The organism is Rhodovulum sp. 12E13, from assembly GCF_003340565.1.
Classification (GTDB): domain Bacteria; phylum Pseudomonadota; class Alphaproteobacteria; order Rhodobacterales; family Rhodobacteraceae; genus HLUCCA09.
The window spans coordinates 1-55,817 of record NZ_QPLK01000009.1 but is presented as its reverse complement, the minus strand read 5'-3'; the positions used below and the strand labels follow the sequence as shown (position 1 = coordinate 55,817).

Genomic DNA, 55,817 nt, shown 5'->3' with positions numbered 1-55,817 from the left:
TCAAGGTGCACGAGGGCGGCAGCTACGTCACCGTCGGGGGCATCCGCTCGACGGGTCTGAGCGCCGCGCTCGGCATCGCCGCGCACGTGCTGCGGCTGGCCGAAGAGGCGGGGCATGGCTGGCAGGCGCCGAACGAGGTGGCCTGGCCACGGATGCGCAACATCTCCGTCGCCGCCCCGCGCGACCACGAGAGCGCCGGCAACGGCGGGATCGTCTGCCATTGCGAGCAGGTGACGCGGCGCGAGATCGAGGCGGCGCTGTCGGGCCCCCTGCCCGCCCGCAGCCTCGCCGGGCTGAAGCGGCGCACGCGGGTGACGATGGGGCGTTGCCAGGGCTTCCACTGCTCGGGGCCGCTGGCGCGCATGACGGCGGGGGCCTTCGACACGCCGATGGCCGGCAATGGCTGACCTGCCGTCGAAGGTCGACGTGGCCATCGTCGGCGGCGGCCCGGCGGGGCTGGCCGCCGCGACCGAACTTCGCCGCCTGCGCGCGGGCCGGGTGCTGGTGATCGAGCGCGAGGCCGAGGCGGGAGGCGTGCCGCGCCACTGCGGCCACTCGCCCTACGGCCTGCGCGAGTTCGGCCGGCCGATGCTCGGCCCCGGCTATGCACGGGCGCTGGTGGCACGGGCGGAGGCGGCGGGCGCGCAGCTGGCCACCGGCGTCAGCGTCACCGCCCTGAGCGACGGGCCGCGCCTGACGGTCACGTCCGAGGCCGGCACGGGGGAGATCGCCGCGCGGCTCGTCCTGCTGACGACCGGCATCCGCGAGACGACGCGGGCGGGCCGGATGATCGGCGGCACCAAGCCGGGCGGCGTGCTCACCACCGGCGGCCTGCAGGGCCTCGTCTATGGCGCGGGGCTGCGCCCCTTCCGGCGCCCCGTGATCCTCGGCACCGAGCTCGTCGCCTTCTCCGCGATCCTTACCTGTCGCCACGCCGGCATCCGCCCCGTGGCGATGGTCGAGCCGGGGGCGCGCATCACCGCCCGGCACCCGGCGGGCCTGCTGCCGCGCCTTCTCGGCATCCCCCTGCATCTCGGCACCGAGCTTGCCGCGATCGAGGGCCGAGAGCGGGTCGAGGCGGTGGTGCTGCGCTCGGGCGGCGCCGAGCGGCGGCTCGCGGCGGACGGCGTGATCGTGACCGGCCGCTTCCGGCCCGAGGCCACGCTGTCGCGCGAGGGCGGGCTGACCTACGACCCGGCGACGGGGGGGCCGGAGGTCGACGAGTTCGGCCGCACCTCCGATCCGGCGATCTTCGCCGCCGGCAACCTGCTGCGCCCTGTCGAGACGGCGGGCTGGTGCTGGGCCGAGGGCCGCGCCGTGGCCCGCGCCATGGCCCGCGCGCTTGCGGGCGAGTTGCCGCCGCCCGCCGCCCGGCGCGTCGCCCGCGCGGGCGCGCTCGCCTGGGTCGTGCCGCAGCGCATCGCCGGGGGCGGCTCGCCCGCGCTCGGCACGCTGCAAGTGCGCGCGGCCCGGGCCGCCTCTGGGCGGCTGTCGCTGTCGGTCGACGGGCACGAGACCGCCGCCCGCGCCCTGCGCGCCCTGCCGGAGCGGCGGATGCTCCTGCCCCTGCCCGCCGGCACGGGATTGCCGGAAGTCAGGCTGGTGGCCGCGCCATGACCGCACCCGCGCGCCGTCTCGCCAGGGCGGGCCAGCGGCCGGGGCCTGGTCGGCGCGCGTCGGCGCTGTCGGGCCGGCATCGGCCCGCGCCCCCTGGGGCACGGCCGGGCCTGCCCGCGGAGGCCCGGCGATGACCATTCTGGCGCTCGACCAGGGCACGACCAGCACTCGCGCCGTGATCGTGGGCGAGGACGGCACGGTGCGCATCGCCCATGCCGCCGCGCACCGCCAATCCTATCCCGGCCCCGGCCGGGTCGAGCACGACCCCGAGGAACTGATCGCCAACCTCGCGGCCTGCCTCGACGCCGCGCCCGGCGCCAGCGCCGTCGGCCTCGCCAACCAGGGCGAGAGTTGCCTCGGCTGGGACGCCGAGACCGGACGCGCGATCACCCCCGTCATCGTCTGGCAGGACGAGCGGACGACCCCCGAGACCGAGCGGCTGCGCGCCGAGGGGGCCGAGGCGGTGACGCTCGCCCGCGCGGGCCTGCCGCTCGACCCGTACTTCTCGGCCTCGAAGCTGGGCTGGATCCTGTGCGAAGTGCCCGAGGCGCGGGCGCTGGCACGATCGGGCCGCCTGCGCCTGGGCACGACCGACGCCTTCTTCCGCCACCGCCTGACCGGGCGCTGCGAGACCGACCCGACGACCGCCTCGCGCACCTCGCTGATGAACCTCGCCACCTGCGCATGGGACGACGAGCTCTGCGCCCTGTTCGGCGTGCCGGTCGAGGCGCTGCCCGCCATCGTGCCGACCACGGGCGACCTCGGCCAGACAGGCGGGCTGCCGCTGACCGCCTCGGTCGTCGATCAGCAGGCGGCTCTGCGCGGGCATGGCTGCACGGCCCCCGGCGCGGCCAAGATCACCTTCGGCACCGGCGCCTTCGTGCTGGCCACGGGCGGCGCCACGCCCCCCGAGGCCGGGCATGGCCCGCTGCCGACCGTGGCCTGGGCGGAGCGCGGCGCCCCGCCCGCCTACGCGCTCGAAGGCGGGGTCTATGCCGCCGCCGCCGCGGTGAACTGGGCGCGGGGGCTCGGCCTCTTCTCCGACTTCGCCGAGATTTCCACCTTCGAGGCGCCGCCCGCCATCTCGCGCGGGCTGTCCTTCGTGCCCGCGCTCGCGGGTCTCGGCTGTCCGCACTGGGACAGGGCGGCCAAGGGCGCGTGGCTGGGCATGACCCTCGACACCGGGCCGCGCGACCTGGCGCAGGCCGTGCTCGAGGGCGTCGCCTTCCGCGCGGCCGAGGTTCTGGGCGCCATCGAACAGGTGCAGCCGCTCGCCGGCCCCGTCTCGGTCGACGGGGGCATGACGCGCAATCCGTGGTTCTGCACTTTCCTTGCCGACACGCTGGGCATGCCGGTGACCGTGTCTGACGAGCCCGAACTGACCGCCCTCGGCGCGGCCGATCTCGCGGCGGCGGGCGCGGGCCTGGCGCTGTCGCCTCGCCGCGCGGGCCGGACGGTCGCGCCACGACGGCAACCGCCCGACTGGTCCGACCGCTTCGCCGAGGCCCGCCGCCTCGCGCAGGAATACGGCGGGGCGGGCCGGCGCTGAGATGCGGGTCTCGGAGGCGCCCGCATGGCGAATCGGGGCCTCGGCGCGCGGGTTCGTTTCATTGACGATGCCGTGACGGCGGCGTGACCGTTTCCGCTTCCGCGCCGGAGGACGGCCGGAACGCGCCGCACCACACCGGACGCTAGGGCAGCGGGGCACGGTGCGCTAATCGCAGGGTCCGCCTGGCGCGAGGGACGCATGACCGAAACACTCGACTATGCCGATTACGTGGCGCGGCCCGTCACCGACGGTGATCGGGCGCCGGCCGCCGGCCTTGGCGAGCGCGCCCTGCGCACGCTCTACGACGGGCCGCTCCTGCCCTACGCGCTCCTGCGCCACCGGCTGCTGCTGCGGCGCTGCCGGCACACCGACCGGCACACCTACACCGCCTTCCTGCGCTCGCCCGCGCAGCTGCGCCTGCTCGCCGGCCCGGTGATCGACTTCCTGCGCCCCGGCGGGGCGGGCGACGACCGGCTGGACATCGTGCTTGTCGCCTGCTCCAACGGCGCAGAGGCCTACACGATCGCGTCATGGCTCCACCGGCACCGGCCGGAGCTCGACTTTCGCATCCGCGCCTCCGACCTGCACCCCGAGATGGTGGCCCGCGCGCGCGCCGCGCGCTACAGCGCCGCCGAGGTCCTGCACGGGCCGTTCATGACCCGCGCCTTCCTGAGCGACACGTTCATCGAGCAGGGGGCGGAGTTCGTCGTCCGGCCCGAGATCCGCGCCCGTGTCGAGGTCGAGCAGGCCGACCTGCTCGACGCGGAACGCCTGCGCGCCCGCTTCGGGCCGGCCCCGCTGGTCGTGGCGCAGAACGTGCTGTTCCACCTGCCCGAGCCGGCCGCCGAGCGCGCCTTCGCCGCGCTCACCGTACTGCTGGCGCCCCGTGCCGCGCTGATGGTGGCGGGGATGAACCTCGATCTGCGGGCGCGGCTGACGGCAGAGGCCGGCCTTGCGCCCTTCGCGCAGGACGTGCGCCGCATCCATCAAGAGGGCCGGGCTCACACGCCGCCGCACTGGTGGCGGGTGCCGTGGGGGGCCGAGCCCTACCTGCCCCTCCGGCGCGACCCGGTGCGCCGCTACGCGACCGTGTATCGTGCCCCCCTGCATGATGCAGAAACGCCGACACGCGGAGACGCCGGAATTTGACCGGGATGCCGCGCCGGACAGCCTGACAGCGGGCCGGATCCCATGGTGCCAAGGGGGGATTGCGGCGGCATGACCGGGCAGGCACGCCGGGGTCGAGCGTCCCCGGCGAGGCGCTGCAGAGCCCGGAGGGGCGCGCGGGAACGTTCGGCACGCTCTCGGGCTGTCCGAAATCCTCCGTCAGTCGGCCGACCGGACAGCCTCGAAGCCCGAGACCACGTCCAGCAATTCCCGCGTGATCGTCTCCTGTCGGCGCTGGCGGTAGAGCTGCTGCAGGTCGTCGCGCCGTTCCTCGATGTTGCGCTCCGCCGCCTGCATCGCCGCGAGCCGCGAGGCGTGCTCGCTGGCCATCGCCTCGGCGAGGGCGCGGTAGATCACGACGAACAGCCGTTGCTGCACCAGCCACGACATCATCTGCCGGCGCTCAGTGCGGATCAGCGGCAGCGAGCGCCCCGGCCAGTCGGCCTGCGCCAGCTTGCGAAGGTAGCTGCCCGGAAGCGGCAGAAGCCGGTGCGCCTGCGGCTTGGCCGCGACCCTCCCCTCGCGGCGGTTGTGCACCAGCCAGACCTCGCCGACGCCCTCGACCCGTGTCCAGCGGTCGACCTCGACGATCAGGGATTGCACGAGACGGGACAGCCCCTCGACAGAGCCCGGAAGCGTGCGCAGCACGTCCGCCGGCCGGCCCGCCGCCTCGAGCCGGGCTGCCGCGCGCATCCCGGCCACGCCGAGCAGCATCGGCCCGTCACTCATCCGGGAGAGGGCGAACCGGGTGATCCTGTCGTTGTAACCGCCGCACAGGCCGCGATCCGAGCCGATCACGATCAGCGCCGCGCGCCCGGAGCCGCCGCCCGCCCCGGGCAGGATCAGGCCCGCAGCGCCATGGCTGCGCAACCCGGCCATCAGGCCCAGCTCGACGGTGCGGGCATAGGAGGCCATCGCCTCCTCGGCCCGTTCGTATTGCCGGATGCTGACGGACGAGAGCGCCTTCATCGTGCGCACGATCGACTGGATGTCGCCGGTCGTCTCAAGCGCGTCCGACAGGCTTTCAAGCGTCTCCATCGCCGGCCTCCGCCTTCGGGTCGGACAAGGCGGCACGCATCACGCGAAGCAGCGCCTCCCGGTCGGCCTCCTCCAGCCTGTCTCCGCCCGCGATGCCGGCGCAGATCTCGGGGGCCTCTTCCCGGACGACCCGGCGGACGGTCGCCTCGGCCTCGGCCACGTCGTCGGGGGCGAGATCGTCGAACAGGCCCTCGGTCGCCGCAAGCAACGCCGCGATCTGTTCGGGCACCGGGATGTGATCGTGCTCGCGCTGCTTCAGCACCTCCCGCACGCGCAGGCCGCGCGTCAGCTTGCGGCGCGTCTCGGCATCGAGCTGGGTGCCGAAGCGGGCGAAGGTCTCCAGCTCCTCGAACTGCGCATACATCAGCCGCAGGCTGCCGGCCACCGCGCGGAAGGCGGGCAGCTGCACCTTGCCGCCCACGCGGCTGACCGAGGTGCCGATGTCGATGGCGGGCAGATGGCCCTTCTCGAACAGCCGCGGCGAGAGGTAGATCTGCCCGTCGGTGATCGAGATGAGGTTGGTCGGGATATAGGCCGCGATGTTCTGGGCCTGCGTCTCGACCACCGGCAGCGCGGTGAGCGAGCCGCCGCCGTGGTCCTCGCGCAGTTGCGTCGCGCGCTCCAGAAGGCGCGAGTGGATGTAGAAGATGTCGCCGGGATAGGCCTCGCGCCCCGGCGGACGGCGCAGCAGCAGCGACAGCTCGCGATAGGCGCGGGCGTGGCGCGTCAGGTCGTCGTAGACGATCAGCACGTCGCGCCCCTGCGCCATCAGGTGCTCGGCCATCGAGGTGGCCGCGTAGGGGGCGACGAATTGCAGGCCGGGCGCATCCTCGCCGCTGGCCACGACGACGATCGTGCGCTCCATCGCGCCGCCCTCGCGCAGGCTGCGGATGACGCGCGCCACCGCCGAGGCGCGCTGGCCGACGGCACAGTAGATCGACACGACGCCCGTATCGCGCTGGTTGAGAATCGCATCGACGGCGATCGCGGTCTTGCCGGTCTGACGGTCGCCGAGGATCAGTTCGCGCTGGCCGCGGCCGACCGGGATGGCGGCATCGACCGCCTTGATGCCCGTCTGCAGCGGCACCTGCACGGGCGCGCGGTGCATGATGGGGGGAGCGGGGCGCTCGATGGGCAGGCGGTGTGCGTCCTCGATGGCGGCCGGGCCATCGAGCGGGCGGCCCAGCGCGTCGACGACACGCCCGACAAGACCCGCGCCGACCGGCACGTCGGCGACACGCCCCGTCCGGCGGACCGGGTCGCCAGGGCGCAGACCCTCGCTCGCCCCCAGCACGATGACCCCGGCGCGATCGGTGCCGATGCTCGAGGCGATCCCCATGACGCCGCCCGTGAAGATCAGCAACTCGTCGGCGTGCAGGTCGGTGAAGCCCGCCACGTCGGCCACGCCGTTGCCGACCGAAACGATGCGCGCGATCTCGGCCATCTCGAGCGCCGGCTCCACCTGCGTCAGCGCCTCCTCGAGCGGGGCGAAGATGCCTTCGTGTAGATCGCCGAGGGTCATGAGATGCCTCTTACCCGGTGACAGGGGCGCGGCGCGATCGGGGCCCGCCGCCGCTCTCGATCACCTCGTCGAGCGTCGTTTCCAGACGGTCGAGAAACCGGGTGGCCGACCACTCCACCGTCTGCTCGCCGATGGTCAGCCGCACGCCGATCAGCAAGGTGTCGTCTTCGCCGTAGGTCACCTCGATGTCGGGGGCGATCCGGTCGTGGATCGCGCGCGTGATCCGGCTGCGCGCCGACGGCTCGAGCGGCACGCCGCTCTCCACCCGTGCGCGACCGCCCGCGCGCCGTGCCGCGTCCGACAGTCTTTCGCGCGCCTCCGCGTCGAGATCGGCAAGGCGCTCGGCGAAGGTGCCCGCCACCTGCCCCGCGATGTCGGTTCCCGCGTAGTCCCGCAGCACGCGGCCGACGATGTCGATCACCTGGTGACCGGCGCGCTGGCGCAGGCGGGCCGCGACGGCATCCCGCTCCTCCTCCAGGTGATGCTCCCACGTCTTGCGCCGGTCCTCCATCTCCTTGCGGAGATCGTTCTCGAGCGCGGCTCGCAGGTCGTCGGCCTCCAGCCTTGCCTCGCGCAGCATCTCGTCCCGGCTGGCTTCCAGCTCGTCCTGCTTCTCGCGCAGGCGCCGCGCCTCGGTCTCCACCTCGGAGCGCGCCTCCCTCGCCTCGGACAGACGGGTCTCGATCCGCGCTTCGCGCCGCGCCATCGCCTCGGTGATCGGACGGTAGAGGAACCGCTGCAGCAGCCAGACAAGGACGAGGAAATTGACGATCTGCGCCGCGACGGTCAGCCAGTCGATCTGCATGGCGTCAGCCCCCGCCCGCCCGGCCGGCGGCCTCCATCGCGAGATTGGCGAAGGGATTGGCGAAGATCAGGATCATCGCCACGACGAAGCAGTAGATCGCCGTCGACTCGATCATCGCAAGGCTGACGAACAGCGTGCGGGTGATCGTGTTGGCGGCGTCGGGCTGCTGCGCGATGGCCTGCAGCGCCTGGCTGGCGGCCCGCCCCTCGGCCAGCGCCGGGCCGATCGAGCCTATGGCGATGGTCAGCCCGGCGGTGAAGATCGAGATCACGGCGATCCATGTCGCGGCATCCATTCTCACTCTCCTGTATCTGTAGGGGGCGGCGCGTCGGCGCGGTGGCGGGTGCGGCTGGCCGAGCCGATGTAGACCATCGCGAGGATGGCGAAGATGTAGGCCTGGATCAGGCCGGTCAGCAGGCCGAGCACCTGCATGACGACCGGAAAGAAGAAGGGCGCAACGCTGATCAGGATGCCCACGATCACCGTGCCGCTCATCACGTTGCCGTAGAGCCGCACCGCCAGCGCGATGGTGCGCGACACCTCCGCCACGAGGTTGAAGGGCAGCATCAGCGGCGTCGGCTGGACATAGGTGCGCAAGTAGGCCACGAGGCCCCGGTCGCCGATGGAAAACAGCGGCACCGCGATCAGCACGCAGAGCGCCAGAGCGACGGTCGTCGAGAGCGAGCCGGTGGGCGGCTGGTAGCCCGGCACCACCGACAGCAGGTTCGCCGTGGCGATGAACAGAAACAGCGTGCCGATGAAAGGCAGGTAGCGGCCGGGCGTGTCGGCGCCGACCTCGGCGATCTGGTCGCGGATCGTCGACACGATCACCTCGAGCGCGACCTGCCAGCGCGAGACGGTTTCGCCCTCGCTCAGCCGTGCCGTGACGGCCCGGGATCCGATGACCAGCAAGGCCATCACGGCCCAGGTGAAGACGATCGTGGCGTTGAGCTGCAGGCCGCGCCACTCGTAGAGGACCCAGGCGTCGGGGCTTATCTCCATGCCGAGCCCTCCGGCGTCCGGCCTTCGAGCCGGCGCGTCGCGGCGAGGCGCACGGCGGCGAAGCCCGCGAGCCCCGCGAGCAGCCCCTCCGCCGGTGCCCCGAGCGCGGCAGCCGCCGCCAAGGTGCCGATCAGGAGGGCCGCCCGGGCCAGCGCGAGCCCGACGAAAACCCGCGCGCCGCCTCGTCCCTGCGGCAGTCGCCGGACGGCCCGCCAGAGCAGGCCGAGATAGACCGCGCCCAGGGCCGCGCCGGCGACCAGGCCGAGGGGCAGTGCGATCAAGGAGATGGTCATCTCGGGTCTCCCTTTCGTGACCGGCGCGCGTCAGTCATCCCGTCCCTCGCGCTGGACCCAGTACCAGGCGTTCAGGGCGCCGAGGATCGCGCCGCCCACCAGCAGCGTCAGCGTCCACGACACCTCGCCCGGCCACCGGCCGTCGATCCAGATGCCGAGCGCCGTGCCGGCGACGGTGGGCACGGCCACCGACCAGCCGACCAGCCCGAACATGCCCAGACCGTACCAGGGGCTGTCGCTGCGTCGCTTGCGGGCCTCCTCCATCCGCTGCGCCTTGCGCGCGATGGTGCCGGTCTCGTCGTCGCGGCCCGCGGTCATGATCCCGTCATCCCGAGCTCCCGGAACCGGCGGATCATGCTCGCCTCGAGGCGGGCCAGTGCGGCGCGGCTCTGGCGCTCCTCCTCGTCCTGCTGGCGGAAGTCGGATTCGACCCGGGCGCGCAACGTGCCCAGGTCGTCGCCGTCGACCGCGCCGCGCACGGCAACGCGCACCTCCGGGCCGCACTTGACCAGCGTGCCCGAATTGACCGCGACGAAGCGTTCCGCGCCGTTCTCCGTCTCGTAGAGCAGGATGCCGGGGACCAGTTCGCTGACGAAATCCACGTGGCCGGGCCACATCCCGAAATGCCCGTCCGGCGCTTCGGCCACGATCCGCCGCACGGGCCGATCCACGCAGATCGCCAACGGCGTGATCACCTCAAGCCGCATCGGGCGCCTCCTCTGCCAGTTCGTCGATGGAGCCGATCATGTAGAACGCGCCCTCGTCGCGGCCGGCGAAGTCGCCCGACAGGATGCACTCGCAGCTGTCCAGCGTCGCGTCGAGCGGCACGAAACGACCCGCCGAGCCGGTCATCGCCTCGGTGGAAAAGAAGGGCTGGGTCAGGAAGCGTTCCAGCTGGCGGGCCTGCCGCACCGTGGCGCGGTCCTGCTCCGACAGCTCCTCGAGGCCCAGCATGGCGATGATGTCCTTGAGATCCTCGTATTCCGCCAGCGTGTTGCGCACGTCTCTGGCGATGCGGTAATGGCGCGCGCTGACCGTGCCTGGCGTCAGCATCCGCGAATACGACTTCAGCGGGTCGATCGCCGGGTAAAGCCCCTCGGACGCCTTCTTGCGCGACAGCACGATCGAGGCCGACAGATGGGCGAAGGTATGGGTGGCGGCCGGATCGGTGAAATCGTCGGCCGGCACGTAGACCGCCTGGATCGACGTCATCGTGCCGCGCTCGGTCGAGCAGATCCTTTCCTCCAGATCTGCCAGTTCGGTGCCCAGCGTCGGCTGGTAGCCCACCCGGCTCGGGATGCGCCCCAGCAGGCCCGACACCTCCGAGCCCGCCTGGACGAAGCGGAAAATGTTGTCGATCAGTACCAGCACGTTGCTGCGCAGGTCGTCACGGAAATACTCGGCCATGGTCAGCGCGGCGTGGCCCACGCGGAACCGCACGCCGGGGCTTTCGTTCATCTGGCCGAACATCATGACGGTTCTCTCCAGAACGCCCGCTTCGCCCATCTCGCGGTAGAGTTCCTCGGCCTCGCGCGAGCGTTCGCCGATCCCGCAGAACAGGCTGACCCCGTCGTATTCGGCCACCATGTTGTGGATCATCTCGGTGATCAGCACCGTCTTGCCGACGCCCGCCCCACCGAACAGCCCGGCCTTGCCGCCGCGCTCCAGCGGGCTGAGCAGGTCGATCGCCTTGATCCCGGTCTCGAAGATCGTGCCCTCGACGCGCCGCTCCGACAGCGGCAGGGCCCGGCGCAGGATCGGGCGGCGGGGCAGGTCGGGCAAGGTCGGCCCGTCGTCGATGGTCCGGCCGAACAGGTCGAACATCCGGCCCAGCACGGCCTCGCCAACCGGCACGTCGATGGGGCCGCCGGTGTCGCGCACGGCCAGACCGATGCGCAGCTCGGCTGACGGGTTCATAACCAGCCCGCGCGCCAGGCCCTCACCCGGCAGGCCGGAGACCTCGATCACGATCTCGGGGTCGGTCAGGGTGACGAGGCGGTTCGTGATCGCCGGCACGGCGCCCTCGAAGCGGATATCGGCGACACCGCCCCCCAGCCGCACGATATGCCCGATGCGGGTGTCGCGATCGCTCATGGAAATCGGTCCTTGCGAGTCATGCCGCCAGTCTGGCGAATCTCTCGGGCGCGCACGTTGATCCAGCGCAGTCCGCCCCGACCGGGCGACCGGGCGACCGGTCGGAGGGTGGAGCGGCCGCTTTTCCGTGCCGCGCGGTAAATCGGGTTGATCTTCCGGCTGGCGATGCGGGCCGGCGGCCGTCGGTGCGCAGGTGCCGACCGACATGCCGGCACCCCAGGTGCGGGCGCAGGCACGCTGCATCCCGGACCCGGCCGCGTGCTTGATCGGACGCGCCGTTTCCGTCACACCATCCGATATGCAGTCAGGACCACAACGCCCCTCCGAGCCGCGTGTGCGCATCCGGATCGTCTTCGGACAAGACGAGATGATCGGTCCGGGCAAGGCCGATCTTCTCGAAGGGATCGACCGGTGCGGATCGATCGCCGCGGCCGGGCGGGAGATGGGCATGAGCTACAAGCGCGCATGGGAATTGATCGGAACGCTGAACGGGATGTTCCGCGCGCCGCTGGTCGAGAGCACCCGTGGCGGACCCGGCGGCGGCGGGGCGGTGCTGACGGATCTGGGGCGCGAGGTTCTGGCACAGTATCGCGCCTTCGAGGCAGAGGCCGCGGCAAGCGGCGCAGCGCGTCTTGAGGCCCTGCGCGCGGTGCTGAGGGATATTCCCGACGAAAAATAACGCTTGACCGCTGGTTTGGCCCGCTGCGATATGTCCTGCCAAACATATCAGCACCCGGGAGTGCCATCCATGCTCACGCCAGCCGTCGCCCGTGCAGGCACTCTCGCCCTTGCCGTCGCCCACCCTGTCATGGCCGGGGCCGACGGGATCACGGTCTTCGCCGCCGCCAGCGTGACCACCGCCATGGCCGAGGTGGAGGAGCGGTTCGAGGCCGCCACGGGGCACGACGTGATCATCTCGCTCGCCGGATCCTCCGCGCTCGCGCGGCAGATCCAGCAGGGCGCGCCGGCGGATATCTTCATCTCGGCAAACCCGGGCTGGATGGACACGCTGGAAGGGGATGGGTTGGTCGAGGAGGGCACGCGCTTCGACCTTCTGAACAATGCCATCGTGCTGATCTCCTCCGACTCGGGCGCCGCGCCCGTCGAGATCGGGCCGGAGACGGACCTCGCGGGCCTCCTGGGCGACGGACGGCTCGCCATGGCGCGGGTCGATGCCGTCCCGGCAGGGATCTACGGCAGGGCCGCTCTGGAAAGCCTCGGGCTGTGGGACGGCGTCGCGGCGCAGGTCGCGCAGGCCCGCAACGTGCGCGCCGCACTGGCCTTCGTCGCCACGGGCGAGGCGCCTTTCGGGATCGTCTATGCCACGGATGCCGCCGCGGAGGACCGCGTTACCGTCGTCGGGACCTTTCCGCCCGACACCCATCCACCGATCGTCTATCCTGCCGCCGCCTTGGCCCGAAGCGACAACCCGCTGACCCCGGTCTTTCTCGAGTTCCTTCGCGGACCGCAGGCGCGTGCCGTGTTCCAGGACGAGGGTTTCGGGCTGGCGGACGGGTAGAGGCAGGATGGTGGACTGGCTTTCGCCGGCGGAATGGGAAGCGGTGAGGCTGTCGCTGCGCGTGGCGCTGTGGGCCACCCTCTTCAGTCTGCCCCTCGGCGTTCTGGTGGCCTATGCGCTGGCTCGCTGGCGGTTTCCGGGGCGCGAGGTGCTCAATGTGCTCGTGCACCTGCCCCTCATAATGCCGCCGGTGGTGACGGGGTATCTGCTGCTCCTGACCTTCGGAACGCGCGGACCGATCGGCGGCTTGCTGGCCGATTGGGGGATCGTCTTCGCCTTTCGCTGGAGCGGCGCCGCGCTGGCCGCCGGGGTTATGGCGTTTCCGTTCATGGTGCGGGCCGTGCGCTTGTCGATCGAGGCGGTTGACCCGAAGCTAGAGCAGGCCGCCGCCACGCTGGGGGCGTCGCGGCCGTGGATCTTCCTGACGGTCACGCTGCCGATGATCGTGCCGGGCATCATTGCCGGAACCGTGCTGACATTCGCCAAGGGCATGGGCGAGTTCGGCGCCACGATCACCTTCGTCTCGAACATTCCCGGGCAGACGCAGACGATCCCGCTTGCCATCGACCTGTTGCTGGAAACACCGGGCGGAGAGGCGCAGGCCGCCCGGCTTGCGGGCCTCTCGATACTTCTGGCGGCGCTGGCGCTGGCTCTGTCGGAATGGATTTCCCGCCGCGTGGCCGCGCGGGTGGGGGCGCGTGATGCTTGAGGTCTCGGTGCGCCATGCCTTCTCGGGCTTCACGCTCGACGCCGCGTTCCGCGCGCCCCCGGGGGTAACGGTGCTGTTCGGCCGCTCGGGGTCGGGCAAGACGACGATCGTCAACGCCGTCGCAGGGCTGCTCATGCCCGACGCGGGGCGCATCGCCTCGGGCGACTGGACCCTGCTCGACACCGAAGCGGGCATCCGCCTCGGGCCGCACCGCCGCAGGCTCGGCTACATCTTCCAGGAGGGGCGGCTCTTTCCGCACCTGACCGTCCGGCAGAATCTGGCCTACGGCGCGTGGTTCGCGCCGAAGGACGCCCCGCGCGAGGACATGGGCCGCGTCGTCGACCTGCTCGGCATCGGCCATCTGCTCGACCGCCGCCCCGGCGCGCTGTCGGGCGGCGAGAAGCAACGGGTGGCCATCGGACGCGCGCTGCTGTCCGCGCCGCGCCTGATCCTCGCCGACGAGCCGCTCGCCGCGCTCGACGAGGCGCGCAAGGCCGAGATCCTGCCCTATTTCGAGCGGCTGCGCGACGAGGTGGCGGTGCCGATCCTCTATGTCAGCCATTCGGCGTCGGAGGTCGCGCGGCTCGCGACCACGGTCGTGGCGATGGACGCAGGCCGAGTCGTTGCGCAAGGCCCGGCCGCAGAGGTGCTGGGCGACCCGTCTGTCCTGCCGGCCGGAGCGCGCGAGGCCGGCGCCGTGCTGACGGCGCGCGTCGCGCGGCACCACGACGATGGGCTGACAGAACTCGACGCCATGGGCGTGCCCCTGTTCCTGCCCCGGGTCGCGCAGGCCCCTGGCGCCGCGCTTCGCGTGCGGATCGCCGCCCATGACGTGATCCTGTCGCGCTCGCGGCCCGAGGGCCTCTCGGCGCTCAACATCCTGCCGGGCGTCGTGCACGACGTGCGCCCCGGCGCGGGGCCGGGCGCGATCGTCGCGCTCGACACGAAAGCGGGGCGCGTTCTGGCGCGCATCACGCGGCGCTCCGCCACGGCCATGGGCCTCGCGCCCGGCCAGACCTGTCATGCCATCGTCAAGTCCGTGTCCGTCGCGCCCCAGGACGTGGGCGGCGCACGCCGCGATCTCGCCGAGTGACGACGCATAAGCCACCGAGCGCGCTGTCGGCGATGACATGAAGGTTGCCCGCGCTCATCCACCGCCAGCTTCCTGCGGATATGGCGCATCGCTCCCTCTCGCCGCAGCCGGTCGGCCCGCCCCGCGGGTCCGACATCCGTTCGGCCGAGCGCCGTGGCTCGAAGCGCAGGCGCGTCCCTCTCGACGCTGGCTTTCTTCGCCCAAGGGCGATTGCCGGTGCGCACACGCCATCCGGCGGCGATCCGTCCGCGTCGTGCCGGCCATCTGGAGCGTCGCGTGGGATGCCTGCGTTCAGACCGCTGGCGGAACGCCGCTTCGAGATCGTGCGGCACCTTCGGCCAGGTGCCGGGGCGTCTCGGCGGCAGATCGAACTCGGGCCGCGAGGGTCTATCGTCTTCCATGTCCACGGTGCGGCGCCTCGGGCCTCTGCGCCGGCCGGATCGGGCGGCGCACGGCTTGGCCCCCCCTGCCGCGGGGTGGATGGCAGCCCCCTGCGGCCCTGACAACGGTCGCCCGCTCGCGCCGAACGCGCCGGCCCCACGGCCAGACCTGCGCCCCCGACCGCGGGAGCACGCCGGCGAGACAAGGCGGCCACATGCGTTCGGTCGATCCGCCGGCGTGCGACGCTCCATCTGGAGGATGCGCTCGAGGCAGGCCAAGAAGGCCCCATGACAGAGCCCGCGCCGTTCAACATTCTCGCGATCGCCCAGGCCGGGCGGCTGCAATACGAGGCGCTGCTGCTGGCGGCCTCGCTCCGCGCGCAGGATCCCGCCTTTCCCGGCCGGTTGATCCTGGCCGAGCCGCAGCCGGCCGGCGCCTGGGCAGGCCACGCCACGCGCATCGACGACCCCGAGCTGCACGCGGCCCTCGACCGGCTGCACGTCGAGGTGGTGCCCTTCGAGGCGCGCCATTTCGGCGCCGCTTATCCCAACGGCAACAAGATCGAGGCGCTGGCGCTGCTGCCGCCGGGCGCGCCGTTCCTCTTTCTCGACAGCGACACGCTGGTCACGGGGCCGCTGAGCGAGGTGCCGGTGGCCACGGCCCGCCCCGCAGCCTCGATGCGGCGCGAGGGCACATGGCCGCAGCCCAACCTCTACGGCCCGTCGCGGGCCGAGATCTGGCGGAGCCTCTACGACCGCTTCGGCCTGGATTTCGAGAGCTCGCTCGACAGAAGCTGGCCGGAGGACCGGTGGCAGCGCTACCTCTATTTCAACGCGGGGTGGTTCTGCGGGCCGGACCCGGCCGCGTTTCACCGTCGCTATCTCGACATCGCGCTGGCCATCCGCGACGACCCGCCGCCGCAGGTCGCGGCCCAGCCGCTCGACCCCTGGCTCGATCAGGCGGCGTTGCCGCTGGCGATCCATGCGCTCGGGGGCGGGCGGCCGGGAGAGGCCCTCGACGGGCTCGACGGCTGGGCAACCTGCCACTGGCGGGTGATGGCGCTGCTTTTCGCCCGCGAGAGCGACCGCGTGGTTGAGGTGCTGCGCGAGACGGCGGCCACGCCGTGGATCAAGAAGGCGCTGCGCAACCACGCCCCCTTCCGCAAGTTCATCTACCAGAAGAAAGGCGAGCGGGCGCGGGCCATGTTCGACCGAGCCGCGCTGCCCCCGTCCGAGGCGGCGATCCGCCGCCGGCTGAAGAAGGCCGGCCACTGGATGCGCTGACGCGGGCGCGCTCAGCCCTCGGCGCCGGCCTTCCATTCGGGGAAGAGGGCGCCGATGGGGGCGAGCACCCGGTCGACCAGCGGGATCAGCGCGAGCCCGAGGGCAAGGCCGATCAGCCCGTCGAGCAGCGCCGTGACGAGCCACGCGACCGCGCCCTGCGCGGCCTCGACCGTATGAGCCACCGCCTCGGCGATGCCGTGGATGACATGCGCGGGCGCGGCGAGGCCCATCTGCTCGGCGCCGTGCACGATGATCGAGCCGCCGACCCAGAGCATCGCCAGCGTGCCCACCGCGGTCAGCCCCTTCAGAAAGCCTGGCATCCCCTTGACGATCGCGCGCCCCGTGGCCCGCGTGAGGCCGAGACGGCCGCGCGTCGCCAGCGCCAGCCCCACATCGTCGGCCTTCACGATCAGCGCGACCGCTCCGTAGACGAGCGCGGTGATGCCGACGGCCACCAGCACGAGCGTGGCTGCCTGCGCCAGGAACCCGCCCGCGGGAATGGCCGCGAGCGCGATGGTCATGATTTCGGCCGACAGGATGAAATCGGTCTTGATCGCGCCGCGCACCCGTTTCTCCTCCAGATGCGCGGCGTCGAGCGTCTCGGGCACCTCGGCCCTCGTCTGCTGGTGGGCATGGAAGAGGTGGGCGACCTTCTCGGCCCCCTCGAAGCACAGATACGCCCCCCCGAGCATCAGCAGCGGCGCGATCGCCCACGGCGCGAAGGCCGAGAGAGCAAGGCCGGCGGGCAGCAGGATCAGCAGCTTGTTGCGCAGCGAGCCGGTGGCGATGCGGCGCACGATCGGCAACTCGCGCGCGGCGGGAAAGCCCTGCATGTATTTCGGCGTCACGGCCGCGTCGTCGATCACCGCTCCGGCGGCCTTCGATCCGGCCTTGACCGCCTGGGCCGTCACGTCGTCGATCGAGGCTGCCGCGACCTTGGCGATGGCCGCCACGTCGTCGAGCAGGGCAAGCAGGCCGCTCATCGATTGCATCTCCCGTTCATCCGCGCCGGGCGGAGCCTAGCCCGGCCCCGCCCCCGCCGAAACCGCGAATGCGGGCTTGGTGCGGCGCCGAGTCGTGATAGGGGCGCAGCATGGACGATGCCTCCGCCCCCCGATCGGCGCTGCCCGCGGTCTCGATGCCCCTTGCGACGGCGCTGGTCGTGCTGGCCTCGGTCGGCTTCGGCTCGGTGCCCTTCTTCGCGCGGGGTCTGACCGAGGCGGGCATGGCCCCCCACGCCGTGGCGCTCTGGCGCTACGCGCTGGCCGCCCTGATTTTCCTGCCGGTGGTGGTCGGGGCGCGGGCGCAGTGGCGGCTGCTGCTGGCCGGGGCGGCGGTGGGCCTCGGCATCGGGCTCGGATGGGTGGCCTATGTGCGCGCGCTCACGGCCCTGCCGGTGGCGACGGTGGGCGTGGTCTACATGACGTTCCCGGTCTTCGCGCTGCTCGCCTCGCGCCTGCTGTTCGGCGAGCGGCCGAGCGCGCGCGGACTCGCCGCGGCAGGCGTCGTCACGGCGGCGGCGGCCCTGGCGGCGGGGCCTGCAGCGCTTCACCCTGCCTCGGCGGGAATGATCGCGCTGGCCTTCCTCTCGCCGGCGACCTTCGGCGCGGCCATCGCCTGCCTCGTCCACCTGCTGCCGCCCCTGCCGGTGCTGGCGCGGATGGGCGCGATCTCGCTGGGGTCGGTCGCGGGCCTGCTTCCGCTGGTCGCAGCGACCCCGGTCGAGCGGATCGTGCCGGCCGACGGGCACGCGCTGGCCCTCGTCGTCGGCATCTCGCTCGGCACGGCGCTTCTGCCGCAACTGCTCTACACCTTCTTCGCACCCGTGGTCGGGGCGGCGCGCGCGGCGACCGCGGGCGCGGCAGAGCTGCCCACGATGCTGGCGATCGGCTGGCTGGCGATGGGCGAGGCGATCACCCTTCCCCAGGCCGTGGCTGCCGGGCTGATCGTGGGCGCCATCGCCCTGTCGCCCAGCCGCAGGCTGCGCGGCCCGGTTGTCACGGCCGCGACCACGCCGCGCCGCCGGGCGCGCCCCTGAGGCAGCTCACTCACCCTGCAGCAGAACGGCCGAGACGGGGGCGGGCGCCGCGCGGGCCTGCCCGGCCTCGGCGGCGAAGGTCGCGAGCGCCTCGAGCGTCTCGGAGCGCCCGTCGGCCACGACGACGACCGCGCCTGTCCGCGCCGCCTCGAAGACCGCCCGGTCGATCCGGCGCCCGATGGCGGGGGCCGACATGCCGTCGCGGTCGATGCCGCGCCAGACGAGACCCGCAATCGCGCCCGCCTCGCGCGCCGCGCCAAGGCCGGAGTTCAGACCCTCGTCCCACAGAAGCAGGCCGTGCCCGCTCTCGGCGAGGATGCCGCCTACCTGCGCGGCCTGCGCGGTATCGCCGGCGAATCCGCCCTCGGCCGCGTCCATCACCCCGATCACGCCGGGGAAGGCCGAGAGCCGGGCGGCGACGGTCACCTCGACATCCTGCGGCGTGGCGCCCGCGGGCAGGCCGAGCCCGGCGAGAATCACCTCGAGGCCCGCCGCGCGATACGCCTCGGCGATCTCGGCGGCGTTCGTGGCGTCGGGGTCGAGCGCGACGGTCAGCGGCAGGCCGAGCGCAGCGACGGTCGAGGGCGAGAGCCCCTCGACATGACGCAGGACAATCCCGAGAAGTGGCCGGCCCTCTGCCGCGTCGAACGGCATGGCATTGCGGGCAAGCCCACCGCCCGCGCCCGGCTCGACGGCCGCACTGGTGCCTTGGCCCTCGACGGCGTCCGCCGGCGCGGCTTCCCCTGACCCGATGATGGGCGCGATCGAGCCGCTGCCGGGCAGCCGGGGGGCGGCGCTCTCCCCGTCCGGTGGCGGGGCGGGGCGCAGGATGCGCACGCTCGGCCGCGCGGCGCGGTCCTCCGCCTCGGCCTCGGCGGTCGGCATGGCGTCGTCGCCGCCTCGGTCCGCGCCGGCGGCTTGGCCTGCGCCGGCGCCCTCGCCGCGCCCCGCATCAGGGGCGGGGGCGGCGTCGCTGCCCGCGCCGGGCTCCGGCATATCGGGGCCGGCCTCGCCCTCCTGCCGCGCGCCGGACGCGCCGCCGTCGCCCGGAGGTGCGCGGCGGCCGTCCGGCACGGGCGCCTGCGCGAGGCGCGTGTCGGGCGCATCGGGGGTCGGGCGCATCGCCTCGTAGCCATCGGGCAGTGGCAGTTCCTCGCCCGCCGGCCGGGCGACCGGCACGTCGGCCGGGCCGGGGACAACGGCCGGTGCCTCTCCCGCGCGGCGCATCTCGGGTGCCGGCGCCCCGAGGTCAGCCGTGGCGGGGGCGCGCGGCAGTCCGCCGGCAGACGCGACGGCCTCGGCGCGGATCCGGGCCACCGCGAGCCGGCGCGACGGACCGGTGGACGGCACGTAGGCGGCGCGCACCAGGCCGATGCCGCGCTCGCCCCCGGCCCCCGCGCCGGCGCCCGGGCCCGCGGCGAGACGGCGCGCGATGGAGCCCCCGGGCGACGCGGAAGCGACCGTCGCGGCGACGCCGGGCGCACGGCCCGGCGGCACACCCGGCGCGCGCGGCTGGCGCGGCATCGGCCGGACGGCTGCGGTCGGGTCGGGCCCACTCAGGAGCCGGCGCGCAACCTCTGCACCCGAAACGACATCGCTCGCGAGGCCCCGATCGCTCGCGTGGCCCCGCGGCCGCCCCGGCTCGCCAGGTGCGACCCGCTCGGCCATTTGGGCCGGGGCGGGCGCGGCGCGCTGTGGCCCGGCGGCCTGCCGCGTCGGCGGTGCGAGCCTGCGTGCCCCCCCGTCCTCGGGCGGCGCCGCGAGCAGCGACGAGTTCTCTGCCGCGTCATCGCCCGGACGGCGCACCACAGGCAGGGCGGAGGGCCGATCCTTCGCCGGTGGCACAGCGCCGGCCTCCGGGGCGAGCGCCGCGATCCTCTCCCCGCGCGCCGGCTGCGCGCTGGCGGGCCGGGCGGTGGCCCGGCCGGCCTGCACGATCCCGTCGGCCCTGGCGGCCCGCTCCTGCGCCAGCCCGGACAGGGTGTAGGCGGGCGGGCCTGCGGCCGCGGTGCGGCGCTGCAGATCCGAGGCGCCCGCCTCCTCGCCCGCCGTCGGGCGCGATGCGGGGCCCGGTGCGGGGCCAGGTGCGGAGACAGGTGCGGGGCCACTCGCCGATACAGTCGCGGGGCGCGCGTCGTCGGGCGCGGCCCGGTTCGCTGCCACCGTCGCATCGTCCGTTCCGGTGGAACCCGGCGAGGTTTCGGCGGGCTGGCCCTCGGGCCGAGGTGCGGATGCCACGTCGCCGGGGGCCGTACGGCCCTCCATCGCGGCGCCGGAACCGGTGGTGTCACCGGGGCGCGCGGCTCTCTCGGCCTCGGGCGCGTCGGCCGCAGTGATGCGCCCCCTCGGCACGGCGGGCACGACCGGCGCCGGCGGGGCACCCTCGGCCGATGTCGCCGTCTGTCTGCCGGCCTCGCGGCTCGCGGCCCCGCCCGCCCGTTCCTCGACGGCTGCCGAAGGCAGGCGGGCCTCCGCGTCGCCAGGCTCGACCGCGGCGACGCGACCGGCGGAGGACGCTGCGGGCGCGCCCGTTGTCGCCGCCGCGGGGGGCGGCGCGGCGGAAAGACCATCGTCAGACGACGGTGCCGCCGGCGAAGGCAGAGCGGCAGAGGCGACCTCGGGGGCGGCATCGGCCGCTTGCGCATCGACGGCCACGCTCTCGCCGGGTGCCGCTTGGGTGACGCCGGGCGTGGTGGCCGACCGGCCGGGCACCGGCCCGGGCGCCGGCGCAGCCACGTCAGGCCCGCCATCGGCGTCGGCCTGCCGTTGCGGCGCCGGATCGGGCGTGCGGCCTTGCGAGGGGCCGGGTGTGGCCTCTGCCGCGGGCTCGACGGCCGCAGGCTCGGCCGGCGGCGCCGCGGCAACGATGCGCGGCGTCGGCCCCCGCTCGGGCGGAGGCGGCAGCGCCAGCGACACGGCGACGAGCACGGCGGCGGCGAAGGCTGTGCCCGCTCCGAAGCCTGCGAGGATCGACCTGCCCATGCGCCCCTGCCCTTCGCTCGCCCGCCGGTGTCGCGGCCCGGCGCCGTCCTCCCCGGCCCGGGCCCTGCCGCCCGGGACACCCGGCCAGATCCGATCCGGCCCGATCCGGCCCGATCCGGCCTCGCGCCGCTCAACCGGCGATCCGCTTGACCGCGCCCTGCGCCTCTGTCCATCTATAGCCGCTGGCGCAGGGCGGTTCACCCCCTTTCCCGCGCTGCGGCGGCCCGGAGGGCGGCCTTTCGCCGGCGCCCGCCGCGTCCCATCCGGGGGCGCTTCGCCAGAACAGCCCGCGCGCCTCGCCACGGCCCGCCAGACCTCGCTCGAGACCTTGCCCCGCCCGCCCCCGCCAGAGAGCCAGAGCCGCCAGCCCCATGCTCCTCCTGATCGATAACTACGACAGTTTCACCTACAATCTCGTTCACTACCTCGGTGAACTGGGCGCGCCCGTCGACGTCCGCCGGAACGACGCGCTCGACGTGCAGCAGGCGATGGCGCTAGCGCCGCAGGCGATCGTGCTCTCGCCCGGCCCCTGCGACCCCGCGCAGGCGGGCATCTGCCTCGCCCTCACCCGCGCCGCCGCCGAGGCGCGCGTGCCGCTTCTGGGCGTTTGCCTCGGCCACCAGACGATCGGCGAGGCGTTCGGCGGCCGCGTGATCCGCGCGCACGAGATCGTCCACGGCAAGCCGGGCATCATCCACCACGACGGCCGCGGGGTGTTTGCCGGCTTGCCCGCGCCGCTCTCGGCCACGCGCTATCACTCGCTGATCGTCGAGCGCGAGAGCCTGCCGGACGCGCTCGAGGTGTCGGCATGGCTCGAGGACGGCACGATCATGGGCCTGCGCCACCGCGAGCTGCCGATCGAGGGCGTGCAGTTCCACCCCGAGTCGATCCGCTCGGAGCACGGCCATGCGCTGCTGCGGAACTTCCTCGCCCGCCTGCCCGCACCGGAGGCCGCATGAGCGACGACCTCAAGCCGCTGATCGCCGCCGCCTGCACCCGGGCGCTCACGACCGACGAGGCGGAGGCGGCGTTCGACCTGCTGTTCGCGGGCGAGGCGACGCCGGCGCAGACGGGCGGTCTGCTGATGGCGCTGCGCACCCGCGGCGAGACGGTCGAAGAGATCGCCGCCGCCGCCCGCGTGATGCGGCGCAACTGCGCGGCGGTGCGCGCGCCCGAGGGGGCGATGGACATCGTCGGCACCGGGGGCGACGGCAAGGGCACGCTCAACATCTCGACCGCCGCCGCCTTCGTCGTGGCGGGCGCCGGCGTGCCGGTGGCCAAGCACGGCAATCGCAACCTGTCGTCGAAATCGGGCGCGGCCGACGCGCTGGGCCAGCTCGGCGTGCAGGTGATGGTCGGGCCGGAGGTGGTCGAGCGGGCGCTCGCCGAGGTGGGTATCGGCTTCATGATGGCGCCCATGCACCACCCGGCGATGCGCCACGTCATGCCGGCGCGCACCGAGCTCGGCACGCGCACGATCTTCAACGTCCTGGGGCCGCTGACCAACCCGGCGGGCGTCCGGCTCCAGTTGACCGGCGCCTACGACCGCGCGCTGATCGTGCCCATGGCCGAGACGCTGCTGGCGCTCGGGTCGGAGGCGGCGTGGCTGGTACACGGCGCCGACGGGACAGACGAGATATCGATCTCCGGGCCGACCTGGGTCGCCGCCCTGCAGGGGGGGCGGGTCGAGGAGCGCGAGCTATCCCCGGAGGATGCGGGCCTGCCGGTGCATTCCTTCGACGCGATCCTCGGCGGCACGCCGCAGGAGAACGCCGCGGCCTTCCGCGCGCTGCTCGAGGGGCAGGCCGGCGCCTACCGCGACGCGGTGCTGCTCAACGCCGCCGCCGCGCTGGTCGTGGCGGGCCGGGCCGCCGCGCTGCCCGAGGGCGTCGAGATCGCGCAGGAGAGCCTCGACAGCGGCGCCGCGAAGCGCAAGGTGGAGGGGCTTGCCCGATTGACGACGGGGGCCACCGCATGACGACCGTGCTCGACCGGATCAAGGCCTACAAGCTCGACGAGATCGCCGCCGGCAAGGCCGCCCGGCCCCTCCCGAGGGTCGAGGACGAGGCGCGCGCCGCGCCACCGGTCCGCCCCTTCGGCGCGGCGCTGGGCCGGGCGTCGGCCGACGGTTACGCATTGATCGCCGAGGTCAAGAAGGCGAGCCCCTCAAAGGGGCTGATCCGCGCCGATTTCGACCCGCCCGCCATCGCCCGCGCCTATGCCGCCGGCGGCGCGGCGTGCCTGTCGGTGCTGACCGACGGCCCCTCCTTCCAGGGCGCGCCCGACTTCCTCGAAGCGGCCCGCGCCGCCTGCGGCCTGCCGGTGCTGCGCAAGGATTTCCTCTACGATCCGTGGCAGGTGGCCGACGCGCGGGCGATGGGCGCCGACTGTATCCTGATCATCATGGCCTCGGTTTCCGACGCACAGGCCGCCGAGCTGGAGGCGGCCGCCCGCGACTGGGGCATGGATGCGCTGATCGAGGTGCACGATGCGGAGGAGCTCGACCGGGCGCTCCGACTTTCCTCGCCGCTGATCGGCATCAATAACCGCAATCTGAAGACGTTCGAAGTCTCTCTCGATGTGACGCGCGACCTTGCCCCGCGCGTCGGCCCCGGGCGCACCGTGATCTCCGAGTCGGGCCTCTTCACGCCCGCCGACCTCGCCGGCATGGCCGCGCACGGGGTCCGCTCCTTTCTCGTCGGCGAGAGCCTGATGCGCCAGCCCGACGTCGAGGCGGCCACCCGCGCCCTTCTCGCCCCCGCCGAGGCGCCATGCTGACCCATTTCGACGAGCAGGGCCGCGCCCACATGGTCGACGTCTCCGGCAAGGCGCCGACCGCGCGCATCGCCGAGGCCGAGGGTCACGTCAGGATGCGGGCCGAAACCCTGGCCATCGTGGAGGACGGCAGCGCGAAGAAGGGCGACGTGATCGGCACCGCCCGCCTCGCCGGCATCATGGGCGCCAAGCGCACGGCCGACCTGATCCCGCTCTGTCATCCCTTGCCGGTGACGAAGGTCGCGGTGGATCTCGTGCCGGATCGTGACCTGCCCGGCCTGCGCATCACCGCGACCGTCAAGACCACCGGCCAGACCGGCGTCGAGATGGAGGCGCTGACCGCCGTCTCGACCGCCGCGCTGACCGTCTACGACATGCTCAAGGCGGTCGACCGGGGGATGGAGCTCGGCGGCATCCGGGTGACGCTCAAGGAGGGCGGCAAGTCGGGCCGCTTCGAGGCCGGGCCGCGCGGGGACGCCTCGTGATCTCCACCGCCGAGGCGCTCGAGCGCCTGTTCGTCCTCGCGCGGTCGCTCGGCACCGAGGAGGTGCCGCTGGCCGAGGCGGCAGGCCGGGTGCTGGCGGACGACGTGGTGGCGCGACGCGCCCAGCCCCCCTTCGCCGCCTCGGCGATGGACGGCTACGCGGTGCGGGCCGCCGACATCGCCGAGGGCGCGGCCTTCCGCGTGATCGGCGAGGCGCCGGCGGGCCGGGCCTATCCCGGCGCCGTCGGCCCCGGCGAGGCAGTGCGCATCTTCACCGGCGCACCGGTGCCGAAAGGCGCCGATTTCGTCGTGATCCAGGAGGATACGGAGACGACCCCCACCGGCATGCGGCTGGCCACGCTGCCGAGCAGCAACGCCAACATCCGCCCCGCCGGCGGTGATTTCGCCCCCGGCGACCGCATCGCGGCGCCGCGCCTCCTGCGGTCGGCCGACATCGCGCTTGCCGCCGCGATGAACGCGCCGACGGTCACCGTCCGCCGCCGGCCGGAGGTAGCCGTGATCGCCACAGGCGACGAACTGGTGCAGCCGGGGGAGGCGCCGGGCCCCGATCAGATCGTCGCCTCCAACGCGCTCGGCCTGAAGGCGCTGTTCGACGCGGCCGGGGCGACGGCCCGCCTCCTGCCCATCGCGCGCGATACCGAGGCGAGCCTCGAGGCCGCGTTCCGCCTCGCCCGCGGCGCCGACCTGATCGTGACCATCGGCGGTGCCTCGGTGGGCGATCACGACCTCGTGGCGCCCGTGGCCGAGCGGCTGGGGATGGAGCGGGCCTTCTACAAGGTCGCCATGCGGCCCGGAAAGCCGCTGATGGCCGGTCGGCTGGGCGAGGCTGCGGTTGTCGGCCTGCCGGGCAATCCCGTCTCGGCCATGGTGTGCGGCCACATTTTCGTCCTGCCGCTGCTGCGGGCAATGCTCGGCTTTCCGCCCGCGCCCGCGCCGCGCCTGACCGCACGGCTGGCCCGCGCCATCGACGCCAACGGCCCCCGCGAGCACTACATGCGCGCCCGCCGCGAGGGCACGGGCGTCGCCCCGTTCGACCGGCAGGATTCGAGCCTGCTGTCGATCCTCTCCGGCGCCGACGCCCTGCTCGTGCGCCCGCCGCACGACCCGCCGCGCGAGGCAGGCGCCGAGGTGGAGATCGTGCCGCTCACGCAGGCGTGACGCGGCAAGTTGACACAAAACGGGAACGCCTGTAGAACATTCCCAGAGTGGTCTTATCGGGGCATGGGCGAGGGGCGTGCAATGCTGACCCGCAAGCAACTGGATCTGCTGGACTTCATCAACCGGCGCGTGCAGCGCGACGGGGTGCCGCCCTCGTTCGACGAGATGCGCGACGCGCTCGACCTGCGGTCGAAATCCGGCATCCACCGGCTGATCACGGCGCTGGAGGAACGCGGCTTCATCCGCCGCCTCGCGCACCGCGCGCGCGCCATCGAGATCGTTCGCCTGCCGGATTCGCTCGGCGGCGAGGCGGCGCTGGGGCGCGCGTCGGGGTTCACGCCGCAGGTGATCGAGGGCGACGGACCGGCGGCCGCCCCTGCGCCGGCCTCGCGCCCCGCGGCAGCGATGGAGGTGACGGCCGAGGCGGTCGAACTGCCCGTCATGGGCCGGATCGCGGCGGGCGTGCCGATCGAGGCGATCAGCGAGCGCAGCCATGGCGTGGCCGTGCCCGGCGCGATGGTGGGCCGTGGCAGCCACTACGCGCTCGAGGTGAAGGGCGACTCGATGATCGAGGCGGGCATCAACGACGGCGACATCGTGGTCATCCGCGAGCAGGACACCGCCGACAACGGCGATATCGTCGTCGCCCTTGTCGAGGGTCAGGAAGCCACGCTCAAGCGCTTCCGCCGGCGCGGCGCGGCCATCGCGCTCGAGGCGGCGAACCCGGCCTACGAGACCCGCGTCTTCCGCTCCGACCAGGTGCAGGTGCAGGGCCGCCTCGTCGGGCTGATCCGCACCTACGGCTGAGGCCTCCGGCGCCGCACCCGGGGCGCCCCCCGTCGGGTCCGCGCCGTCAGCGCGGCGCCCAGAGGCGGGCTCCTGCCCGCTCCGCGGCAGTCACCAGCCGTGCCCCGCGAGCATCGTCGTGAATGGCCACCGCTCCCGTCTCCCGCAAGGCGGCGGCGTCGAGCAGGAGGCAGCCGCCCTCTTGAGGGGCTTCCAGCGCGGTGTTGACGATCAGCAGGTCGGCCCAGGCACAGGCGGCCCCGGCCCGCGCCGCGCGGTCGCGCCCGGTCACATGAGCGACGCGCAGGCCCGCCACGTCGAGGCGCCGCTCCTGCACCGTGCCCGGCAGGCCGGGGCGGTCCGCGGCCTCGTCCTGCGAGGCCATGTCGCCGTCGTTCTCGAGCCAGACCTCGGCGGAGAAGCCGTCGCCCCGCGACTTCGACAGAACGCGCCCCTCCGGGCCCATCAGCCCGATCAGCCCGCCCGACGGCGCGATCAGCAAGGCCGGGCGCTCCGTTCCGGCCCAGAGCGCCAGCGCCAGCGCCAGCGGCACGAGGCCCGCCCACCGGCCATGGCCCCGCCACAGAACCACCACCAGCGCACCGAGCGACAGAAGCGGCAGCACCCCCGGCCCGGGAGCCACCACGGGCGTGATCGCGCCCTCGAGCGAGGTGATCCAGTCGGCCACCCCGAGCACCCAGGCAAGGCCCCATCCCATGACCGCCAGGCCCAGGTGGCCGAGGCCGAAGGGCGCGAGCACAGCGGCCGCAACTGCCGCCGGCATGATGACGGCGCCCATGAGTGGCACCGACAGGAGGTTGGCCACCAGACCGTAATCGGTGAAGCGGTTGAAATGCGCCGCCGCGAAGGGCGCCGTCGCCGCCCCGGCCACGGCCGAGGACAGCACGACCGTTCCCACCGGCAGGGCCCAGGCCGGCACGCCGGCCCGCCAGTCGCGCACCGCGCCGAAGGCAGCGACGAGCGCCGTCGTCGCGGCAAAGGACATCTGGAAGCCGGGGCCGGAGAGCGCCTCGGGAGTCATCAGCAGGACAAGCGTCGCCGCGATGGCGACAGAGCGCAGCGAGATCGCCCGCCGGTCGAGCAGCACCGCCACCAGCACGACCGACACCATGACGTAGGCGCGCACGGTCGCGACGTTGCCCCCCGACAGCGCCAGGTAGACGGCGCCGGCGGCGAGCGCGGCGAGCGCGGCGATCTTCTTTCCCGGCAACCGGAGCGCGGCCCAGGGCACGAGCGCTATTCCGCCCCGGATCACGCCGAAGACGACGCCCGTGAGCAGCCCCATGTGCAGCCCCGAGATGGCGAGCAGGTGGGCAAGGTTCGCCCCCCTCAGATCCTCCAGCGCATCTTCGGGGATGCCGGAGCGGTCGCCCGTCAGGATCGCCGTGGCGAAGGCGCCGCGCGGCCCCGGAAGGGCCTCCTGGATGGCGGTCGAGAGCGCCATCCGGATGCGGAAGACGGCGAGCGCCGCGCCCTCCTCGGCCGGGGCCGCCATCAGCACGGGCGCGCGGGTGTAGCCCACGGCACCAAGCCGGTCGAACCACGCCATGCGCGCGAAATCGAAGCCGCCGGGCTCCACGGGGCCGCCGGGGGGCGAGAGATGCGCGGTGGCCATGACCGTGAGGCCCGGCACAGGCTCTGCCCACCCCTGCGCGCCGTGGAGCGACAGGCGCACCCGCTCGGGCGTGCGGCGTGGCGCAACCCGGTCGAGGCGCACCCGGTCGAGCGTCAGGCGCAGCGCGCCCGAGGCCGACCGGTCGATGCCGACGATCCGCCCCTCGACGGGGCCGTAATAGCGGAACTCGAGCACCGGCGCGGCGACGAGATGCGCGCGAGCGCCCGCGGCCAGCCCCCCCGCGCAGACCAGCGCCAGGCCGACCAGAAACGGCGCCGCAAGCTCGCCTGCCCAACGCGCAGCCAGCACGAGGAGCACGGTGACGAGCGCGAGCGCCGCGTAATGCGCCACGCCCGGCTCCCACTTGAGCGAGAACCACCCCCCGATGCCCGCGGCGAGGCAGACCGGCACCCAGTGGACGAGGTGGCCCCGCTGCGCCCGGACCGCCCCCGCCGCGCCCTCGGCGATCCGCGCCGCGAGAGACGGCCGGGCGGGCGGCCCCGCCGCCCTTGTCTCGTCGAGAGGGTCCGCATACACGACGCCCGCGCTAGAGAAGCATGGTTTACGAAAGGTTAACGCCGATGCCCGAGAGCCCCGCCGACGGCCAGATCGTCACCCGCTTCGCGCCCTCGCCCACAGGCTTCCTGCATATCGGCGGCGCGCGCACGGCGCTCTTCAACTGGCTCTACGCCCGCGGGCGGGGCGGCACCTTCCTCTTGCGGATCGAGGACACCGACCGGGCGCGCTCCACCCCCGAGGCGACCGAGGCGATCCTGAAGGGGCTGACCTGGCTCGGCCTCGACTGGGACGGCGAGCCGATCAGTCAGGCGGCGCGCGCGGAGCGCCATGCCGAGGTCGCGCGAGACCTGCTCGCCAAGGGCGCGGCCTACAAGTGCTTCTCGACGCAGGAGGAGATCGAGGCGTTTCGAGAGCAGGCCCGCGCCGAGGGCCGCTCGACCCTCTTCCGGTCGCCCTGGCGCGACGTGCCCGAGACCGAACACCCGGACGCGCCGCACGTCGTGCGGATCAAGGCGCCCCGAGAGGGCGAAACGGTGATCGAAGACGTCGTGCAGGGCGACGTGACATGGCGCAACGATCAGCTCGACGACATGATCCTGCTGCGGTCGGACGGCTCGCCGACCTACATGCACGCCGTGGTCGTCGACGACCACGACATGGGCGTGACCCACGTCATCCGCGGCGACGACCACCTCGCCAACGCCGCGCGCCAGATGCTCGTCTATCGCGCGATGGGCTGGCCTGTGCCGGTCTGGGCGCATGTGCCGCTGATCCTCGGCCCCGACGGCAAGAAGATGTCGAAGCGCCACGGCGCGACGGGCGTTCACGACTACGAGGCGCTGGGATACCCGGCGCCGGCCATGCGCAACTACCTCGCGCGGCTGGGGTGGAGCCACGGGGATCAGGAGGTCTTCACCGACGCCGAACTGAAACGACATTTCGACATCACCGGGATCAACAAGGCGCCGGCCCGCTTCGACTTCAAGAAGCTGGAGAGCCTCTCGGGGCTCCACATCGCGCGGATGGACGACGACGCACTCATGGCGGCCATCGACGGCTACCTCGCCGCCCGCGACGACGCGCCGCTCTCTGCAGCGCAGCGCGAGGGGCTGCGCGCCGCGATGCCGCACCTCAAGGACCGGGCGAAGACATTGGGAGACCTGCTGGACAAGGCGCATTTCGTGCTGGGGGCGCGCCCGTTCGAGCCCGACGAGAAGGCCGCGAAGGCGCTCGATCCGGTATCCCGCGGTATACTGAGCGAATTGACGCCGCACCTGCAAACGGCTAACTGGACGCGAGACGCGCTCGAAGAGACCGTCGCCTCCTTCGCGGAGGCCCGGGAGATGAAGCTAGGCAAGATCGCCCAGCCGCTCCGGGCCGCGCTGTCAGGACGCGCCGCCAGCCCGAGCGTGTTTGATATGATGACCGTGATCGGCCGGGAGGAGACGATCGGCCGGATCGAAGACGCCGCAGGCATGGGGGGCGCCTGACGACCACCCCCTGCCCGTCACGCCCGCCCCGGCCACGCGCCGCAGCGGACCAAGAAAGGGGATGCCCGATGCCTGACACCTCGCACACGACCCGCGTCGCCACGCTCAAGGTCGGCGACCACGAGCTGGAGTTGCCGATCCTGTCGCCCACTGCCGGACCGGATTGCGTCGATATCCGCAATCTCTACGGCAAGACGGGGGTGTTCACCTACGACCCGTCCTACACCTCGACCGCCTCGTGCGAATCGACCATCACCTTCATCGACGGCGACAAGGGCGAGCTGCTCCACCGCGGCTACCCGATCGACCAGCTGGCCGAGAAGAGCCACTTCCTCGAGGTGTGCTACCTTCTGCTCTACGGCGACCTGCCCTCGGCCGAGCAGCTCGAGGATTTCGAGAATCGTGTGACCATGCACACGATGCTGCACGAGCAGATGCAGAACTTCTTCCGCGGGTTCCGGCGCGACGCGCACCCGATGGCGATCATGGTGGGTGTCGTGGGCGCGATGAGCGCGTTCTATCACGACTCGACCGACATCTCCGACCCGTGGCAGCGCGAGGTCGCCTCGATCCGGCTGATCGCGAAGATGCCGACCATCGCCGCGTGGGCGTTCAAGTATTCCATCGGCCAGCCCTTCGTCTATCCGCGCAACGATCTCGACTATGCGTCGAGCTTCCTGCGCATGTGCTTCGCGGTGCCGGCCGAGGATTACGTGGTCGACCCGATCCTCGCCCGCGCGATGGACCGGATCTTCACGCTGCACGCCGACCACGAGCAGAATGCCTCGACCTCCACGGTACGGCTCGCCTCGTCGTCTGGCGCCAACCCCTTCGCCTGCATCGCCGCCGGCATCGCCTGCCTCTGGGGGCCAGCCCATGGCGGCGCCAACCAGGCCTGCTTGGAGATGCTCAAGGAGATCGGCACGCCCGACCGCATCCCCGAATACATCGCCCGCGCCAAAGACAAGGACGACCCCTTCCGCCTGATGGGGTTCGGTCACCGCGTCTACAAGAACTTCGACCCGCGCGCGAAGGTGATGAAGCAGTCGGCCGACGAGGTGCTCGAGTTGATGGGGGTCGAGAACAACCCCACCCTCCAGGTCGCCAAGGAGCTGGAAGCGGCGGCGCTGGCCGACCCCTACTTCACCGAGAAAAAGCTCTTCCCCAACGTCGATTTCTACTCGGGCATCATCCTCGAGGCGATGGGCTTCCCCACCTCGATGTTCACCCCGATCTTCGCGGTCTCGCGCACGGTGGGCTGGATCAGCCAGTGGAAAGAGCAACTGTCCGACCCGACCATGCGCATCGGCCGGCCCCGGCAGCTTTATACCGGGGCGCCGAAGCGCGACTACGTCGACGTCGAGAACCGCTGAGGGTTTGCCGCAGCGGCCCGATGCCCCCGTCGCGCCCGGCCACATTTTGGCCGAGCGCGGCGGGCATCGGCAAGGCTCGGCCGATCGAGTGACACGGCGCCTCTTTCACTTTCATCCTGCGGTTGTGCCCCCTAGACTGCTTCGCGCGGGCGAGGCGCCCGGGCCGAGTGCAGGAGGCAGGCGTGGCCGTGGGATATCTTCTGTTCGGGCTGCTTGCGGGGTTGGCGGTCGCGCTCCTCACGGCGGAGGCGCTGTCGCTCGGCCCTGCCGGGATCGCGGCCATGGTCGTGCTGACCGGCAATGCCGCACTGCTCGTCGCCGCCCTGCTCCGGCTGGTTTGCCGGCGCGACCGCCTGACAGACCAGGGCAGCGGCGGCACCGGGCCCTCCGACTTTCGGCGTCCTGACCGATCGACCTAGCCAGATCTCGCGAGCATCGCCCGCGTTCACGCAGTGGTAAGACCTTTCGTGGTGGGGTGCATCCGTCATCGAAACGGAGTCGCGCCATGATCGTCGGATATCTCCTGCTGGGCTGGATCGGTGGGGCGACCGCCGCAGGGTTTCACCTCGCTGCCGGCGGGTCGATGCTGGGCGCCGCCGGCATCTTCGTGGGGGTCGGCAACATTGCGGTCATCGCCCTCGCGGCGCTGGCCGCTCTGCGCGCCATGCAGTCGGAGGCGCGCGCCACGGAGGCGGCGTTCACCGCGCCGCTGCCGGCCTTTCCCCGTCAGGGAGGCCAGGAACATCTCCGCCGGGCAGGCTGACACGGCCGCGCCCCCGCGGCGATAACGCCTCGGTCGCCTGCCGATCGCCAGGGGTTCCGGCCACGCCGCCCGAGCGTGCCTCGTCGGCTCAGCGCCCCTCGAAGCGGGCCTGCCGCTTCTCGAGAAACGCCAGGACGCCTTCGCGGAAGTCGCGCGTCTCGCCCAGTTCGCCCTGCAACTCGGCCTCGAGCAGAAGCTGCGCCTCGAAGTCGTTCGCCAGCCCCTGACGCAACGCGCGCTTGATGTTGCGGTAGGTCTGCGTCGGCCCGGTGGCAAGGTGCCGCGCCCGCGTCCACCACGCGTCGGCAAACGACGCCTCCGGCACAGCCTCCCAGATCATGCCCCATTCGGCCGCCTGTTTCGCCGTCACGGGCTCGGCGAAGAGCGCCGCGCCCATCGCCCGTGCGAAGCCCACCTGCCGGGGCAGCCAGTAGGTGCCGCCCGCATCCGGGATCAGACCGATCCGCGCGAAGGCCTGCAGGAAGACCGCCTCTTCGGAGGCCACCACCACATCGGCCGCGAGCGCAAGATTGGCGCCGGCGCCCGCCGCCGCCCCGTTGACGGCGGCGATCGTCGGGATGTCGCACTCTGCCACCGCCTTGACCATCGGCACGTATTCGTCGCGCAGCGTGCGCTCGAGGTCGGTCGCCGCGATCGACTTGCTGTCGCCGAGGTCTTGCCCCGAGCAGAAAGCACGGCCCCTGCCGGTAAGAACCAGCACCCGTGCTTCGCCCGGGGCCCGCCTGGCCGCGTCGGTGATCTCGGCGCGCATCTGGGTCGAGAGCGCATTCATGACGTCCGGCCGGTCGAGCGTGAGGATCGCCACGTCCTCGCGCACGGCGTAGCGGATGGTCTCGTAGATCATTCGGGCCTCGTCGGCTGGCTGGGGGCGTATCGCGCCATTCCCCTACCCGGCCCCCGTCCGCGGGCCAAGAACCTTCCGGCCGGTCGTTGCACGCATACCCTTCGGGACCGTCGTGCCCCGCTCACTCCTTCAGGAGGGCGTCGAGGCGGGCCTGCTCCTCGGCCGACAGGCCCTCTTCGGTGCGCGCGGGCGCCCGCCGGCGCGACCACACATATCCGCCGCCGATGCCGAGCGCCACGATGAGCATGGCAGGCCCCGCGACCCAGAGGATGATATTCGCACCTTCGGTCGTGGGCCGCAGCAGCGCGTATTCGCCGTAGCGCTCCACCACGAAGTCGATCACCTCGGCATCGCTGTCTCCCGCCACGAGGCGGTCGCGCACCATCAGGCGCATGTCGCGGGCGAGATCGGCGTTCGACTCGTCGATCGATTCGTTGCGGCACACCATGCAGCGGAGCTGCGACGAGAGCTCTCGCGCCCGCTCCTCGAGCGCGGGGTCGTCGAGCAATTCGTCCGGCGAGAGAGCACCGGCCGGGCTCGCCACACCTACCGCCAGGGCGAGCGCGAAGCAGACCCCACGCATCATTCGGCCGGCACTCCACCAGGTGCGGGGGCCGCCTTGCGCGCACCGGCCGCGACCCGGTAGCGCCGGTCGGACAGCGAGACCATCCCGCCGATCGCCATCACGATACAGCCCGCCCAGATCCAGTTCGCCAGCGGCTTGATGTAGGTGCGCACCGCCCAGCCCCCGTTCGCCTGAGGGTCTCCGATCACGATGTAGACGTCGCGCAGGATGCCGTTGTCGATCGCCGCCTCGGTGGTGGGCATGCCGGCCACCGGGTAGACACGCTTCTCCGGCTCGAGACGGGCGATCTGGCGGTCGCCGCGAAAGACATCGATGCTCGCCATCGTCGAGACGTAGTTCGGCCCCTCGACCTCGTTCACGGCGTTGAGGCGCACGTCGTATTCCCACGGACCGAAAGCCTCGACCGTGTAGCGCTCGCCCGGTTGCGCAACGCGGATGTCCTCGACCTGCCACTGCGTCAGCCCGGCGACGCCGAGCGCGGTGATCCCCAGGCCGGCATGGGCGATGGCCTTGCCCCAGTCGCCGCCCGGCAGCGCGCGCAGCCGTCGCAGCCGCTCGTCCGGCGTGCCCTTGCCGGCCCGGCTCCAGAGATCGACCACGGCCCCGCCGATCACCCAGAGCGCGAGGGTCATGCCGAGGGGGGCGAGCAGAGATTGCCCGGTCTGAATGGCCCATGTGAGCCCCCCGGCCGCCAGCGCCAGCGCCAGAACGCCCCAAAGCGGCTGCATGGCGCGGCCCAGTCGGGCGCGCTTCCACGGCATCATGGCGCCTACCGGCAACAGGATCATCAGCGCCACCATGAAGGGCGTGAACGCGGCGTCGAAGAACGGAGGGCCGACCGACAGCTTGCGGTCGAAGGCGAGCTCGGCCACCAGCGGCCAGATCGTGCCCACGAACACCACGAAGCACGAGACCGCCAGGAGGATATTGTTGGCCACCAGCGCACTCTCGCGGCTGAGCACGCCGAACACGCCCTTGGCCTCCATCGCGCTCGCCCGCGCGGCGTAGAGCGTCAGCGCGCCGCCCACGAACAGACCCGTGATGGCGAGGATGTAGACGCCCCGCTCGGGATCGTTGGCGAAGGCATGCACGGAGGTCAGCACGCCCGAGCGCACGATGAACGTGCCGATCAGCGAAAAGCCGAAGGCGAGGATGGCGAGCAGGATCGTCCAGTTCTTCAGCGCCTCGCGCTTCTCGACCACGATGGCGCAATGCAGCAGCGCGGCGGCGAGCAGCCAGGGCATGAACGAGGCGTTCTCGACAGGATCCCAGAACCAGAAGCCGCCCCAGCCGAGCTCGTAATAGGCCCACCACGAGCCGAGCGCGATCCCGATGGTCAGGAACAGCCACGCCGCCAGAGTCCACGGCCGCACCCAGCGGCCCCAGGCGGCGTCGACGCGACCCTCGATCAGCGCCGCCACGGCGAAGGAGAAGGCCATCGAGAGGCCGACATAGCCGAGGTAAAGGAACGGCGGGTGAAACGCGAGGCCCGGGTCCTGCAAGAGCGGGTTGAGATCCTGCCCGTCGAGGGGGGGCGATTCCAGCCGCAGGAACGGGTTCGAGGTGAACAGGATGAACGCGTAGAACGCCACGCCCACGCTCGCCTGCACCGCCAGCACGCGCGCGCGCAGCGTCGGCTTGAGGTTGCCGCCGAACCACGCGGCCGACGCGCCGAAGAGCGCGAGGATCAGCACCCAGAGGAGGAGCGAGCCCTCGTGGTTCCCCCACACGCCGGTGATCTTGTAGAGCATTGGCTTGGCCGAATGCGAGTTCAGCGTCACGAGCCTCAGCGAGAAGTCGGAGGTGACGAATGCCCATGTCAGCGCCGCGAAGGACACCGCGACAAGGATGAACTGCGCGGTCGCCGCCGGCTCGGCCACGGCCATCCACCCGGCCCACCGTCTCTGGGCGCCGATCAACGGCACGATCATCTGAACGAGCGCCACGCAGGCGGCGAGGATCAGGGCGAAATGTCCGAGTTCTGCGATCATGGACGGCAAGCTAGACCAGCCGCACCGCCCCGCCAATGGTCCGTGTGCCCGCCAAACGGTCGCAGCCGCCCGCTTTCCCGACAGGCGAGCCCCCCGTTGACGCGCTTGTGATCGCGGCCGCCCCACGCAGCCGTGCCGCGCCCCCGCTCCGTCGCAGCGGGGGCCAGCCCCCGCACCCCCGGGATATTGAGAGCAAGAAGAAGGCGCAGGCCCCTGGCAGGAGAAGCAGCCTCGCGTTGGAATCCCGCCCCGTCTTCTTCTTGCTCCAAGTATCCCGGGGGGAGTCGGCCGCATGGCCGACGGGGGGCTGGCCCCCCTCCGACGCCGGCGCCGCCCGCGTGCCGGCTCAGGCCGTGGGCGTTCCCTCTTCGCCTGCGCGGTGGCAGGCGACGCGGGCACCGCCGAGGGGGCGCAGCGCGGGGCGCTCCTGCCGACAGCGATCGACGGCGATGGGGCAGCGGGGGTGAAAGGCGCAGCCCGGCGGCGGCGAGATCGGGTCTGGAATCTCGCCCTTGGGCGGATCGATCTCGCGGCCGAAGGCGTCGAGCCGGGGGGCCGCCTCGAGCAGCATGCGGGTATAGGGGTGGCGCGGTATCTCGTTCAACTCGTCCGGTGCGGCCTCTTCCACCAGCCGGCCGAGATACAGCACGCCGACTCGATCGGCCATGTGACGCACGACAGTCAGGTCGTGGCTGATGAAGAGATAGGTCAGCCCGAACTCCTCCTTGAGGTCGGACATCAGGTTGAGCACCTGCGCCTGAACGCTCACGTCCAGCGCCGAGGTCGGCTCGTCGCAGACGATGAACCGCGGCTCGGACGCCAGCGCGCGGGCGATGCAGATGCGCTGACGCTGCCCGCCCGAGAACTCGTGCGGATACTTGTCGGCATCCTCGGCCGCGAGGCCCACCTGCTCGAGCAGCCGCTCGGCGAGCCCGGACGTGTCGCCGCCGCGTGCCGCGACCGGCTCGACGATGATCGCGCGGACCGTCCAGCGGGGATTGAGGCTGGCATAGGGGTCCTGGAAGATCATCTGGATGTCGGATCGCACGCGGCCGATCTTCGCTGCATCCGTCTCGCGCGCGAGGTCGATCCCGTTGATCTCGACAGACCCTTCGGAGGGTGAGAGCAGCCCGACCAGGATCTTGCCGATGGTCGACTTGCCCGAGCCAGACTCGCCCACCAGGGCGTAGGTCGTGCGCGCCGGGATGTCGAAGGAGACGTCGGACACCGCGGTCAGGTAGCGCAGGGGCAACCGCTCGATCACGCGGTTCAGCCAGGGGCGCGAGACATCGAACACCCGGCTGAGGTTGCGCACCGAGACGAGCGGCGCGGCCCCGGCCGGGGTCTCGCTGGTGGAACGGGGGGCGTCGTCGCGCATCAGGCTTCCCTCGCCCTTGGCAGATCGTGCTCGACCGGGAACCAGCAGGCCGCGCGTCCGCGGTCGGCGGCGAGCGTGGGGGGTGGATCCTGCCGGCAGGCATCCTGCGCGTTCGGGCAGCGCGGGTGGAAGGCGCAGCCCGTCGGCAGCGCGGTCAGCCGCGGCGTCGCGCCGGGGATCTGTCGCAGCCGCCGCTGGCCGCCGCCGGCGAGCGGCGTGGCGCCCATCAGCCCGTCGGTATAGGGGTGGCGGGGGCGGGTGACGACCTCGCGCACCGGGCCGAGCTCGGCCATGCGGCCGGCATACATCACCGCCACCCGGTCAGCGGCCTCGGCGATCACGCCCATGTCGTGCGTCACCAGCATCACCGCCGTTCCGCGGTCGCGGCAGAGCCGCTTGAGCAGCGCGATGATCTGCGCCTGCACGCTGACGTCGAGCGCCGTGGTCGGCTCGTCGGCCACCACCAGGTCGGGCTCGGCACACAGGGCGAGCGCGATCACCACGCGCTGCCGCATGCCGCCCGAGAACTCGTGCGGATAGCTGCCCGCGCGCTCGCGCGCAGCCGGGATGCCCACCTCCTCCAGCGCCGCAACGGCGCGGTTCCACGCCTCGGTGCTGGAGACGTCCATATGGGTGCGCACCGTCTCGGCGATCTGCTCGCCGATGGGCAGGAGCGGGTTGAGCGAGGTCAGCGGATCCTGGAAGATCATGCCGATCCGCCGACCCCGCACCCGGCGGAGTTTCTCGTAGGGCAGATTGTCGATCCGCTCGCTGCGCAGGCGCACCTCTCCGCCCGAGATGCGCGCGGGGCGGTCGAGCAGGCCGATCACGGCGTTGCCGGTCATCGACTTGCCGGCGCCGGATTCGCCGACGACACCGAGGATCTCGCCCTCGCCAATGTCGAAGCTGACACTGTCGACCGGCTTCAGCACGCCCCGTCGCGTCGGGATCTCCACGGTCAGGTCGCGCACCGACAGCACGGCCGGCCGGTTCGGGCGATCGCTCATGCTTGCCTCCTCAGCAGGTGCACGCCCCAGAGCACGACGAGCGCGAGCGTCAGCACGGGAATGGCGAAGATCACCCAGATGGGGGCGAGGTTCGAGCCGGCGAGGCCGCCCGCGACGGCGAAGACCACCACCGCGCCCATGACCCCGGCACATATCCGGGCGCCCGTCCGCAGCGGCTCGCGGCGGGCGAAAAGGCCGCCGACCTGCAACGCGAGGTAGACGAACGGCAGGGCCGTGAGCAAGGGGGAGATCGTATCACCCTCCATCGTCACGCTGCCAGGGCTGTCGCTGCCCGCCGGGCCCTACAGGCGATCACGCGACGTCGAGTCGCGGCGCGCACCGTCGCGCCCCGGGTCGTGCGGGGTGCACGGTCGGCTAGGGTTTCGGCAGCCCGCGAAGGGGGATGATCGCAGGCACCCTGGCCCGACCGAGGAGACCGCCCCATGTGCCTTTCCGCCGAAGCGCTCGCCCTCTTTCTCAACCTGCTCGCCCCCGAGACGGTGACCCGTGCGCCGGGCCTCATCACCGTCCATGCCGAAGCGGGCGACGTCGAATGGGTGGCCGACGGTGCGCGCTGGTGCACCGACGACAGGTAGCGCGCGACCGCCGGCGTCATTTGAGCCTCGGGTTCAGTGCGTCGCGCAGCCAGTCGCCGAGCAGGTTGACCGACAGCGCGAGGGCGAGCAGCGTCAGCGCGGGGAAGAACAGGATCCACCACTCGCCCGAAAACAGGAAGCCCTGCCCGATCCGGATCAGCGTGCCGAGCGAGGGCTGGGTCGGCGGCGCGCCCACCCCCAGAAACGACAGCGTCGCCTCGGCGATGATCGCGAGTGCCAGGCTGATCGTGGCGATCACCAGCACCGGCGAAAGCACGTTGGGCAGGATGTGGCGCACCATGATCGCGGGACCCGACCGGCCGATGAGGCGGGCGGCGGCCACGTATTCCTTGTTTTTTTCCACCAGCGTCGCGCCCCGCACCACGCGGGCGAACTGCACCCAGTCGCTCAGCCCGATGGCGAAGATCAGCACCCAGATCGCCATCTGGTCGCGGTATTCGATGGGGGTGATGCCCTTGGCGATGCCGAAGATCAGCATGGCCACGAGGATCGCCGGGAAGGTGAGCTGCACGTCGGCCACGCGCATGATCATCGTCTCGGTCCAGCCGCCGAACCAGCCCGCGAGCAGGCCCAGCGTGACGCCCAGCACCATGGCGAAGCAGACCGCCGCGAAGCCGACGAAAAGCGAGATTCGCAGGCCGAACAGGATGGTCGAGAAGACGTCGCGCCCCTGGTCGTCGGTGCCCAGCAGGAAGGTCTCGCCGGTAAAGGCGTTGGGCTCCATCGGGGGGGTGAAGCCGTTCATCAGGTTGAGCGTGCCGGGGTCGAACGGGTCGTGCGGGGCTATCCACGGTGCGAGGACGGCGCCGAGGACCAGCGTCATCATCACCACGAACGAGACGAGCGCCACCGGCGAGCGGCGAAACTTCCAGGCGAAGTCGGATTCCCAGGCGAGCTTGAGCCGGGTCGGGCGGCGCGGCGCGGCGCCGCGCCCCTCTGCGGGCAGGTCGGCCATGTCAGTGCGCCTTTCCGGTGTCGATCCGCAGCCGCGGGTCGATGGCGAAGTAGAGCAGGTCGACGATCAGGTTGATGCCGACGAACATCACCGAGATCAGCATCAGGTAGGCGGCCATCACGGGGATGTCGACGAACTGGATCGCGTTGATGAACAGCAGGCCCACGCCCGGCCACTGGAACACCGTCTCGGTGATGATGGCGAAGGCGATGATCGAGCCGAGTTGCAGGCCCGTCACCGTGATCACCGGCACCAGCGTGTTCTTCAAGGCGTGGCGGAAGTTGACCGCACGCTCGCGCAGGCCGCGGGCGCGCGCGAAACGGATGTAGTCCTGCCGCAGAACCTCCAGCATCTCGGACCGGACGAGCCGCATGATCAGGGTCATCTGGTAGAGGCCCAGCGTGATCGCGGGCAGGATCAGCGCCTTCAACCCGCTCTCGGTCAGCAGCCCCGTCGTCCACCAGCCGAGATCGACGACGTCGCCGCGGCCGAACGAGGGCAGCATGTCGAGTTCGACCGAGAACAGGTAGATCAGCAGGATGCCGATGAGAAACGTCGGCAGCGACACTCCGATCAGCGAGACGGTCATGATCGCGTTCGACAGCCAGCCGTCCCGCCGGATCGCCGTGAGCACGCCGAGGCCCACGCCCAGCGTGATCGCGAACAGGGCCGAGACGGCGGCGAGTTCCAGAGTCGCCGGCAGCCGCTCCGAGATGATCTCGGCCACCGGGCGGCCCTGGCGGTAGGAAATGCCGAAATCGCCCTGCACCGCGTTCTGCAGGAACTTCCAGTATTGCACCGGGAACGGCTGGTCGAGGCCGAGCTGGGTGCGCAGCCGCTCTATGTCGGCCTGCGTGCGCTCCTGCCCCAGCATGTTGTCGACCGGGTCGCCCACGAAGGTGAACATCGAGAAGGCCACGAGCCCCACGACGAGGAGCACGAGAACCGACTGGCCGACGCGGCGGATGATATAGGCAAGCATCTGGAGCATCCTGACGGGTGCGGACGGGTGGGTAAAGACGCGATGACCGCCACATACGCAAGGGCGACGCGCCCGTTCCGTCACGAAATCGTCACGTCGCCTGCCCGGTGGGCGCCACGGCCGGGCGCCGGCGAAACCTGACGCACCGGGCAGACATCATCGTGACGCGCCGCAAGACGGTGCCGTTTCGCGGCCCGGCCGTGAAGGTCGAGACCCCGCGCGCCGTGACCGCGCGGACGGCGCGCGCGGCCGATGCGGTGACGGCAGGGCGGCCCGGCTCGGTGGCCTGCGGCAAACCGGCGGGGCGGTCATGTGGATGACGAGACCGCCCCCCATGACGCCACGCGCCGGGCGCTCCGGCAGCGCCCGACCGACGCGCAAATTCCTTGAAGAAGGAATTTGCAAAAGCCTTGGCAAGGCTTTTGCGCGCCGAGCTGAAATCGTCAGTTCACCGTCACCCATCGCAGGATGAAGAAGTTGTCGGGCCGCTGCGTGAGCTCTACCGACTCCGCCGCTCCCCAGAGCAGCGGCTGGACATAGAGCGGCACATAGACATTGTCCTCGGCGATGATCCCGGCGACCTCGTCGATCATCGCCTGCCGCTCGGCATCGTCGATCTCGGACTGGATGCGCGGCAGCAGCGCGTCGATGCGCGCGTTGGAGTAGCCGCCGAAGTTCCACGTGCCCAGCCGGTCGGTCGGGGTGTGCACCAGGAAGCGGAGCGGATGCTCGTGGTCGAAGGTGCCGGGCGACCAGCCGAGCAGATACATGTCGAAATCGTCCTCGCGCAGGCGCGGCCAGTAGGTGCGCACCGGCATCGTCTCGAGCTCGGCTTCGAGGCCGACCTGCGCGAGCATCGACACGATCGCCTGGCACACCGCCTCGTCTTTGAGGTAACGGTCGTTGGGGCACTTGAAACCGAAGGCGAACCCGTCCGGGTATCCCGCCTCGGCCAGCAACGCGCGGGCCCGCTCGGGCGCATACTCGGGGCGCTCAACACCGGCCGAATAGCCGCGCATCGCCTCCGAGACGAGTTGCGACGCCGGCTCGGCGTTGCCGCGCATCGTCGTCTGCAGGATGGCGGGGACGTTGACGGCATGGGCCACCGCCTGCCGCACGCGGGGGTCGGCGAAGGGGTTGTCCATGCCCTCGTCGCCGTATGTCAGCGTGTCGGCGTCATGGGCGAAGCCCAGCATGATCACCCGCGCCTCGATCCCGCGGATCACCTTCACGCCCTCCTGCGCATCCAGCCGCTCGGCGTCCTGGATGGGCACGGGATTGATCATGTCCACGTCGCCCGACAGCAGCGCGGCGACCGCCGTGGCGGGGTTCTGGATCGGGGTGAAGACGCCGCGGGTGACGTTGTGCCCGGGCTCGCCCCACCAGCCTGCGAAGGGCTCCAGCACCGTCTCGAGGCCCGGCTCGCGGGAGACGAGGCGGAAGGCGCCGGTGCCGTTGGCCTGCAACGTCGCGGCGTTCTCCTCGTCCTTCGCGGGCCGCTCCGCGCCGACGTCGGCCGCCCAGCCCGCATCCATGATCATCCAGTTGGCGATGGAATCGGGGAAGATCGGGTTGGGCTCGGGCGTCAGCACGTCGACGGTGTATTGATCCACCTTCACCACGTCGGAGACGGGGGCGAACCACGAGGCGACGTCCGATTCCTCCGACGCGGCCCGCTCGTAGGAGAACACGACGTCGTCGGCGTCGAAGCTCTGCCCGCCGTGGAACGTCACCCCCTCGCGCAGGAAGAAGCGCCAGCCCTCGCCGTCGCCGATCGGCTCCCAGGAGGTGGCGAGCGCCGGCTCGACGGCCATGTCCCTGCCGCGGCGGACGAGCCCCTCGTAGACGTTGTTGAGAAAGCCGAGAACGGGCGTTGAGGACACCGCGTGCGGGTCCATCGTCTGCGGGTCGGTCTGGCCGGCCCAGCGGAATTCCTCGGCGGCGGCGGCGGCGGGCAGCGCGGCGAGGGCCGCGGCGGCGAGCACATGGCGTGTCATGCAGATCTCCCTTGTGATGACGGACACCGTCGCAGGACGCCGCCTTCCCTGCAATCGCGCACACACTTATGTGATTTTGCGATCAAGTCTCTGCGTGCGCACAAAAATCGGGATTTTCATTTGCAACGGCCGCGGCTCCCGCGGCCGCTGTCACGACAGGGCGCCGCCCGGGATGACAGGCGTTCCCCGCAGGCCCGGCCAACACGGACACTCGGTTTCCGACCTTGCCCGGCCTGACGGACCCGCCGTGAAACACGAAACGGGGCGCCGCCAGATGGCGACGCCCCGTCGATCCGTCCTTCGGGCCGCTTACGAGCGGGTGAAGGAGAAGTACTTGAACTTCGGCGAATCCTCGGGGTCGACGATCGTGTCGACATCGGCCCGGACGCCCCAGTTCAGCACCTGGTGGTGAATCGGAAGATACAGCCGGTCCTCCTGCACCTGCGCCCAGATCTCGGCGATCATCTCGTTGCGCGCGTCGAGATCGGTCTCGGAGGCCAGCGCCACGATCTTCTCGTCGAGCTCGGGTTTGGAGTAGCCGGTGTTGTTCCACGAGCCGCGCTCGTCGGTGCGGGTATGGACGAGGAAGTTGAAGATGTACTCGGAGTCGTAGGTCGGCACGCCCCAGCCCAGCATGTAGAAGTTCGTCTCGCCGTTCGAGATCAGCGGGAAGAACTGCGCCTTGGGCATCGCGTTGAGGTTCACGTCGACGCCGATCTGGGCGAACATGCCGACGGCCGCCTGGCAGATCGCCTCGTCGTTGACGTAGCGGTCGTTCGGGCAGTCGAGCTGGATCGAGAACCCGTCGCCGTAGCCGGCCTCTTCGAGCAGCGCCTTGGCCTGCTCGATGTCCGCCTCGGGATACTGGTCGAGCTCTTCCGTCCAGCCGTTGACGAACGGCGGCATGATCACCCCCGTGGGCTGCGACTGGTCGCGCATGACCACCTGCTGGATGGCGGGGCGGTTGAGCGCCATGTTGAGCGCCCGGCGCACATTGACGTCGGCCAGCGGGTTGGCCCCGTCGACGCTGTCGGTCTCGAGGTCGTCGGCGCCCTGGTTCATCCCGAAGAAGATCGTGCGGTTCTGCGGCGTGGTGCGCACGTCGAGGCCCTCGGACTCGCCCACCCGGCCGAGATCCTGCACCGGCACGTCCTGAATGAAGTCGACCTCGCCCGACAGCAGCGCCGCCACCCGCGTCGCGGCGTTCTGGATCGGCGTGTACTCGACGCGGGTCACCTCCATCGGGAACTCGCCGGCGCCCCAGTAGCTCTCGTTCATCTCGAGCACGGTGCGCACGTCGGGCTCGCGGCTGACGAGGCGGTAGGGGCCGGTGCCGTTGGCGTTGCGCGCGGCGAAGGTATCCTCGCCGCCCTCGTAGTCCTGCACCTCGACGGCGTTGTTCGCCTCGGCCCAGCCCCTGTCCATGATGAACAGGTTGGTGAAGTTGTTGGGCAGGATCGGGTTCCGCCCCTTGGTCTCGAACTCGACGGTGTAGTCGTCCACCGCGCGCACCTCGGCGATCGAGGACAGCAGCTCCTTCATGTCGCTGTCGGGCGTCATCGCGCGATTGAACGAGAACACCACGTCCTCGGCGGTGAAGTCGGCCCCGTCATGGAAGGTGACGCCCTCTCGGAGCTGGAACACCCACACGTTGGGATCGTCCTCGCTGGGGCCCCATTCGGTGGCCAGCGCGGGCACCATCGCGCCCGTCATGTCGCGCATCACCAGCGGCTCCATGATCTGGTGGGCGAGCGCGTGGGTCGGCCCCTCGTTCTGGGCGTGCGGGTCGAGCGTGAGCGAGTCGCCCGCCCGCGCCCAGCGCAGGGTCTCGGCAGAGGCGGCGCCTGCGACCAGCGCGAGCGCTGTGGCGCAGAGCAGGCTGTTGCGGAGGGTCATCGTGGTCTCCCTGTCTGATTATCGCCACAGCTAGCCACAATCCGCCCCTGCCGCTCAAGCCTTGCCGACGCGGAAGACGCGCGGAATACCGCCGCAGGGGGGGATGGTGCCGGCTTTCGCGGCACCGTGGTCAGGGTGAAAGCTGCGAGAGCCAGCCGCGCACGCGGGCTTCGTTCACGCCCATGTCGTCCTGCCCGAAGCGCAGCCGGGCGAAGATCACAAGGCGCGAGCCGCCCTCGGCGGGCACGGCTTCGACCGTGGTGAAATCGGGAAAGCCCCAAAGCGCGGAACGCGTGAGGTAGGTGATCCGCCCCTCCTCGACCGAGCCGGCGATGGCGCGCGTGCGGGGCGTGTCGCGGGCGATGGCGTCGAGCGCGGCGAGCGCCTCTCTCGGCGGCATCGCCAGCAGCGGGCCGTCGGCGTCGCCGCCCTCGGGATTCACCACGAAGCGGCCCGGCCCGGGTTCGGCCGAGGCCGGGTCGACATGCCACGCCGCCGGGTCGGTGGGCGCGAGCCGCACCCAGGCGGCGAAGCCCAATACGACCACGACGATGACGACGACGATCCAGACCAGCACGCGCATCCGCTCCCTCCCGGTTCCCGCAGCACCCTAGCCGGCGGGCGGCCGGGGGCAAGACGTGCCGCGCCCCTCAGCGCACCTGCCGGCGCGTCCAGCCCCAGAGGCAGATCAGCTCTGTCGCCACGTGGGCGCCTGCCACAGCGGTCGCGCCGGTCGTGTCATAGGGCGGCGCCACCTCCACCACGTCGCCGCCGGCCAGCGTGATCCCCGCGAGGTCGCGCAGGATCGCGGCCGCCTGCCACGAGGCCAGCCCCCCCCAGACCGGCGTGCCCGTGCCGGGGGCGAAGGCGGGGTCGAGCGCGTCGATGTCGAACGACAGATAGACGGGCGCGTCGCCCACCCGCTCCTTCACCTTCTTCGCCACGGCGGCGGGGCCGGATTCGTGCACCTGCCGCGCGTCGATCTGGGCGATGCCGAGGGTCGCGTCGTTGCTCGTGCGGATGCCCACCTGGATCGACCGCGCCGGGTCGATCAGCCCCTCGGCCACCGCCTTGCCGAACATCGTGCCATGGTCGATGCGGCCCGGGTCGTCGTCGGGCCAGGTGTCGGAATGGGCGTCGAACTGGACCAGCGCCAGCGGGCCGACCTTCGCCGCGTGGGCCCGCAGCGCAGGGTGCGCCACCGAATGGTCGCCGCCGAGCACGATGCAGCCCGCCCCCGCCGCAAGGATCGAGGCGACATGCGCCTCGGCCGCGGCCGGGAAGTCGGCGGGGCGCGCATAGTCGAACGCCATGTCGCCCGCGTCGACGATGGCGAACTCGGTCAGCGGGTCGTAGCCCCAGCCGTAGGGCGGGTCGAAGGGCTGAAGCGTCGACGCCTCGCGGATTGCCCGCGGCCCCAGTCGCGCGCCGGGCCGGTTCGTCACCGCCTGGTCGAAGGGCAGCCCCGTCACGGCGAGGTCGACGCCGCCGAAATCCTTGGTGTAGCGGCGACGCAGGAACGACGTCGCTCCGGCGAAGGCGTTCTCGTAGGCGAGACCGCGATCCCGCGTCGCGGTGAACGCGCGGTCGATGTCCTTGCCTGCGTCCTCGAGGGCCATGTGCGTCTCCCGTTCGTCGGCCGGCAGCGGAGCGCCGGCGAGGGGGGCCACTGCCCCGCGCCCTTCTGGTTCGTGTGTGGGTGAGGGTCAAAAGAATTCTGCCGCTCAACCGAGAGCTTCCTTGTCGCTTCGGAGCGTCTTGACGACGCAGCGATCGGTGCGGCCAGGCCGCCAGGCAGCCCCCCATGGCATCTACCCGCTGCAAGCGGGCCGCGCCCCGCCGACGGATGGACGGCACGCCCGGTCCGCGTCAGACTGCCCCGATGCAGACGGCCAGCACCGCCGAGGATACCGCGACGCCCCGCTGGGCCGTCGTTGCGACGGTGCGCGAGCCCGCCGCCCTCGTCGCGGCCTTCGCCGCCCATCACCTCGCCCTCGGCGCGGACGAGCTCTGGCTGTTCTTCGACGATCCCGAAGATCCCGCCGCCGATCTCGCCGAGGCGCTGCCCCGCACCCGTGTCGTCCGTTGCGACGACGCCTACTGGCGGGAACGGCGGGGCCGCGCCCGCCCCGCCCTGCAATCGCAGCGCCAGATGGCCAACGCCACCCTAGCCGGCAACCGCACCCGGGCCGACTGGATCCTGCACGTCGATGCCGACGAGCTCCTCTGGTGCGAGGGGCCGCTCGCGGACGAGCTCGCCCGGCTCGACGAGAGTCACGGCTGGCTCAAGATCCGCAACCTCGAGCGCGTGTGGCTGGGGGACGAGCGGGGGGCCTCGATCTTCGAGGGGGCGTTCCGCCGCCCGCTCCTGCCGGGCGACGCGCTCGAGGCGGGCGCGATCTACGGCGAGACGGCGCGCTTTATGCGGATGGGGTTCGCCGGCTACCCGGTGGGCAAGGCGCTGTCGCGCACCGGGCACGGCTACCGGCTGACCGTGCACCGCCCCGAGGCAGCGGGCGAGGCGCCGCCCTTCCGCGTCGCGCGCGCTGTCCACCTGCTGCATTTCGACGGGCTTACCCCGCGCCACTGGGCGGCCAAGACCCTGCGCTATGCCACCCACCCCGAGGCGCAACTCGACCGCCTGCTTCACGTCGAGAGGCGCGCGCAGGTGCGCCACGTCCGCGACCGTTGCGCCACGCTCGACGACATCCTCGCCTTCCACGCCCGCCTGTCGCGTCTGACGCCCGAGCAGGCGGAGACGCTGACGGCGGCGCGCAAGCTCTCGCGCCCGCGGGTCAACCCGGCCGTGCCGCTCGCCGCGCTGCTGCCCGGCGTCGCGGCCGGGCTCGCGCCGGCCGCCTTCGACGCGGCGCTCGGCGCGGAGTATGCCGCGCGCCTTGCGGAACGCGAACGCTGCGTCAGTCGTCGAGCCGATCGACCGTCGCCAGTGTCAGCGCGCCGAAGCCGTTGAACCGCGTCGCCGTCACGCCCGAATACGCACCCATGCCACGGAAGAGCACCGCGTCGTCTTCTTCCGTATCCTCGGGCAGCATCGGGTGGCCGGGCAACCGGTCGAGGCTGTCGCAGGTCGGCCCGAAGACGGTGCGCGGAACGGGAGCGCCCGTGCGCAACAGGCCCTCCGGGCTGCGCACCTCGATCCGGTCGGTCATCGGCATGCTGAGCATCTCGGCCAGGCCGCCATAGATCCCGTCGTCGAGGAAGACGTGATCGTCGCGCAGGGCGCGAACCCGCGTCATCAGCGTGCAGCACTCCGCCACCATGCCCCGCCCCGGTTCGCAGACGAGCGCCGGCCGCGCCGCCCCGAAGGCCGCCGTGGCGGCGCTGTCGATCGCCTCGAATATGGCGCCGAGATCGGGCGCCGCGGCCCTCATCCGGTGCGACGGGAAGCCGCCGCCGACATTGAGGCGCGCCGGCTCCGCCGCCGCCGCGCGGGCGATGGCGGCGGCCTCGGCGACGTAGGCGCGCCAGACCTCGGGGGGCGCGCATTGCGTGCCGGGGTGGAAGGTGAGCGAGGGCGTGTAACCGGCCTCGGCCACCGCGCGCAGGAGCTCGGCCGCCGCGGCGGGCTCGGCCCCGAACTTGGCGCCGAAATCGTAGGCCGCGCCCTTCACGGGCAGCTTGTAGCGCACCGTCAGCTCGGCGCCCGCCGGCACCCGCGCCACGAGACGGGCGAGCTCGCCCGCGCTGTCGAGGCTGAACGAGCGCACGCCGCGCGCCACGGCGCGCGCGATCTCGGCGCCCGAGCGCACCGGGTTGTTGTAGTGCAGCCCGGCGGTCGGCGCGACGGCACGCACGAGGTCGATCTCGGAGAGCGACGCCACGTCGAACGCCCCGATGCCCGCCGCGGCGAGATTTTCCAGCACCGCCGGCTCGGGGTTGGCCTTGACGGCATAGGTCACCTGGCCGGGAAAACCGTCGAGGAAGGTCTGCGCCGTCTCCCGCAGCATGGCCGGAGAGAAGCACAGGATCGGCGTTTCGGGGGCGCCGCGCCGCAACAGGTCGGCGGGGCTGTCGGGAAAGGGGCGGGCCTGGGTCATGGGCCTTCTGTCTCCTGCTCTCGGATACTGCTCGCAGGAGGAATCATGACCTGTCGCACGACGCGTTTCACCCGTCGATCCGGGCAAAATCGCGGAAATTGACGTCGGATCGACTGAAATATACGATGATCTGAATGGACGAGACCGACGAGGCGATCCTCGCGGCGCTGGCCGCCGACAGCTCCACCCCGACCGCCGAACTCGCACGCCGCCTCGGCCTCGCCCGCTCGACGGTGCAGGCCCGGATCGAGCGGCTTGAGCGCTCGGGCGTGATCGGCGGCTACACGATCCGCCTGGGCACCCGGGCGCGCCGCGGTCGGATCCGTGCCACGGTGCTGCTCTCGGTCGAGCCGCGCGCGGCGGCGCAGGTGCTGGCGCGCCTGAAGCCCATGACGGAGGTGGACAGCTGCCAGACCTCGACCGGCCGGGTCGACCTGATCCTGACGGTCGCGGCGGAGGATACCGAACGCCTCGACGCCGTGCTCGACCGGATCGGCGCCATCCCCGGCGTGACCGATACCGAGAGCCTGATCCACCTTGCCACCAAGTTCGACCGGCGGCTCTGACGGCGCCGTCGGAGGGGGGCGCCGCCCCCCGCCGCCTCCGGCGGCTCCCCCGGGAGTATTTGGACCAAGATGATGGGGCGAGCTCTGGCCTGCGCACGACCGGGAGCGGCCGGGGCGGTGCGCGACGGCGAAGCATGCGGCCCGGGCAAGCGGTCGGCCGTTCGAGGAGTGCGGTTCCTGCGCCCGGCAGACAGGCTGCGCGGCCCTTTTCCTGTCGGCGCGGCTGGGCTAGGAGACGCGCGCCGCCCCTCGCGGAGGGGCGCGCCAGCCAGAGAGGGATCGCCCGATGCCGATGGACAAGACGTTCGACGCCGCTTCGGCCGAAGAGCGGATCTACGCCGCCTGGGAACAGGCGAAAGCGTTCCGCGCCGGTGCCAACGCGAAGACGGGCGCGCCGCATTTCTCCGTTCTGATCCCGCCGCCGAACGTGACCGGCTCGCTGCACATGGGCCATGCCTTCAACAACACGTTGCAGGACATCCTCGTGCGCTGGCACCGGATGCGCGGCCACGACACCCTCTGGCAGCCCGGGACCGACCACGCCGGCATCGCCACGCAGATGGTGACCGAGCGCGAGATGGCCGCGAACGGCGAGCCCACGCGCGAGGAGATGGGGCGCGAGGCCTTTGTCGAGCGAGTCTGGCAGCAGAAGCACAAGAGCCGCGGCACCATCATCGGCCAGCTCAAGCGCCTCGGCGCGTCCTGCGACTGGGATCGCGAGGCCTTCACGATGGACGAGGGCTTTCATGCCGCGGTCATCAAGACGTTCTGCGATCTCTACGACCGCGGCATCATCTATCGCGGCAAGCGGCTGGTGAACTGGGACCCGCACTTCCGCTCGGCGATCTCGGACCTCGAGGTCGAGAACGTCGAGGTGCAGGGCCACATGTGGCACTTCAAGTACCCGCTGGCGGGGGGCGAGACCTACACCTATGTCGAGCGCGACGAGCACGGCCACGTCGTGCTGGAGGAGGAGCGCGACTACATCTCGATCGCCACGACCCGCCCCGAGACGATGCTGGGCGACGGCGCGGTGGCGGTGCACCCCTCCGACGAACGCTACGCGCCCATCGTCGGCAAGCTCTGCGAGATCCCCGTCGGCCCGAAGGACCAGCGGCGGCTCATCCCGATCATCACCGACGAGTATCCCGACCCCGATTTCGGCTCGGGCGCGGTGAAGATCACCGGCGCGCACGATTTCAACGACTACGCGGTGGCGCAGCGGAACGGCATCCCCCTCTATGTGCTGATGGCGCCGGACGCGACGATGCGCGCGGACGGCCTCTCCTACGAGGAGAGCGCCGAGATCGCCCGCGCCGTGGCGAACGGCGAGATGCGCGCCGACCGGGTCGACGTCGATGCCGTCAACCTGGTGCCGGAGGCGTATCGCGGGCTCGACCGGTTCGAGGCCCGCCGCCGTATCGTCGCCGACATCACCGAGGAGGGGCTGGCGGTGATGATGCCCGACGAGGAGGGGCACCCGCAGCCCTTCGTCGAGCAGAAGCCGATCATGCAGCCCTTCGGCGACCGCTCGAAGGTGGTGATCGAGCCGATGCTGACCGACCAGTGGTTCGTCGACGCCGAGCAGATCGTGGGGCCGGCCATCGACGCGGTGCGCAAGGGCGAGGTCGAGATCCTGCCCGAGCAGGACCGCAAGGTGTATTTCCACTGGCTGGAAAGCATCGAGCCCTGGACGATCAGCCGCCAGCTCTGGTGGGGGCACCGCATCCCCGTCTGGTACGGCTTCGATTTGCGGCTGGAGACCTTCCGCGACGACGAGGGCGACGGCGCGCTCGACGAGGTGGAGATGCTGCGCTTCCTGACCGCCGACAACCTCGTGCGCGGCACCGACCGGCACCACGCCGCGCCCGATTTCGACGCGGTGCGCCCGCAATTCGACGACGTGATCGCGGCCCTGCCCACGCCGCTCAACCACGCCCAGGTCGTCGAGGTGGCCGACCGGCACGAGGCGGCGCACATGCTCGCGGGCTCGCTGGCCCGCTACGAGACCGAGGATCGTGACCCCACCAAGATCGTCTATCCCGTCTGGCAGGATCCGGACGTGCTCGACACGTGGTTCTCCTCGGGCCTCTGGCCCATCGGCACGCTCGGCTGGCCGGAGGAGACGGAAGAGCTCAAGCGCTACTTCCCCACCTCCGTCCTCGTCACCGGGTTCGACATCATCTTCTTCTGGGTCGCCCGGATGATGATGATGCAATACGCGATGGTCGGCCAGCGCCCCTTCGACACCGTCTATGTCCACGCCCTCGTGCGCGACGAGAAGGGCAAGAAGATGTCGAAGAGCCTGGGCAACGTGCTCGACCCGATCGACCTGATCGACGAGTTCGGCGCCGACGCCGTGCGCTTCACCCTCGCCTCGATGGCGGCGATGGGGCGCGACCTGAAGCTGTCGAAGGACCGCATCCAGGGCTACCGCAACTTCGCCACCAAGATCTGGAACGCCGCCCGCTTCGCCGAGATGAACGGCGCGACGCGGGGCGACGTGGGCCCGGCCGAGGGCGTGCCGCAGGCCACAGCCCCTGTGAATCGCTGGATCCTCGCCGAGACGGGCCGCATCCGCGAGGAGGTCGACGCGGCGCTGGGGGCGTTCCGCTTCAACGACGCGGCGAACGGGGCCTACGCGTTCACCTGGCACAAGGTCTGCGACTGGTATGTCGAGTTCGCCAAGCCGCTCTTGCAGGGCGACGACGAGGCGCTCAAGGCCGAGACCCAGGCCGTGATGGCCTGGGTGATCGACCAGTGCCTGATCCTGCTGCACCCGTTCATGCCCTTCGTGACGGAGGAGCTGTGGGGCACGCTGGGGGCGCGTAACAAGATGCTCGTCCATGCCGACTGGCCGACCTACGCCGCCGTCGAGCTGGCCGATCCGGAGGCCGAGGCGGAAATGACCTGGGTGATCGCCCTGATCGAGGAGGTCCGCTCGGCCCGGGCGCAGATGCACGTGCCGGCCGGCATGCAGGTGCCGATGGTGCATACCGGGCTGGATGCCGAGGCGGCGCAGGCATGGGAGCGCAACGGCGCGCTGATCCGCCGCCTCGCCCGGATCGACAGCCTGGAGCAGGTGGCGGAAATGCCGAAGGGGGCGGTGGCGGTGCCGGTCCGCGGCGGCACCTTCGGGCTGCCGCTCGCCGAGATCATCGATATCGACGAAGAGCGGGCGCGGCTGGAAAAGACGCTCGCCAAGCTGGAAAAGGAGCTGGGCGGCCTGCGCGGCCGGCTGTCGAACCCCAAGTTCGTCGAAAGCGCACCCGACGACGTGGTGGAAGAGACGCGCGACAACCTCGCTGCGCGCGAGTCGGAGGCAGAGAAGATCCGCGCCGCGCTGGCCCGCCTCGCCGAGGTCGCCTGAGGCGCGCGCGCCCCGGAGCGCGGAGGGCCGGCGTCCCAGCTGGACACGGGATGACTCCGGGCTCGCGCGAGGACCTGCGCGTGATAGGGCTCGGAGGGAACCCGCTCCTTCAGGAGGGCCTCGGGGAAGCCGGCTCATCGCCTTGCCACCGTCGCCCTTTTCGCGGTCGTCGTCGTGGCGGGGCCTGCGGTTGCAAAGGTCAGCTACGTCGGCACCCCCCGGTGCCGGGCTGCCTGCGCAGGTCGACCCTTCTACCGCTTCGTCACCAAGCGTCGTTCCGCGTCCGCCCAACGTCCTGTCGGTCGGGGCCGGCGTGTCTGGCACGATGGCCCTCGCACAGCGCAGGAACCTCCTGACGCCGCGCCGCCTTGTGTCGGCAGCGTTGCGCAGGGGGGGCGTGACGGCCGGGCGTGCGGCGGCTCCCCTTCAGTGCGCCGCCCCGTTCAGCGCCGCCCAGTAGCGGCACGCCTCGGCCTCGGTCGGAACGGGATCGCCACAGCCGATCAGGCGGGAGCGGTAGGCCCTGACCGTGGCGAGGCTGACCGCTCCCGACCTGCGGTAGACCACGTAATCCGGCAGACCGTCGCGCAGGAGCTCGGTGATCAGCCGTCCCTTCGCCGTGGCGGGCTCGGCCAAGCGCGAGGCGGACGGGCGATTGACGGGCGGGCGGTCGACGGGCGGGCGGTGGGCGGGCGGGAGGTCGTCGTCGCCGACCTCGGCGAAGCGTGTTCCCGTGCCGATCCCCTCCCGTGCGAGCCGCGCGCGATACCACGCGATCGTGTCGGTCGAGAGATTTGCGCCCGGATGCGCCGCGAAGACACGGCGCAGCACGTCGCGGTCGGTCAGACCCTCGCGGATGGCCTGCTCCGCCGTGTCGCGCACATGTGCCATGACCCTACTCCTTCTGCGGGCGCCCTCGCGCGAGTCTTGCCCGCCATCGTGGCAGCTCTCGGGCGGGGATCGCGCGAAATCGCGACCATGCAAGAGGTTGGCCGGCACCTTGAAGGTGCCACCGGCCGGTGAACGCCGGGTTGACGGGACGCTGTGTCGATGCGGTCACGTCCGGTCGACCATGGACACGGTCTGCAAGGCCCTCGACGACCCGGACCGCTGCGCCATCCTCGAGGCGCGGCGGGGCCGGGACAGGCAGACGCTGACAGAGATCGAAGTCCAGCTCGACCTGACCGGGAAGACGTCGGCACACCCGACCGGCGCCACCCGCAAATTCCTTGAAGAAGGAATTTGCAAAATCCTTTGCGAAGGATTTTGTGCCGCGCTCGGTTGACAGGGGCGCGCCCCTCCCGCACTTGGCCACCCACCCGCAACCGGGCGCACGCGTAGGCGCCGAACCGACGAGGACAGCCGAGATGGCCGACACCCCCTCCCCCGCGATCACCCTCACCCTGCCCGACGGCGCGACCCGCGAGGCGCCCGCCGGGATCACGGCCGGGCAGGTGGCCGAGAAGATCTCCACTTCGCTTGCCAAGAAAGCGATCAGCGCCACCGTGAACGGGCGCCACTGGGATCTGCAATGGCCCATCGAGGCCGACGCCGAGATCGCCATCCACACCATGAAGGACGACGCCCAGGCGCTCGAACTCATCCGCCACGACCTCGCCCATGTCATGGCCCGCGCGGTGCAGGAGATCTGGCCCGACGTGCGCGTCACGATCGGCCCCGTCATCGAGCATGGCTGGTACTACGATTTCGACCGCGCCGAGCCCTTCACCCCCGACGATCTCGGGCAGATCGAGGCGAAGATGCGCGAGATCATCGCGCGGGCCGACCCCGTCACCACCGAGGTCTGGGACCGCGACCGCGCGATCCGCTACTACGAGGCGAACAACGAGCCCTACAAGGTCGAGCTGGTGCAGGCGATCCCAGAGGGCGAGCCGATCCGCATGTACTGGCACGGCCACTGGCAGGATCTCTGCCGCGGCCCGCACCTCCGGCACACCGGGCAGCTGCCCGCCGACGCCTTCAAGCTGATGAAGGTCGCCGGCGCCTACTGGCGGGGCGACTCGAGCCGCCCGATGCTCCAGCGCATCTATGGCGTGGGCTTCCGGACGAAGCAGGACCTCAAGAACTACCTCCACTTCCTCGAAGAGGCCGAGAAGCGCGACCACCGCCGGCTGGGACGCGAGATGGAGCTCTTCCACTTCCAGGAAGAGGCGCCCGGCATGGTCTTCTGGCACCCCGACGGCTGGACGATCTACCGCGAGCTCGAGGCCTACATGCGCCGTCGCCTCGACCGGGCGGGCTACCGCGAAATCCGCACGCCCCAGGTGGTCGACCGCAAGCTGTGGGAGGCCAGCGGCCACTGGGACAAGTACCGCGAGAACATGTACATCACCGAGATCGACGAGGAGCACGCCAACGAGAAGCGGATCAACGCGCTCAAGCCGATGAACTGCCCCTGCCACGTGCAGGTCTACAACACCGGCATCAAGTCCTACCGCGACCTGCCCCTTCGCCTCGCCGAGTTCGGCTCCTGCCACCGCTACGAGGCCCACGGCGCGCTGCACGGCCTGATGCGGGTGCGTGGCTTCACCCAGGACGACGCGCACATCTTCTGCACCGAGGACCAGATCGAGCAGGAATGCGCCGCCTTCATCGACCTGCTATCGGGGGTCTATTCCGATCTCGGCTTCCCCTCCTTCGACATCAAGTTCTCCACGAGGCCGGAGACCCGCGTCGGCTCGGACGCGGTGTGGGACAAGGCCGAGAGCGCGCTCGAAAAGGCCATCCTCTCGGTCCGCAACGACTACGAGCTCGACCCGGGCGAGGGCGCCTTCTACGGCCCGAAGCTCGACTTCAAGCTGACCGACGCGATCGGCCGCGAATGGCAGTGCGGCACCTTCCAGGCCGATTTCAACCTGCCCGAGCGGCTGGATGCCACCTATATCGGCGCCGACGGCGAAAAGCACCGCCCCGTCATGCTTCACCGCGCGATCCTCGGCAGCTTCGAGCGGTTCCTCGGCATCCTGATCGAGAACTACTCGGGCCGCCTGCCCTACTGGCTCGCGCCCCGCCAGGTCGTCGTCGCCTCCATCGTGTCCGACGCCGACGACTACGTGCATCAGGCAGTGGCCGAGCTGCGCGCGGCGGGCCTGCGGGCCGAGGCCGACACCCGCAACGAGAAGATCAACTACAAGGTGCGCGAGCACTCGGTGTCGAAAGTTCCCGTGATCCTCGCCATCGGTCAGCGCGAGGTGAACGACCGCACCGCCACGGTTCGCCGGCTCGGCGAGAAGCAGACGTATTCTGCATCGCTCAACGAGATCGTGTCCCGCCTCGCCGAGGAGGCGACGCCCCCCGACCTGCGCTAGGATGCGGACTCATAATGCCTGGCCCAGAGCCTGGAGCAGGCAATCAGGACCGCGGCGAGGTAGTTGGTGGCCGACTTCTCGTAGCGGGTCGCGATCTTTCGGAAATGCTTGAGCTTGTTGAAG

Annotated in this window: 52 protein-coding genes and 1 pseudogene (1 of these 53 running past the window's edge); 26 read left to right on the top strand and 27 right to left on the bottom strand. The window is 71.7% G+C overall.

Going from position 1 to position 55,817, the window contains the following annotated elements; translation table 11 throughout:
• The 4 genes from DLJ49_RS10025 to DLJ49_RS10010 form a co-directional block, all read left to right on the top strand.
• On the top strand, positions 1–407 hold the 3' end of the coding sequence (locus DLJ49_RS10025) for an NAD(P)/FAD-dependent oxidoreductase (RefSeq protein ID WP_115393413.1). The gene continues 991 nt to the left of window position 1, outside the view; only the last 407 of its 1,398 coding nucleotides appear in the window; its start codon lies off the left edge, out of view; it ends in the stop codon at positions 405–407.
• Positions 400–1,617, top strand: a complete 1,218-nt coding sequence (locus DLJ49_RS10020) for an NAD(P)/FAD-dependent oxidoreductase (protein WP_115393412.1) — start codon at positions 400–402, stop codon at positions 1,615–1,617. The genes DLJ49_RS10025 and DLJ49_RS10020 overlap by 8 nt, the downstream gene beginning before the upstream one ends.
• Before the next feature lie 130 nt (positions 1,618–1,747).
• Complete coding sequence (locus tag DLJ49_RS10015) at positions 1,748–3,166, top strand: FGGY family carbohydrate kinase (RefSeq protein ID WP_115393411.1); 1,419 nt, start codon at positions 1,748–1,750, stop codon at positions 3,164–3,166.
• 198 nt (positions 3,167–3,364) lie between these two features.
• Complete coding sequence (locus DLJ49_RS10010) at positions 3,365–4,315, top strand: CheR family methyltransferase (protein WP_115393410.1); 951 nt, start codon at positions 3,365–3,367, stop codon at positions 4,313–4,315.
• Positions 4,316–4,492: 177 nt separating this feature from the next.
• On the opposite strand, the gene DLJ49_RS10005 is transcribed toward DLJ49_RS10010, so the two are convergent.
• From DLJ49_RS10005 to atpD, 9 genes are read right to left on the bottom strand one after another with little or no spacing between them, the layout of a single operon-like run.
• Positions 4,493–5,371, bottom strand: coding sequence for a F0F1 ATP synthase subunit gamma (locus DLJ49_RS10005; protein WP_115393409.1), 879 nt, complete (start codon positions 5,369–5,371; stop codon positions 4,493–4,495).
• The gene (locus DLJ49_RS10000) at positions 5,358–6,893 is read right to left on the bottom strand and encodes an alternate F1F0 ATPase, F1 subunit alpha (protein WP_115393408.1); all 1,536 of its coding nucleotides are present in this window, start codon (positions 6,891–6,893) and stop codon (positions 5,358–5,360) included. Before DLJ49_RS10000 ends, DLJ49_RS10005 begins: the two co-directional genes overlap by 14 nt.
• A 10-nt stretch (positions 6,894–6,903) precedes the next feature.
• A complete protein-coding gene (locus DLJ49_RS09995; RefSeq protein ID WP_115393407.1) occupies positions 6,904–7,698 on the bottom strand; it encodes a F0F1 ATP synthase subunit delta in 795 nt (264 codons plus the stop codon).
• A gap of 4 nt (positions 7,699–7,702) precedes the next feature.
• Positions 7,703–7,993 (bottom strand): F0F1 ATP synthase subunit C, encoded by a 291-nt coding sequence (locus tag DLJ49_RS09990; RefSeq protein ID WP_115393406.1) that lies wholly within the window; start codon positions 7,991–7,993, stop codon positions 7,703–7,705.
• Between the two features lie 2 nt (positions 7,994–7,995).
• Positions 7,996–8,700, bottom strand: coding sequence for a F0F1 ATP synthase subunit A (locus DLJ49_RS09985; protein WP_115393405.1), 705 nt, complete (start codon positions 8,698–8,700; stop codon positions 7,996–7,998).
• Positions 8,691–8,993 carry an N-ATPase subunit AtpR gene (locus DLJ49_RS09980; protein WP_115393404.1) on the bottom strand — a complete coding sequence of 101 codons (303 nt, stop codon included), beginning with the start codon at positions 8,991–8,993 and terminating at the stop codon, positions 8,691–8,693. Before DLJ49_RS09980 ends, DLJ49_RS09985 begins: the two co-directional genes overlap by 10 nt.
• A gap of 30 nt (positions 8,994–9,023) precedes the next feature.
• Positions 9,024–9,311, bottom strand: coding sequence for an AtpZ/AtpI family protein (locus tag DLJ49_RS09975; RefSeq protein WP_115393403.1), 288 nt, complete (start codon positions 9,309–9,311; stop codon positions 9,024–9,026).
• Positions 9,308–9,700, bottom strand: a complete 393-nt coding sequence (locus DLJ49_RS09970) for a F0F1 ATP synthase subunit epsilon (protein WP_115393402.1) — start codon at positions 9,698–9,700, stop codon at positions 9,308–9,310. Before DLJ49_RS09970 ends, DLJ49_RS09975 begins: the two co-directional genes overlap by 4 nt.
• Positions 9,690–11,087 (bottom strand): F0F1 ATP synthase subunit beta, encoded by a 1,398-nt coding sequence (atpD, locus tag DLJ49_RS09965; protein ID WP_115393401.1) that lies wholly within the window; start codon positions 11,085–11,087, stop codon positions 9,690–9,692. The genes DLJ49_RS09970 and atpD overlap by 11 nt, the downstream gene beginning before the upstream one ends.
• Positions 11,088–11,292: 205 nt before the next feature.
• Between atpD and DLJ49_RS09960 the strand changes: the two genes are divergently transcribed.
• The 5 genes from DLJ49_RS09960 (at position 11,293) to DLJ49_RS09940 (ending at position 16,072) form a co-directional block, all read left to right on the top strand.
• Positions 11,293–11,766, top strand: a complete 474-nt coding sequence (locus DLJ49_RS09960) for a winged helix-turn-helix domain-containing protein (protein WP_369932511.1) — start codon at positions 11,293–11,295, stop codon at positions 11,764–11,766.
• A 69-nt stretch (positions 11,767–11,835) separates the two neighbouring features.
• Entirely contained in the window at positions 11,836–12,606 is a 771-nt protein-coding gene (gene modA / locus DLJ49_RS09955; protein WP_115393399.1) for a molybdate ABC transporter substrate-binding protein, read from the top strand.
• 7 nt (positions 12,607–12,613) lie between these two features.
• On the top strand, positions 12,614–13,315 hold the full coding sequence (modB, locus tag DLJ49_RS09950; protein ID WP_199533341.1) for a molybdate ABC transporter permease subunit: 702 nt from the start codon (positions 12,614–12,616) through the stop codon (positions 13,313–13,315).
• On the top strand, positions 13,308–14,408 hold the full coding sequence (modC, locus tag DLJ49_RS09945) for a molybdenum ABC transporter ATP-binding protein (RefSeq protein WP_115393398.1): 1,101 nt from the start codon (positions 13,308–13,310) through the stop codon (positions 14,406–14,408). The genes modB and modC overlap by 8 nt, the downstream gene beginning before the upstream one ends.
• 668 nt (positions 14,409–15,076) lie before the next feature.
• Positions 15,077–16,072, top strand: a complete 996-nt coding sequence (locus tag DLJ49_RS09940) for a hypothetical protein (RefSeq protein WP_115393397.1) — start codon at positions 15,077–15,079, stop codon at positions 16,070–16,072.
• Positions 16,073–16,083: 11 nt separating this feature from the next.
• Here DLJ49_RS09940 and DLJ49_RS09935 read toward each other — a convergent pair whose 3' ends face one another.
• On the bottom strand, positions 16,084–17,055 hold the full coding sequence (locus DLJ49_RS09935) for a DUF808 domain-containing protein (protein WP_115393396.1): 972 nt from the start codon (positions 17,053–17,055) through the stop codon (positions 16,084–16,086).
• A 110-nt stretch (positions 17,056–17,165) separates the two neighbouring features.
• Here DLJ49_RS09935 and DLJ49_RS09930 point away from each other — a divergent pair, with 110 nt between their 5' ends.
• Entirely contained in the window at positions 17,166–18,110 is a 945-nt protein-coding gene (locus DLJ49_RS09930) for a DMT family transporter (RefSeq protein ID WP_115393395.1), read from the top strand.
• 6 nt (positions 18,111–18,116) lie between these two features.
• Here DLJ49_RS09930 and DLJ49_RS09925 read toward each other — a convergent pair whose 3' ends face one another.
• Positions 18,117–21,092 (bottom strand): divergent polysaccharide deacetylase family protein, encoded by a 2,976-nt coding sequence (locus DLJ49_RS09925; RefSeq protein WP_115393394.1) that lies wholly within the window; start codon positions 21,090–21,092, stop codon positions 18,117–18,119.
• 371 nt (positions 21,093–21,463) lie between these two features.
• Here DLJ49_RS09925 and DLJ49_RS09920 point away from each other — a divergent pair, with 371 nt between their 5' ends.
• From DLJ49_RS09920 to lexA, 6 genes are all read left to right on the top strand, one after another.
• Positions 21,464–22,051 carry an anthranilate synthase component II gene (locus DLJ49_RS09920; protein ID WP_115393393.1) on the top strand — a complete coding sequence of 196 codons (588 nt, stop codon included), beginning with the start codon at positions 21,464–21,466 and terminating at the stop codon, positions 22,049–22,051.
• Positions 22,048–23,070 (top strand): anthranilate phosphoribosyltransferase, encoded by a 1,023-nt coding sequence (gene trpD / locus DLJ49_RS09915; protein ID WP_115393392.1) that lies wholly within the window; start codon positions 22,048–22,050, stop codon positions 23,068–23,070. Before DLJ49_RS09920 ends, trpD begins: the two co-directional genes overlap by 4 nt.
• The gene (gene trpC, locus DLJ49_RS09910) at positions 23,067–23,870 is read left to right on the top strand and encodes an indole-3-glycerol phosphate synthase TrpC (protein WP_115393391.1); all 804 of its coding nucleotides are present in this window, start codon (positions 23,067–23,069) and stop codon (positions 23,868–23,870) included. Before trpD ends, trpC begins: the two co-directional genes overlap by 4 nt.
• A complete protein-coding gene (gene moaC, locus DLJ49_RS09905) occupies positions 23,864–24,352 on the top strand; it encodes a cyclic pyranopterin monophosphate synthase MoaC (RefSeq protein ID WP_115393390.1) in 489 nt (162 codons plus the stop codon). The genes trpC and moaC overlap by 7 nt, the downstream gene beginning before the upstream one ends.
• Positions 24,349–25,530 carry a molybdopterin molybdotransferase MoeA gene (glp, locus tag DLJ49_RS09900; RefSeq protein ID WP_115393389.1) on the top strand — a complete coding sequence of 394 codons (1,182 nt, stop codon included), beginning with the start codon at positions 24,349–24,351 and terminating at the stop codon, positions 25,528–25,530. The genes moaC and glp overlap by 4 nt, the downstream gene beginning before the upstream one ends.
• 81 nt (positions 25,531–25,611) lie before the next feature.
• Positions 25,612–26,337, top strand: coding sequence for a transcriptional repressor LexA (gene lexA / locus DLJ49_RS09895; protein WP_115393388.1), 726 nt, complete (start codon positions 25,612–25,614; stop codon positions 26,335–26,337).
• 46 nt (positions 26,338–26,383) lie between these two features.
• Here the strand turns inward: lexA and DLJ49_RS09890 are convergent, their stop codons facing one another.
• Complete coding sequence (locus tag DLJ49_RS09890; protein ID WP_233488930.1) at positions 26,384–28,489, bottom strand: ComEC/Rec2 family competence protein; 2,106 nt, start codon at positions 28,487–28,489, stop codon at positions 26,384–26,386.
• Positions 28,490–28,533: 44 nt separating this feature from the next.
• On the opposite strand from DLJ49_RS09890, the gene gltX reads away from it, so the two are divergent.
• From gltX to DLJ49_RS09870, 4 genes are all read left to right on the top strand, one after another.
• On the top strand, positions 28,534–29,961 hold the full coding sequence (gene gltX, locus DLJ49_RS09885; protein ID WP_115393387.1) for a glutamate--tRNA ligase: 1,428 nt from the start codon (positions 28,534–28,536) through the stop codon (positions 29,959–29,961).
• Positions 29,962–30,029: 68 nt separating this feature from the next.
• On the top strand, positions 30,030–31,334 hold the full coding sequence (gene gltA / locus DLJ49_RS09880) for a citrate synthase (RefSeq protein ID WP_115393386.1): 1,305 nt from the start codon (positions 30,030–30,032) through the stop codon (positions 31,332–31,334).
• Positions 31,335–31,516: 182 nt separating this feature from the next.
• A complete protein-coding gene (locus DLJ49_RS09875; RefSeq protein ID WP_115393385.1) occupies positions 31,517–31,753 on the top strand; it encodes a hypothetical protein in 237 nt (78 codons plus the stop codon).
• A gap of 86 nt (positions 31,754–31,839) precedes the next feature.
• Positions 31,840–32,097: a hypothetical protein gene (locus DLJ49_RS09870; RefSeq protein ID WP_115393384.1), complete on the top strand. Its 258-nt coding sequence runs from the start codon at positions 31,840–31,842 to the stop codon at positions 32,095–32,097.
• Between the two features lie 88 nt (positions 32,098–32,185).
• Here the strand turns inward: DLJ49_RS09870 and DLJ49_RS09865 are convergent, their stop codons facing one another.
• The 6 genes from DLJ49_RS09865 to DLJ49_RS09840 all read right to left on the bottom strand — a co-directional run bounded on the left by DLJ49_RS09865 (position 32,186) and on the right by DLJ49_RS09840 (position 38,190).
• Positions 32,186–32,962 (bottom strand): enoyl-CoA hydratase-related protein, encoded by a 777-nt coding sequence (locus DLJ49_RS09865; protein WP_115393383.1) that lies wholly within the window; start codon positions 32,960–32,962, stop codon positions 32,186–32,188.
• A gap of 121 nt (positions 32,963–33,083) precedes the next feature.
• On the bottom strand, positions 33,084–33,545 hold the full coding sequence (locus tag DLJ49_RS09860; protein WP_115393486.1) for a cytochrome c-type biogenesis protein: 462 nt from the start codon (positions 33,543–33,545) through the stop codon (positions 33,084–33,086).
• Positions 33,545–35,539, bottom strand: coding sequence for a heme lyase CcmF/NrfE family subunit (locus DLJ49_RS09855; RefSeq protein WP_115393382.1), 1,995 nt, complete (start codon positions 35,537–35,539; stop codon positions 33,545–33,547). Before DLJ49_RS09855 ends, DLJ49_RS09860 begins: the two co-directional genes overlap by 1 nt.
• A gap of 346 nt (positions 35,540–35,885) precedes the next feature.
• A complete protein-coding gene (locus tag DLJ49_RS09850; RefSeq protein ID WP_115393381.1) occupies positions 35,886–36,917 on the bottom strand; it encodes an ABC transporter ATP-binding protein in 1,032 nt (343 codons plus the stop codon).
• Entirely contained in the window at positions 36,917–37,924 is a 1,008-nt protein-coding gene (locus DLJ49_RS09845) for an ABC transporter ATP-binding protein (protein ID WP_115393380.1), read from the bottom strand. The genes DLJ49_RS09850 and DLJ49_RS09845 overlap by 1 nt, the downstream gene beginning before the upstream one ends.
• Positions 37,921–38,190, bottom strand: a complete 270-nt coding sequence (locus DLJ49_RS09840; protein ID WP_147277296.1) for a hypothetical protein — start codon at positions 38,188–38,190, stop codon at positions 37,921–37,923. Before DLJ49_RS09840 ends, DLJ49_RS09845 begins: the two co-directional genes overlap by 4 nt.
• Positions 38,191–38,367: 177 nt before the next feature.
• Between DLJ49_RS09840 and DLJ49_RS22065 the strand changes: the two genes are divergently transcribed.
• Positions 38,368–38,520, top strand: a complete 153-nt coding sequence (locus tag DLJ49_RS22065; protein WP_199533339.1) for a hypothetical protein — start codon at positions 38,368–38,370, stop codon at positions 38,518–38,520.
• A gap of 16 nt (positions 38,521–38,536) precedes the next feature.
• Here the strand turns inward: DLJ49_RS22065 and DLJ49_RS09835 are convergent, their stop codons facing one another.
• The 6 genes from DLJ49_RS09835 to speB form a co-directional block, all read right to left on the bottom strand.
• The gene (locus DLJ49_RS09835) at positions 38,537–39,496 is read right to left on the bottom strand and encodes an ABC transporter permease (RefSeq protein WP_115393378.1); all 960 of its coding nucleotides are present in this window, start codon (positions 39,494–39,496) and stop codon (positions 38,537–38,539) included.
• A 1-nt stretch (position 39,497) separates the two neighbouring features.
• On the bottom strand, positions 39,498–40,478 hold the full coding sequence (locus DLJ49_RS09830) for an ABC transporter permease (RefSeq protein ID WP_115393377.1): 981 nt from the start codon (positions 40,476–40,478) through the stop codon (positions 39,498–39,500).
• 443 nt (positions 40,479–40,921) lie between these two features.
• Positions 40,922–42,475 carry an ABC transporter substrate-binding protein gene (locus DLJ49_RS09820; RefSeq protein WP_115393375.1) on the bottom strand — a complete coding sequence of 518 codons (1,554 nt, stop codon included), beginning with the start codon at positions 42,473–42,475 and terminating at the stop codon, positions 40,922–40,924.
• A 309-nt stretch (positions 42,476–42,784) separates the two neighbouring features.
• Complete coding sequence (locus tag DLJ49_RS09815) at positions 42,785–44,371, bottom strand: ABC transporter substrate-binding protein (protein WP_115393374.1); 1,587 nt, start codon at positions 44,369–44,371, stop codon at positions 42,785–42,787.
• Between the two features lie 130 nt (positions 44,372–44,501).
• The gene (locus tag DLJ49_RS09810) at positions 44,502–44,954 is read right to left on the bottom strand and encodes a DUF1499 domain-containing protein (RefSeq protein ID WP_115393373.1); all 453 of its coding nucleotides are present in this window, start codon (positions 44,952–44,954) and stop codon (positions 44,502–44,504) included.
• 67 nt (positions 44,955–45,021) lie between these two features.
• Entirely contained in the window at positions 45,022–45,990 is a 969-nt protein-coding gene (gene speB, locus DLJ49_RS09805; protein WP_115393372.1) for an agmatinase, read from the bottom strand.
• Positions 45,991–46,253: 263 nt separating this feature from the next.
• Between speB and DLJ49_RS09800 the strand changes: the two genes are divergently transcribed.
• Positions 46,254–47,342: a glycosyltransferase family 2 protein gene (locus DLJ49_RS09800; RefSeq protein WP_158547442.1), complete on the top strand. Its 1,089-nt coding sequence runs from the start codon at positions 46,254–46,256 to the stop codon at positions 47,340–47,342.
• Here the strand turns inward: DLJ49_RS09800 and DLJ49_RS09795 are convergent.
• On the bottom strand, positions 47,290–48,429 hold the full coding sequence (locus DLJ49_RS09795) for a type III PLP-dependent enzyme domain-containing protein (RefSeq protein WP_115393370.1): 1,140 nt from the start codon (positions 48,427–48,429) through the stop codon (positions 47,290–47,292). The two genes, DLJ49_RS09800 and DLJ49_RS09795, sit on opposite strands and share 53 nt — an antisense overlap.
• 134 nt (positions 48,430–48,563) lie before the next feature.
• Between DLJ49_RS09795 and DLJ49_RS09790 the strand changes: the two genes are divergently transcribed.
• Together DLJ49_RS09790 and DLJ49_RS09785 are read left to right on the top strand one after the other, a co-directional pair.
• On the top strand, positions 48,564–48,995 hold the full coding sequence (locus DLJ49_RS09790) for an Lrp/AsnC family transcriptional regulator (RefSeq protein WP_115393369.1): 432 nt from the start codon (positions 48,564–48,566) through the stop codon (positions 48,993–48,995).
• A 286-nt stretch (positions 48,996–49,281) separates the two neighbouring features.
• Entirely contained in the window at positions 49,282–52,365 is a 3,084-nt protein-coding gene (locus DLJ49_RS09785) for a valine--tRNA ligase (protein WP_115393368.1), read from the top strand.
• 426 nt (positions 52,366–52,791) lie between these two features.
• On the opposite strand, the gene DLJ49_RS09780 is transcribed toward DLJ49_RS09785, so the two are convergent.
• Positions 52,792–53,256 carry a hypothetical protein gene (locus tag DLJ49_RS09780; protein ID WP_115393367.1) on the bottom strand — a complete coding sequence of 155 codons (465 nt, stop codon included), beginning with the start codon at positions 53,254–53,256 and terminating at the stop codon, positions 52,792–52,794.
• Positions 53,257–53,437: 181 nt separating this feature from the next.
• On the opposite strand from DLJ49_RS09780, the gene DLJ49_RS09775 reads away from it, so the two are divergent.
• A complete protein-coding gene (locus tag DLJ49_RS09775; RefSeq protein ID WP_115393366.1) occupies positions 53,438–53,650 on the top strand; it encodes a helix-turn-helix domain-containing protein in 213 nt (70 codons plus the stop codon).
• An 82-nt stretch (positions 53,651–53,732) separates the two neighbouring features.
• The gene (gene thrS, locus DLJ49_RS09770) at positions 53,733–55,694 is read left to right on the top strand and encodes a threonine--tRNA ligase (RefSeq protein WP_115393365.1); all 1,962 of its coding nucleotides are present in this window, start codon (positions 53,733–53,735) and stop codon (positions 55,692–55,694) included.
• Here the strand turns inward: thrS and DLJ49_RS22420 are convergent.
• Positions 55,691–55,817, bottom strand: a pseudogene (locus DLJ49_RS22420) (IS5/IS1182 family transposase); the annotation flags it as partial. The gene thrS and the pseudogene DLJ49_RS22420 overlap by 4 nt on opposite strands.

Bases quoted from the DNA above. Each gene is read 5' to 3' on its own strand.
- lexA (WP_115393388.1), top strand. From the start codon at position 25,612: ATGCTGACCCGCAAGCAACTGGATCTGCTGGACTTCATCAACCGGCGC.
- DLJ49_RS09785 (WP_115393368.1), top strand. From the start codon at position 49,282: ATGCCGATGGACAAGACGTTCGACGCCGCTTCGGCCGAAGAGCGGATC.
- DLJ49_RS09975 (WP_115393403.1), bottom strand. From the start codon at position 9,311: ATGACCGCGGGCCGCGACGACGAGACCGGCACCATCGCGCGCAAGGCG.
- DLJ49_RS09850 (WP_115393381.1), bottom strand. From the start codon at position 36,917: ATGCGCGACGACGCCCCCCGTTCCACCAGCGAGACCCCGGCCGGGGCC.
- DLJ49_RS09795 (WP_115393370.1), bottom strand. From the start codon at position 48,429: ATGACCCAGGCCCGCCCCTTTCCCGACAGCCCCGCCGACCTGTTGCGG.
- DLJ49_RS09990 (WP_115393406.1), bottom strand. From the start codon at position 7,993: ATGGATGCCGCGACATGGATCGCCGTGATCTCGATCTTCACCGCCGGG.
- speB (WP_115393372.1), bottom strand. From the start codon at position 45,990: ATGGCCCTCGAGGACGCAGGCAAGGACATCGACCGCGCGTTCACCGCG.
- DLJ49_RS10015 (WP_115393411.1), top strand. From the start codon at position 1,748: ATGACCATTCTGGCGCTCGACCAGGGCACGACCAGCACTCGCGCCGTG.
- DLJ49_RS09980 (WP_115393404.1), bottom strand. From the start codon at position 8,993: ATGACCATCTCCTTGATCGCACTGCCCCTCGGCCTGGTCGCCGGCGCG.
- DLJ49_RS09870 (WP_115393384.1), top strand. From the start codon at position 31,840: ATGATCGTCGGATATCTCCTGCTGGGCTGGATCGGTGGGGCGACCGCC.
- modC (WP_115393398.1), top strand. From the start codon at position 13,308: ATGCTTGAGGTCTCGGTGCGCCATGCCTTCTCGGGCTTCACGCTCGAC.
- DLJ49_RS10010 (WP_115393410.1), top strand. From the start codon at position 3,365: ATGACCGAAACACTCGACTATGCCGATTACGTGGCGCGGCCCGTCACC.
- modB (WP_199533341.1), top strand. From the start codon at position 12,614: ATGGTGGACTGGCTTTCGCCGGCGGAATGGGAAGCGGTGAGGCTGTCG.
- DLJ49_RS09960 (WP_369932511.1), top strand. From the start codon at position 11,293: ATGCCGGCACCCCAGGTGCGGGCGCAGGCACGCTGCATCCCGGACCCG.
- moaC (WP_115393390.1), top strand. From the start codon at position 23,864: ATGCTGACCCATTTCGACGAGCAGGGCCGCGCCCACATGGTCGACGTC.
- DLJ49_RS09810 (WP_115393373.1), bottom strand. From the start codon at position 44,954: ATGCGCGTGCTGGTCTGGATCGTCGTCGTCATCGTCGTGGTCGTATTG.
- DLJ49_RS09970 (WP_115393402.1), bottom strand. From the start codon at position 9,700: ATGCGGCTTGAGGTGATCACGCCGTTGGCGATCTGCGTGGATCGGCCC.
- DLJ49_RS09845 (WP_115393380.1), bottom strand. From the start codon at position 37,924: ATGAGCGATCGCCCGAACCGGCCGGCCGTGCTGTCGGTGCGCGACCTG.
- DLJ49_RS09995 (WP_115393407.1), bottom strand. From the start codon at position 7,698: ATGCAGATCGACTGGCTGACCGTCGCGGCGCAGATCGTCAATTTCCTC.
- DLJ49_RS09800 (WP_158547442.1), top strand. From the start codon at position 46,254: ATGCAGACGGCCAGCACCGCCGAGGATACCGCGACGCCCCGCTGGGCC.
- DLJ49_RS09865 (WP_115393383.1), bottom strand. From the start codon at position 32,962: ATGATCTACGAGACCATCCGCTACGCCGTGCGCGAGGACGTGGCGATC.
- DLJ49_RS09925 (WP_115393394.1), bottom strand. From the start codon at position 21,092: ATGGGCAGGTCGATCCTCGCAGGCTTCGGAGCGGGCACAGCCTTCGCC.
- DLJ49_RS09935 (WP_115393396.1), bottom strand. From the start codon at position 17,055: ATGAGCGGCCTGCTTGCCCTGCTCGACGACGTGGCGGCCATCGCCAAG.
- DLJ49_RS09780 (WP_115393367.1), bottom strand. From the start codon at position 53,256: ATGGCACATGTGCGCGACACGGCGGAGCAGGCCATCCGCGAGGGTCTG.
- trpD (WP_115393392.1), top strand. From the start codon at position 22,048: ATGAGCGACGACCTCAAGCCGCTGATCGCCGCCGCCTGCACCCGGGCG.
- thrS (WP_115393365.1), top strand. From the start codon at position 53,733: ATGGCCGACACCCCCTCCCCCGCGATCACCCTCACCCTGCCCGACGGC.
- gltA (WP_115393386.1), top strand. From the start codon at position 30,030: ATGCCTGACACCTCGCACACGACCCGCGTCGCCACGCTCAAGGTCGGC.
- DLJ49_RS09835 (WP_115393378.1), bottom strand. From the start codon at position 39,496: ATGGCCGACCTGCCCGCAGAGGGGCGCGGCGCCGCGCCGCGCCGCCCG.
- gltX (WP_115393387.1), top strand. From the start codon at position 28,534: ATGCCCGAGAGCCCCGCCGACGGCCAGATCGTCACCCGCTTCGCGCCC.
- DLJ49_RS09820 (WP_115393375.1), bottom strand. From the start codon at position 42,475: ATGACACGCCATGTGCTCGCCGCCGCGGCCCTCGCCGCGCTGCCCGCC.
- DLJ49_RS09830 (WP_115393377.1), bottom strand. From the start codon at position 40,478: ATGCTTGCCTATATCATCCGCCGCGTCGGCCAGTCGGTTCTCGTGCTC.
- DLJ49_RS09790 (WP_115393369.1), top strand. From the start codon at position 48,564: ATGGACGAGACCGACGAGGCGATCCTCGCGGCGCTGGCCGCCGACAGC.
- DLJ49_RS09840 (WP_147277296.1), bottom strand. From the start codon at position 38,190: ATGGAGGGTGATACGATCTCCCCCTTGCTCACGGCCCTGCCGTTCGTC.
- atpD (WP_115393401.1), bottom strand. From the start codon at position 11,087: ATGAGCGATCGCGACACCCGCATCGGGCATATCGTGCGGCTGGGGGGC.
- DLJ49_RS22065 (WP_199533339.1), top strand. From the start codon at position 38,368: ATGTGCCTTTCCGCCGAAGCGCTCGCCCTCTTTCTCAACCTGCTCGCC.
- DLJ49_RS09815 (WP_115393374.1), bottom strand. From the start codon at position 44,371: ATGACCCTCCGCAACAGCCTGCTCTGCGCCACAGCGCTCGCGCTGGTC.
- DLJ49_RS09940 (WP_115393397.1), top strand. From the start codon at position 15,077: ATGACAGAGCCCGCGCCGTTCAACATTCTCGCGATCGCCCAGGCCGGG.
- DLJ49_RS09860 (WP_115393486.1), bottom strand. From the start codon at position 33,545: ATGCGTGGGGTCTGCTTCGCGCTCGCCCTGGCGGTAGGTGTGGCGAGC.
- DLJ49_RS09920 (WP_115393393.1), top strand. From the start codon at position 21,464: ATGCTCCTCCTGATCGATAACTACGACAGTTTCACCTACAATCTCGTT.
- DLJ49_RS09775 (WP_115393366.1), top strand. From the start codon at position 53,438: ATGGACACGGTCTGCAAGGCCCTCGACGACCCGGACCGCTGCGCCATC.
- DLJ49_RS09930 (WP_115393395.1), top strand. From the start codon at position 17,166: ATGGACGATGCCTCCGCCCCCCGATCGGCGCTGCCCGCGGTCTCGATG.
- modA (WP_115393399.1), top strand. From the start codon at position 11,836: ATGCTCACGCCAGCCGTCGCCCGTGCAGGCACTCTCGCCCTTGCCGTC.
- DLJ49_RS10005 (WP_115393409.1), bottom strand. From the start codon at position 5,371: ATGGAGACGCTTGAAAGCCTGTCGGACGCGCTTGAGACGACCGGCGAC.
- DLJ49_RS09985 (WP_115393405.1), bottom strand. From the start codon at position 8,700: ATGGAGATAAGCCCCGACGCCTGGGTCCTCTACGAGTGGCGCGGCCTG.
- DLJ49_RS10020 (WP_115393412.1), top strand. From the start codon at position 400: ATGGCTGACCTGCCGTCGAAGGTCGACGTGGCCATCGTCGGCGGCGGC.
- trpC (WP_115393391.1), top strand. From the start codon at position 23,067: ATGACGACCGTGCTCGACCGGATCAAGGCCTACAAGCTCGACGAGATC.
- DLJ49_RS10000 (WP_115393408.1), bottom strand. From the start codon at position 6,893: ATGACCCTCGGCGATCTACACGAAGGCATCTTCGCCCCGCTCGAGGAG.
- DLJ49_RS09855 (WP_115393382.1), bottom strand. From the start codon at position 35,539: ATGATCGCAGAACTCGGACATTTCGCCCTGATCCTCGCCGCCTGCGTG.